Annotated in this window: 38 protein-coding genes; 19 read left to right on the top strand and 19 right to left on the bottom strand. The window is 47.2% G+C overall.

The features are described 5' to 3' along the window. Positions 1–210: 210 nt before the first annotated feature. From VFC92_13990 to purE, 6 genes are all read right to left on the bottom strand, one after another. Entirely contained in the window at positions 211–2,262 is a 2,052-nt protein-coding gene (locus VFC92_13990; protein ID HZK09291.1) for a transketolase, read from the bottom strand. Positions 2,263–2,782: 520 nt separating this feature from the next. Continuing rightward, positions 2,783–3,610 carry a purine-nucleoside phosphorylase gene (locus tag VFC92_13985; GenBank protein HZK09290.1) on the bottom strand — a complete coding sequence of 276 codons (828 nt, stop codon included), beginning with the start codon at positions 3,608–3,610 and terminating at the stop codon, positions 2,783–2,785. Beyond that, positions 3,555–4,646: a tetraacyldisaccharide 4'-kinase gene (gene lpxK, locus VFC92_13980; GenBank protein ID HZK09289.1), complete on the bottom strand. Its 1,092-nt coding sequence runs from the start codon at positions 4,644–4,646 to the stop codon at positions 3,555–3,557. Before lpxK ends, VFC92_13985 begins: the two co-directional genes overlap by 56 nt. 179 nt (positions 4,647–4,825) lie before the next feature. Continuing rightward, positions 4,826–5,242 (bottom strand): hypothetical protein, encoded by a 417-nt coding sequence (locus tag VFC92_13975; protein ID HZK09288.1) that lies wholly within the window; start codon positions 5,240–5,242, stop codon positions 4,826–4,828. 4 nt (positions 5,243–5,246) lie between these two features. After that, positions 5,247–5,891 (bottom strand): orotate phosphoribosyltransferase, encoded by a 645-nt coding sequence (gene pyrE, locus VFC92_13970; GenBank protein ID HZK09287.1) that lies wholly within the window; start codon positions 5,889–5,891, stop codon positions 5,247–5,249. A 38-nt stretch (positions 5,892–5,929) separates the two neighbouring features. After that, the gene (purE, locus tag VFC92_13965; GenBank protein HZK09286.1) at positions 5,930–6,445 is read right to left on the bottom strand and encodes a 5-(carboxyamino)imidazole ribonucleotide mutase; all 516 of its coding nucleotides are present in this window, start codon (positions 6,443–6,445) and stop codon (positions 5,930–5,932) included. Positions 6,446–6,608: 163 nt separating this feature from the next. Here purE and hpt point away from each other — a divergent pair, with 163 nt between their 5' ends. The 8 genes from hpt (at position 6,609) to gap (VFC92_13925) (ending at position 13,787) form a co-directional block, all read left to right on the top strand. After that, positions 6,609–7,151, top strand: a complete 543-nt coding sequence (gene hpt, locus VFC92_13960; protein HZK09285.1) for a hypoxanthine phosphoribosyltransferase — start codon at positions 6,609–6,611, stop codon at positions 7,149–7,151. 90 nt (positions 7,152–7,241) lie between these two features. Next, positions 7,242–8,237: a GTPase ObgE gene (obgE, locus tag VFC92_13955; protein HZK09284.1), complete on the top strand. Its 996-nt coding sequence runs from the start codon at positions 7,242–7,244 to the stop codon at positions 8,235–8,237. 194 nt (positions 8,238–8,431) lie between these two features. After that, positions 8,432–9,019: a phosphatase PAP2 family protein gene (locus tag VFC92_13950; protein HZK09283.1), complete on the top strand. Its 588-nt coding sequence runs from the start codon at positions 8,432–8,434 to the stop codon at positions 9,017–9,019. A 79-nt stretch (positions 9,020–9,098) separates the two neighbouring features. After that, on the top strand, positions 9,099–10,328 hold the full coding sequence (locus VFC92_13945; protein HZK09282.1) for a sigma 54-interacting transcriptional regulator: 1,230 nt from the start codon (positions 9,099–9,101) through the stop codon (positions 10,326–10,328). Between the two features lie 3 nt (positions 10,329–10,331). Then, positions 10,332–10,847: an LptE family protein gene (locus tag VFC92_13940; GenBank protein HZK09281.1), complete on the top strand. Its 516-nt coding sequence runs from the start codon at positions 10,332–10,334 to the stop codon at positions 10,845–10,847. A gap of 79 nt (positions 10,848–10,926) precedes the next feature. Then, positions 10,927–11,442, top strand: coding sequence for a gamma carbonic anhydrase family protein (locus tag VFC92_13935; protein ID HZK09280.1), 516 nt, complete (start codon positions 10,927–10,929; stop codon positions 11,440–11,442). A gap of 315 nt (positions 11,443–11,757) precedes the next feature. Continuing rightward, the gene (locus tag VFC92_13930) at positions 11,758–12,783 is read left to right on the top strand and encodes a glyceraldehyde 3-phosphate dehydrogenase NAD-binding domain-containing protein (protein ID HZK09279.1); all 1,026 of its coding nucleotides are present in this window, start codon (positions 11,758–11,760) and stop codon (positions 12,781–12,783) included. Further along, on the top strand, positions 12,780–13,787 hold the full coding sequence (gene gap / locus VFC92_13925; GenBank protein HZK09278.1) for a type I glyceraldehyde-3-phosphate dehydrogenase: 1,008 nt from the start codon (positions 12,780–12,782) through the stop codon (positions 13,785–13,787). The genes VFC92_13930 and gap (VFC92_13925) overlap by 4 nt, the downstream gene beginning before the upstream one ends. Before the next feature lie 214 nt (positions 13,788–14,001). On the opposite strand, the gene VFC92_13920 is transcribed toward gap (VFC92_13925), so the two are convergent. After that, positions 14,002–14,610, bottom strand: coding sequence for a hypothetical protein (locus tag VFC92_13920; protein HZK09277.1), 609 nt, complete (start codon positions 14,608–14,610; stop codon positions 14,002–14,004). Positions 14,611–14,744: 134 nt separating this feature from the next. Between VFC92_13920 and VFC92_13915 the strand changes: the two genes are divergently transcribed. Then, positions 14,745–16,142: a hypothetical protein gene (locus tag VFC92_13915; GenBank protein HZK09276.1), complete on the top strand. Its 1,398-nt coding sequence runs from the start codon at positions 14,745–14,747 to the stop codon at positions 16,140–16,142. A 94-nt stretch (positions 16,143–16,236) separates the two neighbouring features. On the opposite strand, the gene rpoN is transcribed toward VFC92_13915, so the two are convergent. Both rpoN and asnS read right to left on the bottom strand, forming a co-directional pair. Beyond that, the gene (gene rpoN / locus VFC92_13910) at positions 16,237–17,703 is read right to left on the bottom strand and encodes an RNA polymerase factor sigma-54 (protein ID HZK09275.1); all 1,467 of its coding nucleotides are present in this window, start codon (positions 17,701–17,703) and stop codon (positions 16,237–16,239) included. 91 nt (positions 17,704–17,794) lie between these two features. Then, positions 17,795–19,171, bottom strand: coding sequence for an asparagine--tRNA ligase (gene asnS / locus VFC92_13905; GenBank protein HZK09274.1), 1,377 nt, complete (start codon positions 19,169–19,171; stop codon positions 17,795–17,797). A 532-nt stretch (positions 19,172–19,703) separates the two neighbouring features. Between asnS and VFC92_13900 the strand changes: the two genes are divergently transcribed. Further along, complete coding sequence (locus tag VFC92_13900) at positions 19,704–21,842, top strand: elongation factor G (GenBank protein ID HZK09273.1); 2,139 nt, start codon at positions 19,704–19,706, stop codon at positions 21,840–21,842. A gap of 765 nt (positions 21,843–22,607) precedes the next feature. Continuing rightward, positions 22,608–27,518 (top strand): excinuclease ABC subunit UvrA, encoded by a 4,911-nt coding sequence (uvrA, locus tag VFC92_13895; protein HZK09272.1) that lies wholly within the window; start codon positions 22,608–22,610, stop codon positions 27,516–27,518. Between the two features lie 218 nt (positions 27,519–27,736). Here uvrA and VFC92_13890 read toward each other — a convergent pair whose 3' ends face one another. After that, positions 27,737–28,654 (bottom strand): mechanosensitive ion channel family protein, encoded by a 918-nt coding sequence (locus VFC92_13890; GenBank protein HZK09271.1) that lies wholly within the window; start codon positions 28,652–28,654, stop codon positions 27,737–27,739. A 285-nt stretch (positions 28,655–28,939) separates the two neighbouring features. Here VFC92_13890 and VFC92_13885 point away from each other — a divergent pair, with 285 nt between their 5' ends. Together VFC92_13885 and VFC92_13880 are read left to right on the top strand one after the other, a co-directional pair. After that, positions 28,940–30,790 (top strand): 2-oxoacid:acceptor oxidoreductase subunit alpha, encoded by a 1,851-nt coding sequence (locus tag VFC92_13885; GenBank protein ID HZK09270.1) that lies wholly within the window; start codon positions 28,940–28,942, stop codon positions 30,788–30,790. A 3-nt stretch (positions 30,791–30,793) separates the two neighbouring features. Beyond that, positions 30,794–31,807 carry a 2-oxoacid:ferredoxin oxidoreductase subunit beta gene (locus VFC92_13880; GenBank protein ID HZK09269.1) on the top strand — a complete coding sequence of 338 codons (1,014 nt, stop codon included), beginning with the start codon at positions 30,794–30,796 and terminating at the stop codon, positions 31,805–31,807. Between the two features lie 110 nt (positions 31,808–31,917). Here the strand turns inward: VFC92_13880 and VFC92_13875 are convergent, their stop codons facing one another. The 3 genes from VFC92_13875 to VFC92_13865 form a co-directional block, all read right to left on the bottom strand. Then, positions 31,918–32,571: a hypothetical protein gene (locus VFC92_13875; GenBank protein ID HZK09268.1), complete on the bottom strand. Its 654-nt coding sequence runs from the start codon at positions 32,569–32,571 to the stop codon at positions 31,918–31,920. A 147-nt stretch (positions 32,572–32,718) separates the two neighbouring features. After that, positions 32,719–33,864 carry a hypothetical protein gene (locus VFC92_13870; GenBank protein ID HZK09267.1) on the bottom strand — a complete coding sequence of 382 codons (1,146 nt, stop codon included), beginning with the start codon at positions 33,862–33,864 and terminating at the stop codon, positions 32,719–32,721. 48 nt (positions 33,865–33,912) lie between these two features. After that, complete coding sequence (locus VFC92_13865) at positions 33,913–35,319, bottom strand: YjbH domain-containing protein (GenBank protein ID HZK09266.1); 1,407 nt, start codon at positions 35,317–35,319, stop codon at positions 33,913–33,915. 9 nt (positions 35,320–35,328) lie between these two features. On the opposite strand from VFC92_13865, the gene tilS reads away from it, so the two are divergent. Together tilS and VFC92_13855 are read left to right on the top strand one after the other, a co-directional pair. Next, positions 35,329–36,663 (top strand): tRNA lysidine(34) synthetase TilS, encoded by a 1,335-nt coding sequence (gene tilS, locus VFC92_13860; protein HZK09265.1) that lies wholly within the window; start codon positions 35,329–35,331, stop codon positions 36,661–36,663. Positions 36,664–36,933: 270 nt separating this feature from the next. After that, complete coding sequence (locus tag VFC92_13855) at positions 36,934–39,075, top strand: cytochrome c biogenesis protein CcdA (protein ID HZK09264.1); 2,142 nt, start codon at positions 36,934–36,936, stop codon at positions 39,073–39,075. A gap of 135 nt (positions 39,076–39,210) precedes the next feature. On the opposite strand, the gene VFC92_13850 is transcribed toward VFC92_13855, so the two are convergent. Together VFC92_13850 and VFC92_13845 are read right to left on the bottom strand one after the other, a co-directional pair. Beyond that, entirely contained in the window at positions 39,211–39,681 is a 471-nt protein-coding gene (locus VFC92_13850) for a hypothetical protein (GenBank protein ID HZK09263.1), read from the bottom strand. A 276-nt stretch (positions 39,682–39,957) separates the two neighbouring features. Further along, on the bottom strand, positions 39,958–41,334 hold the full coding sequence (locus VFC92_13845; GenBank protein ID HZK09262.1) for a dipeptidase: 1,377 nt from the start codon (positions 41,332–41,334) through the stop codon (positions 39,958–39,960). Positions 41,335–41,453: 119 nt separating this feature from the next. Between VFC92_13845 and gap (VFC92_13840) the strand changes: the two genes are divergently transcribed. After that, the gene (gap, locus tag VFC92_13840) at positions 41,454–42,464 is read left to right on the top strand and encodes a type I glyceraldehyde-3-phosphate dehydrogenase (protein HZK09261.1); all 1,011 of its coding nucleotides are present in this window, start codon (positions 41,454–41,456) and stop codon (positions 42,462–42,464) included. A 187-nt stretch (positions 42,465–42,651) separates the two neighbouring features. Here gap (VFC92_13840) and VFC92_13835 read toward each other — a convergent pair whose 3' ends face one another. The 3 genes from VFC92_13835 to VFC92_13825 all read right to left on the bottom strand — a co-directional run bounded on the left by VFC92_13835 (position 42,652) and on the right by VFC92_13825 (position 47,173). Next, positions 42,652–43,428 carry a UDP-2,3-diacylglucosamine diphosphatase gene (locus tag VFC92_13835; protein ID HZK09260.1) on the bottom strand — a complete coding sequence of 259 codons (777 nt, stop codon included), beginning with the start codon at positions 43,426–43,428 and terminating at the stop codon, positions 42,652–42,654. A gap of 379 nt (positions 43,429–43,807) precedes the next feature. Next, positions 43,808–45,313, bottom strand: a complete 1,506-nt coding sequence (locus VFC92_13830; GenBank protein ID HZK09259.1) for a PKD domain-containing protein — start codon at positions 45,311–45,313, stop codon at positions 43,808–43,810. Positions 45,314–45,934: 621 nt separating this feature from the next. Further along, entirely contained in the window at positions 45,935–47,173 is a 1,239-nt protein-coding gene (locus VFC92_13825) for an NAD(P)/FAD-dependent oxidoreductase (protein ID HZK09258.1), read from the bottom strand. Positions 47,174–47,515: 342 nt separating this feature from the next. On the opposite strand from VFC92_13825, the gene VFC92_13820 reads away from it, so the two are divergent. From VFC92_13820 to VFC92_13810, 3 genes are all read left to right on the top strand, one after another. Then, entirely contained in the window at positions 47,516–48,670 is a 1,155-nt protein-coding gene (locus VFC92_13820; protein HZK09257.1) for an ATP-binding protein, read from the top strand. 790 nt (positions 48,671–49,460) lie between these two features. Further along, positions 49,461–50,972 (top strand): SUMF1/EgtB/PvdO family nonheme iron enzyme, encoded by a 1,512-nt coding sequence (locus tag VFC92_13815; protein ID HZK09256.1) that lies wholly within the window; start codon positions 49,461–49,463, stop codon positions 50,970–50,972. A gap of 10 nt (positions 50,973–50,982) precedes the next feature. After that, on the top strand, positions 50,983–56,502 hold the full coding sequence (locus VFC92_13810) for an HYR domain-containing protein (protein HZK09255.1): 5,520 nt from the start codon (positions 50,983–50,985) through the stop codon (positions 56,500–56,502). Positions 56,503–56,753: 251 nt separating this feature from the next. Here VFC92_13810 and VFC92_13805 read toward each other — a convergent pair. Then, the coding region (locus VFC92_13805; protein HZK09254.1) for a T9SS type A sorting domain-containing protein at positions 56,754–57,671 on the bottom strand (918 nt) is incomplete at its 5' end.

Below are 57,671 nucleotides of genomic sequence, written 5' to 3'. Positions count from 1 at the left end.
AAACACCGGCCAAAATCCCCCAAAGTAAAATTCTGCGGATTAATAATCTTGTTGGTTTTTATCGGCGTCGGGTGTCGGGGCGCAAGACTTCCACTATGCCTTGCAAGGGAAGTCTCACGGATGAGTCAAATACAAAAAGTATGAAAAACACTTACAACGCATGAATTATGATTATTTCAGCGCACACTTTGTGAAATATCATTATCCGTTTTATCTCCCCAGCAAATCTATCGCTTGCGCAAAAACATTTTCGACGGTGAAGCCAAACTTCTGGTCGAGCACTTTTGCCGGCGCTGAGTATCCAAACTGTGACATGCCGAGGATGCGTGTGTGCTTGTTTTCCGCTACCGGTAATGCAGCAGGAAGTCCGGCAGTGAGCGCCAGCAGAGGAATGCCGGGCGTGAGCAGCTCATGCCGATAGCTTTCGGGCTGATCCAAAAATAAACCCGCCGACGGAATAGAAATTACCCGCACTTTAAGATTTTTATCTGTCTCGAGCTTTTGAGCCGTTTCGGCCAGCAGTGATACTTCCGAGCCATTGCCCAGCATGATGAGATCGGGTTTTTTGTAATCGCCACGAACGATGTAAGCACCATGTGCAGCAAGTGCTGCCATTTGCTTTCTGTTGGCACCTTCGGATAGTGGAATTTCCGGAATATTTTGTCGTGAAAGGATAAGCGCGGTAGGGCTGTGCTTGTTTTCAAGAGCAAGCTTCCAGGCGATCGTGGTTTCGTCGCCATCGGCCGGACGCAGCGCCAGCAATGCGCGCTGATTGCTGTGGTTTTGCATCTGCTCGAGCAGTCGCAGTTGCGCCTCGTGTTCTACCGGCTGGTGGGTGGGGCCGTCTTCGCCTACCCTGAAAGCGTCGTGCGTAAAGATATAAATCACCTGCAGCTCCATTAGTGCTGCCAGCCGGATAGCAGGTTTCATATAATCCGAAAACACCAGAAACGTAGCGCATGCCGGAACGATTCCTCCATGCAGCGCCATGCCGTTGGCGATGGCCGCCATGGTAAGCTCCGAAACGCCGGCTTGCAGGAACGATCCTGAAAAATCGCCTGGTCGGAAAGCGGTGGTCTGTTTCAGAAAAGCATCGGTTTTGTCACTGTTCGAGAGGTCGGCAGAAGCTACCACCAGATTGGGGACACGCTTTTGCAGGTATTTCAGCACATTGCCCGAGGCAGCACGCGTGGAAATATTTTGTGGCTGATTGATTTTTTCCGTTTCCAATTCCGGGATATTTCCCGAAAGGAAGTCAGCCAGTTGCTTTGCCAGCTCCGGATGTTGTTTTTCCCACTCCTGTTTTTCTTCTTTTCTTTTTTTAGCAGCAGCTATTTTTTCTGTTTTTATCTTTTCATAATATTGTTTTACATCGTCGAAGATGGCGAAAGGATTTTCGGGATTGCCGCCCAGGTGGCGAACGGTGGCGCTGATGTTTCCTCCGGCAGCACTGATGGGCTGGCCATGCACACTGGGGCGGTTGTCGAAAGGCTTGTTGTCTTTGTCCACAATGCCTTTGCCCATCAACGTATGACCGATGATGATCACGGGTTTTTCCGTTTCGGCGGTTGCCTGCGTCAGCGCCTGTCGGATCTGGCCGGTATCGTTGCCATCAATCTCTATCACCTTCCATTTCCAGGCGCGGTACTTGGCGGCGGTATCTTCAGAAGTAGTCTCGGCAACGGGGGTGGAAAGCTGGATTTTGTTGGCGTCGTAAAACAAGATAAGATTGTTCAGCCCCAGATGGCCGGCGATGCGACCGGCACCCTGTGAAATCTCTTCCTGTATGCCGCCGTCGGAGATGTAGGCAAATGTTTTGTGCACGCTCCATTCGCCAAAACGCGCAGTCAAAAATCGCTCGGCGATGGCCGCGCCCACGGCAAAGGTATGTCCCTGCCCCAGCGGGCCGCTGGTGTTTTCGATGCCGCGGCTCAGGTCGCGCTCGGGATGTCCCGGCGTGGGACTTCCCCACTGACGAAAGTTTTTCAGACCGTCCATGCTGAAATGTCCATACATGGCCAGCGTGGCGTAAAGCATTGGCGACATGTGGCCGGGGTCGAGGAAAAACCGGTCGCGCTCGGGCCACTGCGGATCGGAGGGATCGAATCGCAAAAACTCCGAAAAAAGTATTTCGATAAAATCGGCTCCGCCCATGGCGCCGCCGGGGTGACCCGACTTTGCCTGCTCGACCATTGCCGCTGATAAAACTCTGATGTTGTCGGCAGCACGTGCCGTGGGTGATGATGACGATTGTGAATACATGTGTGTTGTTTGTTTTTGAGTTTACAAAGGTAGAAAAAGCAGCGAGAGCGGGAAAGATGTAATAAAATCTACAATCGGATTCTGCATTTATGCCTTTAATGATGGTTATTCGTTTTTGGTAGCGTCACCCAATTAGGTAATGTTAAATCTGTAGCTTCTTGTTATATGACTATTTGTAAAGTCTGTAATTTAATGATCTCGAAGTCAGTAGATGAACCCGCAGGGTTCAAATGTTTATAGCACAAGCAATGCTAGGAATGTGTTCGATCCCGACGGGGTCGCATCATTCTCGCAACAATATTTTCTATAAGCATTCAATCCCTTCAGGACTAAAGGCGCGAAACATGAATGAAGCGAAACATCAAATAAAGCAAGATGCAGAACCCGAAACGGTTAGATTATTTTTAAAAGGTGCGTGCACCAAAATATTTAATTCTAAATCTTGCTGAAAAAAATCCCGCAAATGTGTGCTGATTGTTCTGCGTCATCTGCGGGAAAACGTTTGTTGTAAAAGTCTAAATTAAGAAAACTTCCCGTTGAGCCGGTCGATCATTTCCAGCACCAGCCCGGTCATTTTAGGTTCAACTTCTGATGCTGCATCGATGACGGCGTCATGTGTGATAAATTCAATTTTTCCTTCTACGCCAAGATCAGAAATCACCGAGAGGGCAAAGCATGAAAGATTCATGTGCCTTGCTACGATGGCTTCGGACACTGTGGACATTCCTACAGCGTCGGCGCCAATGGTGCGGATGTAGCGGTATTCGGCGGGCGTTTCGTAATTGGGGCCGGTGACGGCGGCATACACGCCGGTATGAAAATTCAGTTTTTGCCGGGTGGCAATTTCCTGCGCCATGCTGATGAGCTGCTTGTCGTACACCTCGCTCATGTCGGGGAAACGTGGTCCGAGGCGTTCGTCGTTAGCGCCTATCAGTGGGTTGTAGCCGGAAAGGTTGATGTGGTCGCGGATGATCATGATGTCGCCTACGCGGTAGTTGGTGTTGGTGCCACCGCTGGCGTTGGAGAGAAACAGATGCCGGATTCCCAGAAACTTGAGCACCCTCACCGGAAAGGTGACCTGCTGCATGGAATAGCCTTCGTAAAAGTGGAATCGTCCTTTGAGGGCTACCACAGGCATCTTGTTGATGGTTCCGAAAATGAGGGTTCCCTGGTGCCCTTTGACGGTGGAAACGGGAAAGTGCGGGATTTCCTCGTAAGGTATGCGGTGCGTAACTTCTATCTGACTGATGAAATTGCCCAGCCCGGTGCCGAGGATGATGCCGACCTGCGGCTCAATGTTGGTTTTGCTGCGGAGGTATGCTACTGTTTCCTGGATTTGTTCGTACATAATTACGTATTTGTTCATTAAAACTTTTTCTGAATTCGGTATGTATTTTTATTTCGATAGGAATGTAAAAAACGGGCAGGTCGGCCAAAAGTTCAGGTATCTGAGGTATGGCAATACGCATGGCGTCTTTTTCGGTGGTAATGATGATTTTGTTTTTTACAAAAATATCTTCGAACTGTTTTCTTATTTTTTCATAATCCTTTTGTGTGTAGTGATGATGATCGCTAAACTCGATCATTTCCTGATAATTGCTTATTTTCATCACATGTTCCTTCAGCGGATAGGTATTGGCAATGCCGGCAAAAAGCAGCACAGAGCTCACTTTTTCTTCCGGGAGCTCTGCCGTCGAACCTGGCAGCGGTGTGAGGGGGCCGTAACTGATGTACGAGAAAAATAGTTGCTGATGCGGTCTGGGTTTGAGCAGTTCGTCGAGACGGCGAACGGTTATCGGGGAGAGCGTTCGTCCTGTTTTTGTAACAATGATGATGTCGGCACGGTGGGCGCCACTGCGAAATTCGCGCAAGGTTCCTACCGGCACAGGATAGTCTTCGGCGTAGAGGTTGTGAAAATCAGTGAGCAATATCGACAATCCGGATTTCACGGCGCGATGTTGAAAAGCATCGTCGAGAAGAACTACGTCGGTGGAAGGATGTTTTTGCAACATCTGCCTGATGCCACGCACACGATTGCCATCTACGGCTACCTTTATCTCGGGGAATTTGCGGCTTATCTGCAGCGGCTCGTCACCAATATCCATCGATGTTGACTGGGGTGCAGCCATTACAAATCCGCGGCTTTTGCGTTTGTAGCCCCGGCTTATCACTGCCGGCTGGTATTCGTCTTTAAGCAGTTCGATGAGATATTCTACGTGGGGAGTTTTTCCTGTACCGCCCATGCTCAGATTGCCCACCGAGATCACCGGAACGTCGAATCGCTTCGACCTCAGCAAACCCCAGTCGTAGGCTTTATTGCGCAGCATCAGCACCAGCGCATAAAGCAAAGCAAAAGGATACAGAAGAAACAGAAATATTCTCACTTTATCGTAATGTTTTAACCCGGTTTAGCAGGCTATTGTTTTAAATTCTAAATCACAAACTCCAAAAAACAAATAAGTCCCAAATTTTAAGATTTCAAAATATGTATCGCGTTTGTTCATTGTGTTTTAGCTGTTGAGATTTATTTGTTTTTTGTGCTTTTGTATTTTGGAAATTGCGTTTAACTTTCGGTTCCAGTTTCCAGGTGCGTTTTAAGGTTTTGCGTAAGCAGATTAACAAAATTAGTCAGCGGTCGTCGTGCCATCATCTCCATCATGGTATTGATGTCGGCTTCGATTTCAAAGAAAATTTTTGCCTCTTTCCGGGCATTGGGTCGATAATGCAAAACCAGGATGAACTTCACCTTCGATTCGGCTGTAGCCGGAAATTCGAACCTAAAAGGGAAGTCGACTGTGCCACGGCTCATGCTCAGGCGACCTATATTTTTGATGTTGAAAGCACACGTATTCTCGTCGGCCTGCCACTGCTCAATTTGCTCGGGCATAATGCTGGCGAAGTTGCGCATATCATGGGCAAATCTACCTGTTTGTTCGGCGGTAGCAGTGATGTCGAGGGTGTCGGCTGTAAATTTCTTCATTACTTTATGTTTTAGTGTTCCAGTTGGCAGGGTCCTGGCGCCACTGTGCAAGCACCGCCAGCTCTTCTTCGCGAACATAATTGTCGGTCAAAGCCTGTTGCAGCAGGTTGTCGTAATCCGACAAGGCAAAAATTTTGCAGGTATTGCCGCATGCCTCAGTGTTGATGGGGAAACCATAGGTAAAAATTGTTAGCAGGCCTTTTACATTGGCGCCGGCATTTATCATAGCTTTCACAGCGGCCATTGAGCTGCCACCGGTCGAAATCAGGTCTTCGATCAGAATCACCCGCTGACCCGACTCGACAACGCCTTCGATTTTATTGGTAAGGCCATGGTCTTTGTTTGCTCCACGTACGTAGGCAAATGGAACTCCCAGCTCCTGTGCTACCAGCACGCCATGAGCGATGCCGCCGGTAGCAACGCCGGCAATCACATCCACATCGCCAAATTCCTCGCTGATGAGCTGCACAAACTGCTGGCGGATATAGTTGCGGATGATTGGATGGGACAATGTGATGCGGTTGTCGCAGTAAATGGGCGATTTCCAGCCCGAAGCCCACGTGTAGGGCGTTTTTAAATTCAACTTGATGGCCTTGATGCGCAGTAGATATTCTGCTACTTTCAAGGCTGATTCTTCTCTGATCTTCATAGTGGTTTGGGATAATGGATTGAAAAACCCGCCTGGGATTATACTTTGTAATCGTATTTTATCCCGGCAAGCGTTTGGTTAGCTTTGATAATTTTCTCTTTAAGATTTTCTTTGTAGGATATTACGCGCTGGCTGATTTCGCTATTGGCTACAGCCAAAATCTGCGCAGCTAATATTCCGGCGTTGGTGGCGCCGTTGACGGCTACGGTGGCCACAGGAATTCCGGGAGGCATCTGCACGATGGCAAGCAAAGCGTCGAGGCCTTCGAGTGAGGCTTTGATGGGTACACCGATAACCGGGATGGACGTCATGGCGGCAATAACGCCAGGCAGATGCGCGGCCATACCTGCTCCGGCAATAATTACGCGGATGCCACGTCCGGAAGCCGAGCGCGCAAACTGCTCCACTTTTTCGGGCGTGCGATGTGCCGAGAGGGCGTTCATCTCAAAAGGTATTTGCAACTCATTCAGTACTTTGGCAGCGCCCTCCATCACCGCCAGGTCGGAGGTGCTTCCCATGATGATGCTTACCAGTGGTTTCCTGTTTTCGTCCATAGAAGCTTTTTGTTTCAATGTTTTAATACCGGAAGGCTGAAACGAATCGTCCGTCTTTGCCGGAGTTAGCCGACAAATTTAATACTTATTTCAAATCTGTACGTGTCATTATGGCGTATCTTTGCACGCTTTAACAACTAATTTACCATAATACCTTACCACAATGCGTGAGATCACTGTTCTCGACAAAACTTTTGAAATCTTCCTCGACGCTTCCGTCATTCACGATGCTACCACGCGCATGGCACGCCAACTCACCGCTGACTTACATGATAAAAACCCGCTGTTTCTGGTGGTACTTAACGGCGCCTTTATGTTCGCAAGCGATCTGATAAAGCAATTAAATTTTGATTGTGAAATTTCTTTTGTAAAACTTTCTTCATACTCAGGCACCAAGACCACCGCCGTGGTGCGCGAACTTATCGGCCTGGACGAGGTGTTGCACGGACGCACCGTGGTGATCGTCGAAGATATTATCGATACGGGAATTACCATGGCCAACACCAAGGAGAAGCTCAAAAAACTGGAAGCCACTGATGTGAGGCTGGCCACACTGCTTTACAAACCGAGAGCTTTTCAGATGGATTATAAAATCGACTATGTCGGCATCGAGATTCCAAATGATTTCATCGTAGGTTATGGTTTGGATTATGATGGCCTGGGGCGTAATTACCCTGATATCTACAAACTTAAGCCTGAAATTTAATTTCTTTTTGTTAAAGAATTTGTGTCAGGAACTTTAAACAATTCTAAGCTTCGCGAGTTTTACCAAAAAGGTAGCTAATTTTATACAACTATGGGCAACTCCAACTTTGTTGATTACGTAAAGATATTCTGTCGGTCGGGACATGGCGGCGGCGGTTCGGCGCATTTTCACCGAGCGCGCAACATAGCCAAAGGAGGCCCCGACGGCGGCGATGGCGGTCGTGGCGGCCACGTCATTCTGCGTGGAAACGAACAACTCTGGACTCTGCTGCACCTGAAATATACCAAGCACGTGATGGCCGAACGTGGCGGCAACGGCAGCGGCCAGCTCAAAACCGGTGCCCAGGGCAAAGACGTCGTGTTGGAAGTGCCACTGGGAACAGTTGCCCGCGATGCCGAAACCGGTGAGGTAGCTTTTGAGATTACGCAGCACGACGAAGAAAAAATTCTTCTAACAGGAGGCCGTGGCGGCAAAGGCAACGACTTCTTCAAATCTTCTACCATGCAAACGCCACGCTTTGCACAGCCCGGTGAAGAAGGGCAGGAGAGCTGGAAGGTTTTAGAACTCAAGCTCCTGGCCGACATTGGATTGGTGGGTTTTCCCAATGCCGGGAAAAGTACATTGCTGTCGGCACTCTCGGCAGCCCGGCCCGAAATAGCCGATTATCCTTTTACCACCCTGAAACCAAACCTGGGAATTGTTGCTTATCGCGATCACAAATCTTTTGTGATGGCCGACATCCCCGGTATCATCGAAGGCGCACACGAAGGCAAAGGGCTGGGACTTCGCTTTCTGCGACACATCGAACGCAATTCGATTCTGCTTTTTATGGTTCCCGCCGATACTGACGACATTCAAAACGAATACAATATTTTACTCAACGAGCTCAAACAATTCAATCCGGAATTATTGGATAAAACGCGCATTCTGGCCATCAGCAAGTCCGACCTGCTCGACGCCGAGCTGATGCGTGAAATGGAGGCCACGCTGCCGCCGGTGCAGCATCTGTTTATCTCTGCAGTCAGCGGACAGGGACTTCCCAAACTCAAAGATATGATCTGGCAGGCGCTGAATGAAGAAGATTGAGGTTAGAAAATGAATTGGCTATCAGATAACATTTTGTAGCCTGGTGGTTACTAACTTTGGCCTTTAGGGTGGGGAAAAATAAAAGGGTTTTATAGCCTGCTGACTACTAACCCCGGCCTTCAGGCCAGAGACTAAAGGGTGCAAAATTCAGTGGGCTTTAGCCCAAATAAATAGAACATTAAACATTTTCAATTTTGCTCGAAACGCTCAACCAAATTGACACCTGGCTTTTTCTTTTGCTCAACGGTCTGCACAATGGTTTTTTCGACTTTGTGATGTTCTGGATTAGCGATCGTTTTGTATGGATACCCATGTATGCCGTTTTGTTTTATCTGTTGATTCGGCAATACAAATGGCGCTCTTTGGTGATTTTGCTTTTGGTGGCGCTCGCCATTACTACCAGCGATCAGATTACCTGGCATCTCAAGAACTATCTTGCGCGTCCGCGTCCGTGCCATGCTGAGGCGCTGCAAGGGCTGGTGCATACGGTGCGCGGTTCGTGTGGCGGTCCTTACGGATTTATGTCGGGACACGCTGCCAATGTTTTTGCGTTGGCATTGCTGCTGATCCCGTTTTTCAAAAGCCGCTTTCGGTATTTCGCGCTGTTTATCATCGTCTGGGCGGCGGTGGTATCATATTCACGCATCTATCTGGGGGTGCATTATCCGGGCGATATTTTGGTGGGTGCAATTCTTGGGTCAGCTATTGGTTTCGGCTACAGCCGGATTTATTTTTTAATTTTTAAACCAACCCATCATTCTTCGGCGCCGCCAGCGGCATGATGGAAACCCCGTTCAAATCGTTACCGAATTAATATTTCTATTTTTGCAACACATTCTTTTTTTATAAAAGTTTTACCCGATGGAACTACAAAGTATTAAACAACGATTTGGAATTATTGGCAACACCAGCGGACTAAACCGCGCTCTCGACATTGCCGTGCAAGTGGCGCCCACCGACCTCACGGTGCTCATCACCGGCGAGAGCGGAACGGGCAAAGAGGTTTTTCCGCAGATCATACACCAACTTTCATCGCGTAAACATGGATCCTACATCGCAGTGAACTGCGGAGCTATCCCTGAAGGAACAATCGACTCCGAACTTTTTGGCCACGAAAAAGGATCTTTTACCGGCGCACACGAAGCACGCAAAGGATATTTTGAAGTGGCCAGTGGCGGTACCATCTTTTTGGACGAAGTGGCTGAGCTGCCCATCTCCACGCAAGTACGCCTACTGCGCGTGCTCGAAACAGGTGAGTTTCTGAAAGTGGGTTCTTCAAAAGTTATCAAAACTGATGTGCGCGTTATTGCTGCCACCAACGTCAACGTTCCGGAAGCCATCGACAAAGGAAACTTCAGGCAGGATTTGTATTACCGCCTGAGCACTGTGCCTATCTTCATCCCGCCATTGCGCGAGCGCAAAGAAGACATTCATTTGCTCTTCCGCAAATTTGCCAGCGACTTTGCCGGGAAATACCGCATGCCTCCTCTGCATCTCACTCCCGAAGCCGTAGATATGCTTGTCGACTACCGATGGGATGGCAATGTGCGGCAGCTCAAAAATATCACCGAGCAGATTTCGATCATCGAAAGCGAACGCGAAATCAACGCACAAACAATGATGAAATATCTGCCTGAAGCTTACGTGCCCAAGCTACCGGTGCTTTATGCCGACAAAGCGGAATACAAAAACATGACCGAGCGCGACATCCTTTACAAAATACTTTTCGATATGCGCCGCGACATTATGGAATTGAAACAGTCGGTGGTAGAGATCATCCACCACGGAGGCATGCACGAATTGCAGCAAAATAACCCGCAGCTCGTCCAGAAGCTTTATCACGACATCAGTACACTAAAAAACGAAATGCCTGCTGATATGGAAATTCGTGCCGACTACGCACCCTACCAGGAGGAGCCGGTAGAGGAAATGGAGGAGGTGGAAGAATCGCTGTCGATAGCGCATAAAGAAGCCGACCTGATACGCCGTGCGCTGGAAAAACATCGCGGCAAACGCAAACTGGCTGCCCACGATCTGGGCATTTCCGAACGGACGCTCTACCGAAAGATCAAAGAATATAAAATCACTTAGCTAATGCGCACCCATTTTCTTGCAAGATTGCTTTTCTTATTGATCGCGCTAAGCGCCACTTCGTGCAGCGTCAATTATAGCTTTACGGGAGCTTCTATTCCACCGGAAGTAAAGACCATCCAAATCAATTATTTTTCAAATAATGCGCCGCTCATCAATCCCACGCTGAGCCAGGAACTAACAGACCAGTTGCGCGACAAGTTTCAGTCGCAGACCAACCTGATCATCGTTACCGAAGGCGGCGATATGGTGATAAATGGTCAGATAACCGGCTACAGCACAAATCCTACCGCTATCCAAAGCGACGACCGTGCGGCCCTCAACCGCCTCACCATTGCCGTAAAGGTGACCTTTGAAAATAAATACGACAAAGCACAGAGCTTCGAAAATCAGACTTTTAGCCGATATGAAGATTATCCCAGCGCACTGCCGCTTACAGAAGTTTCGGATAGTTATGTGCCGCTCATTGTGGAATTACTTGTCGAGGATATCTTCAATAAAACGGTAGTAAACTGGTGATACATTAAATTAATGTTAACAATTTGAACTTATGCCCCGAGGGGTAGTTTTGCAGACATATTATAAAAACGATAAAACAATGGCTCTGATAAAAACTGTCAACGGATCGACTCCCAAAATGGGGAACAACTGCTTCCTGGCCGACAACGCTACCCTAGTGGGCGACGTGATAATGGGTGATAATTGCAGCGTTTGGTTTAATGCCGTGGTGCGCGGCGATGTGCATTATATCCGCATCGGCAACCAGGTGAATATTCAGGATGGCGCCATCATACACTGCACGTATAAAACAGCACCGGTGAACATCGGCAACCACGTCTCGATAGCCCACAACGCTATTGTTCATGGTTGCACCATCCACGACAACGTGCTCATTGGTATGGGAGCTATTATAATGGATCATGCCGTTATCGAAAGCAACTCGATTATCGCTGCCGGGGCGCTTGTAGCTAAAAATACGGTGGTTCCTTCAGGGACGGTATATGCGGGTATTCCTGCCAAAAAAATTAAAGATATCAGTCAGGATCTGGTGGAAGGCGAGATACAACGCATCGCCGAGAGTTATACCATGTATGCTTCGTGGTATCAGGAGTAAATTACAAAATCCAGTCTTCTAATGACAAATAAATTCCAAAAATCAAACCTCATGGCGATTTTGGCTCCTGGGTTTTTGATATTGAATTTTATTTGTGATGTTTACCCCGACTACCAGCGGATGTCTTTTTGTAATATGGATTTCGGCCTATTAAATTGTCGGAACCATGATGTTTTAAAGTTTTAATAATGGTCTGAAGTGCAGACTGTTTTTTCTTATTAAAAAATTGTTAATTGATTTTTTCTTTGCAATAAAGGAAGGGATCGCTTGTTTTTGAATTAAAATTTTTAATCCAATAAAAGAAAGGAATACCAAATGAAAAGAGTTCGATTAGGCTTAATGGGATTTGGCGAGATCAATCGCCACTTGTACCGTTTGTGCCTTGAGGGTGAACATATCGAAGTGGTAGCCATCAGCGACATCGGGCGTCCGGAGATTCTGGTGTACCTGCTGCAGTCGGAGTCGAAGCGCAAACGCGGCGACGTTGAAGTGAAGCTGGAAGGTAACTATCTGGTGTCGAAAAATGGCCGTGCGCGTTTTGTTACCGGCAAAGGACCTGCTGATGTACCCTGGGACGCTTTGGGTGTAGATGTGGTAGTGGACGCAACCGGAAAGTATCGCACACGCGAAGAAATGGCAGGACACCTCAGAGGCGGCGCCAAGCGCGTAATCCTGGCTTCACTGCCCGACGACGACATAGATCGCATCGTGATAAATGGTTTGAACGATGCGCACATGAAGAAATCTGATAAACTCATTTCGGCCGGATCTAGCACCACCAACGCTACAGCCATCATGCTCAAGATTCTTGATGAAGCTTTTGGCGTTGACTACGCCATGCTCACAACCGTGCATTCTTACACTGCCGATCAGCCCTTGCGCGATACTGCAGGAAGCGACTTCCGCAGAAGCCGCTCGGCAGCCGAAAATATTATCCCCAACGAAACGCCAACGCCATACTGGATACAAAAGATTCTTCCCGAGTTTGAGGGACGCATCGAAGGCACTGCACTCAACGTGCCCATCCCGGCAGGTTCGTTGCTCGATCTCACCCTGGTGATGCGCAACCCGGAGGTAACCATCAAAGAAATTGATGCTGCTATTGAGGCTGCTGCCAAAAAACTTCCGGGAATCTTCGAAATTATGGAAGACCCCATCGTTTCGGTGGACGTGGTTGGAAACCGCCACTCAGTAATTTACGACAAGCAGGCTACCATGCGCTCCAAGGGCAAAATGGTAAAATTGCTCATCTGGTACCACAATACCCTGGCTATGGCCTCGCGAATAAAAGACCTCATTGTTGCTTACGATAAACTTAATACCGAAGGAGGTTCCAAATGAAAATGAAAGTAGCCATTAATGGTTTTGGGCGCATAGGACGTTCAGTATTTAGAATTCTGAATGCCGATCCTGATATTGATGTTGTTGCCATCAACGACCTGTACGACGACAAAGTGCTCACTTATCTGCTCAAATACGACACGGTGATGAGTGGTTTTGGCCAGTCGGTGCATATGGAAGGCGACTATCTGGTAACACCCGAAGAACGGGTAAAGATGCTCACGATAAAAGATCCCGCCAAATATCCATGGAAAGAACTGGGGGTAGACGTGGTAGTAGAATCTACCGGTATTTTCCGCGACCGCGCATCGCTGCAGCCACATCTGGATGCTGGCGCCAGATGGATCATCCTTACTGTGCCTGCCAAAGATGAGATAGATGCCACCATTGTTGTTGGAGTGAATGATGAAGTGCTTCAGCCCGAACATCGCATCATTTCCAATGCAAGCTGCACCACCAACTGCCTGGCCCCGATGGCCAAAGTGCTTGACGACGCTTTTGGTATTGTCGAAGGACTGATGACCACCACCCACGCATACACTAATGACCAGCGTCTGGCCGACGTGCCTCACAAAGACTGGCGTCGTGGCCGTGCCGCTGCCGAAAACATTATCCCCACCACCACCGGTGCTGCACGCGCCGTAGGAATGGTAATCCCCAAGCTTGCCGGCAAACTCGATGGCATGGCTTCGCGCGTTCCTGTGCCCGATGGTTCGGTAGTAGATTTGTTTGTGGAAGTAGAGCGCGACGTCACCGTAGCTGACGTAAATGCCGCCGTGCGCCTGGCAGCTTCGAGCGAAAAGATGAAAAACATCCTTTCGTACAGCGAAGAAAATCTCGTTTCCACCGACATCGTCGGCAACTCCTATTCGTCAATCTACGACGCCGAATACACCAAAGTACTTGGCAAACGCTATATCAAAACTCTCAACTGGTACGACAACGAATGGGGCTACTCCAACCGCGTAGTCGACCTGATCTGTATGCTGAAAAAGTTCAAATAATCATACAGCGGCATTGCCGTTTATTAAAATGTGAAAACGGGAGGCAATCAGATTTGTCTCCCGTTTTTTTATGAATATTAAATAAAGCTTGCCCTGCGCTGGCTGCGGTGGATGCGGTGGCTGAGCTTGTCGAAGCCAGCTTCCCTAAAGGAACTAGTAAATAAAAATATAAAATCCCTGGAAATCTACCGGGAAGGTTCTGCGAACAGATTATTTACAAAAAGAGATAGTGCGCCAGCATTACGCCCAGCCCCAGAAGGTAACCAATATAGATCTCAGCAGGTCGGTGGGTTTCGAGCTTTAAACGCGAAAAGCCTACCAGTCCGCCGATGATGAGAGATAGGAAAATAAAAAACAACAAGTTGATGCCCAGCCCAATTTGCAAACCAATGAAGGCGCCCGTCAGCGCTCCGGCGCCTGTGGCATAGACGCTCACGTTGCTCAGCATTAATAAGATGAGCAGTAGCACCGACAACGAGGCCATCCCCAGCACAAACAAATTAAAGATCGGCGAAAGCTGTATCTGATCGAATAAGCGGTAAGCAAAATAATACATCGCAATGGTTGCAATCAGCGCGGGCACATCCGCCAGACGCGGGTGAAGGGGGGCAAGTTGGCGGAGCAGTATTTTGCCGATGTGGATGAGCAGAACAGGAACCACAAAAGTGGTGATGACCGCAAGACCCAGGATCATCCAGCGCGCCTTTTCGGGCAAGGCGGTGGCAAAATGAAACTGCAGGTTGAGGGTGATTATCAGAAAATAGCTGGTGATGATCAGTGGGTGGAATGCCCGTGAGATGATGGTGGCAATACGTTGTTCCATGTAAAAAAGCTTCTGGTTATTTCCTGGCGTCCGGCTGGTCTCAGTGAGTGGTTTTGATTTCTAAAAACATTTGTGCGAAAGTAGTACTTCTTTTATTCGGCAGCCGTGTGATTTTATTTTTATAGTTTTGTGATATGAACAAAAAATATCTTTTTATTGTAATCGTCGCCATGGGATTGATGGGTAGTCTTTATGCCACACCCAAAGCTTACGTCAAGATAAATACCAATGAGTGTTTGAAATGTTATGCTGCACAGATTTACACAGACAAACTTGTGGAGCATGTTGAGGTCACGCTGGTTTTCGCGGGCAATTACCACCGCTACCTGCGGTACCTTCGGATGCAATATCCTGTGGATAAAAACCGCTATACGATCATCCAATCAGATAGTTTGTATCAGCGGCTGGGTGGTGAAGAGTCATCACAGTTTTATCTGGAGGAAGATGGTGCTCTGGTATATTCGTGCCCGATGAAAGAGTTTGCCAGAAATTACAACAGCATCCTCGGGCTGCTCAATGGCGAGATGGATGATTATTCTGATATAAAACTACCCGACACTTTATCATTTGACAAGGTGACTTTATCGGCTGTCGATGAAAACTTTGTTGCTTTTAACCGTTCCATGCAGGAAGTTCTTCTATACAATGGCAACACCTTTTATTACTTTTCGCCTGAAAACATCAACGTGCCTGATTTTTATAAATATTTTGATGCTACCGGTGAATTTATGCAAAATTATCACGAGCACTATGAGCTGCTCGAAAGGGTAGGCAAAGCCAGAGCTGAAATATCATACATAAGTATTGATGCACAGCAGGCCAGAGTGTTGGTTCAGATTCCTTATGCTTTTATGCAGGAAAATGGGAATCTGGGTGTGATGGCCAAACTCTTTGTTGCAAGCATTCAACTACACGACTATTATTTGCAGTGGGTTTACATTGATGATAGCGCTCTACCCGAAAAATGGACTGTTGCTGCCAGCGCCCCCATAATGGCAAATTACCAGGAAAACCTTGTTATTGCTCTTTTGCACACAGATTATTCTGATGATGATTTGCGCTACCTCGCCGATTTTTCTTATCAAAACGATACCTTGGTTTTTTCCGGATTGCTCGATTATCGTATTCCAAAATTTCATCAAACATCCGGAAGGTATTACAATTATTTATCTTCCAAAGCATCACGTGGCTTGATTTTCGACCAGTTTGCAAGCGAAGTTATCGATCTTCACAACGATTCGGTTTTCTCACTCCCCATCGAAACCTCAAGGTTGGAAATCAATCTTGAAAAACTCCGTGCCGAATATGATCTCGCCATTACCGATGTAATTATCCAAAACAATGCTTGCAGGTTTCTTTATACCAAACCGGATCAGGGATGGTTTTTAGGAGCTGTGGAACGCGGAATTTACACCACAGAAAAATTAGAGGATATGGATGATGCGAATATAACTCTGGCTTTTGCCGATTACAAGCATTTGGTCTGGTACGATCCGCAGCGGAATGAAGTGCGGTATCGGTTAATTCCCTGATGTAATGTTCTTGTCTTTAGAGTTCCTGCCCCTGAGAAAGCTCAAGACGCATTTCATAGATTATATTTTTGCGTAAGTTTTCCGATTATTTTAGCTAAAGCTCCTTGCGTAGCCGTGCCACAGGGATGCTCAGTTGCTGGCGGTATTTGGCTACGGTGCGGCGGGCAATGTTGTAGCCTTTTTCTTTCAGAAGGCTGGTGGCCTCCTCATCCGTCATAGGATTCGATTTGTCTTCAGCATCTACACAGTCCTGCAATATCTTTTTTATCTCCCGCGTCGACACCTCTTCGCCCGATTCGGTTTGCATCGACTCTGAGAAGAAGCTCTTGAGCAGGAAAGTGCCGTAGGCCGTCTGTACGTATTTGCTGTTGGCCACACGTGAGATGGTAGAGATGTCGAGGTTGACGATTTCGGCAATATCTTTAAGGATCATCGGGCGCAGGCGCGTTTCGTCGCCGGTGAGGAAATACTCCTTCTGATAGTTCATGATAGCGGTCATGGTGACGGTGAGCGTGTTGTGCCGCTGGCGGATGGCATCGATAAACCAGCGCGCCGAGTCGATCTTGCGTTTCATAAAAACGATCGCATCTTTTTGCTGACTTGTCTTCTTGCTTTTGTCAGCAGCATAGCCCCTCATCATCTCGGTGTAGGTAGGGTTGAGGCGTATTTCGGGCGCATTGCGTGAGCTTAGTGTCAGTTCCAGTTCGCCGTCGTTGGTGGTGATGATAAAGTCGGGCGAGATATAATGGCTTGTCCTGCTGCCCTCGTTCATAGAGTTGCCTGGCTTGGGGTTGAGCTTCAGTATTTCGTCGAGAGCCTCTTTGAGTTCTTCCTCTTCAATTTTAGCCCTTTTCAGGATCCTGTCGTAATGCTTTTTGGTAAACTCGTCGAAGTATTCTTCGATAAGCAGGATGGGCAATTTCAGGTCGCGGTCGGGCTCTTCGTTTTTCTTGCGGAGCAGTTGTATCAGCAGACATTCCTGCAGGTCGCGGGCGCCTATCCCTGCCGGGTCGAGTTCCTGTATCATTTGCAGCACTTCGCTTATCTCGGCCTCGGTAGCTATTATGTTTTGAGTAAAAGCAAGGTCGTCGACCATGGCGGTAAGATCGCGTTGCAGATATCCCGAGTCGTCGAGGTTGCCGATAATCGTTTTGGCGATTACCATCTGCTTCTCGTCGAGGTTGCGCATGCTAAGCTGTGTGGTCAGGTTTTCGTGAAAGGTACGCCCTGAAGAGAAAGGAATCTCCTTACGTTCATCGTCGCGGCTGGTGTTGTTGGATGAGAGCTTGTAAGAAGGGATGTCGTCTTCGCCCAGATAGTCGCTCAGATCAAACTCGTCGCTGTCTTTGCTGTCCATCTCATTTTCATACTCCTCTTCCTGTTCTTCCAACTCGTCTTCAAGCTCGCTGCTTTCGTCGAGTGCCGGATTTTCTTCGATCTCTTGTTTTATGCGCTGCTCCAATGCAATAGAGGGAATCTGAAGCAGCTTCATCAGCAGTATTTGCTGTGGCGATAGCTGATGCTGTAATGTTAATTTCTGAACTAACCCCTGTTTGCCCATGATGCCTTTACGATTTCCTGTATGTTATTTATTAATAAGCTTTCGCTGATATTTTCTGCTAAAATAAGACTTCTTTTTTAAAAAACACTTACTAAAACTCTGCATGTTTGGGTGTGCGTGGAAATGGGATAACGTCGCGGATGTTTTTCATGCCGGTAACAAACAGCACCAACCGCTCAAACCCCAGTCCGAAGCCGCTGTGTGGAACAGTGCCATAGCGACGTGTGTCGATATACCACCAAAGGGTTTCTTCGGGTATGTTCAGCTCATGGATGCGTTTGGTGAGTTTCTCCAGGTTTTCTTCTCTTTGCGATCCGCCGATGATCTCACCGATTTTGGGGAAAAGCACATCCATGGCGCGAACGGTTTTCCCGTCGTCGTTTTGTTTCATATAAAAAGCCTTGATTTCTATCGGATAATCGGTGAGGATGACAGGTTTTTTAAAATGTTCCTCTACCAGATAGCGCTCATGTTCGGCTTGTAGGTCGACACCCCAGCTTACCGGATAATCAAATTTACGGTCACACTGCTCCAGGATTTCTACGGCACGGGTGTAGGTGAGGCGCTCGTAAGGAACAGAGATAATTCCGCGCAGCCTTTCTATCAGCTCATCGTCGAACATCTTGTTGAGGAAGGTCAGGTCGTCGATGCAATTATCCAGCGCATACTGCACCAGATATTTCAGGAAGTCTTCGGCCAGATCCTGGTTGTCGTTGATATCATAAAAAGCAATTTCTGGTTCTATCATCCAAAATTCTGCCAGATGGCGCGGGGTGTTTGAGTTCTCGGCGCGAAAGGTTGGCCCGAAAGTATATACCTGCGACAGTGCCATTGCGCCAAGCTCCGCCTCGAGCTGTCCCGAAACGGTGAGGTTGGCATGCTTTCCAAAGAAATCTTCTGCAAAGTTCACGGTGCCATCCTCTTTCAGTGGCGGATTTTTTGGGTCGAGCGTGGTAACGCGAAACATCTCGCCGGCACCTTCGGCATCCGATCCGGTGATGATGGGCGAATGCAGGTAATAAAAGCCGTGGTCGTTGAAATATTTATGGATGGCAAAAGAGAGCGCATGGCGAATGCGAAGGACCGCCCCAAAGGTGTTGGTGCGTGGCCGCAAATGCGCTATGTCGCGCAAAAACTCCATGGAATGCCCTTTGCGCTGCAGCGGATAAGTCTCCGGATCTGCGGTGCCATAAAGCACTATTTCGGTGGCTTGTATCTCGTTATTTTGTCCTTTGCCCATCGACTGCACCAGCTTCCCGGTTACGGAAATGCCTGATCCGTTGGTAACCTTTTTCAGCATCTCTTTATCAAATGTATTTACATCTACTACCACTTGTATGCTGTTTATGGTGGAGCCGTCGTTGAGGGCGATAAATGCAATTTTTCCGCTTCCGCGATGGGAACGCACCCATCCTTTAACATTCACCTGGCGGTCGTAGTCGGTGTCGTGCAGCAAAGCCGCAACCATCGTTCTTTTGATCGAATTTGTCATAAAAATAATTCTTATTTAGAAAGGTGCAAAAATAAACACTTTATCCTGATCCGCCATCTTCTGCCCAAATAAATGCGGGAATGTTAGGCTGACGGTGATCCGTAAGATGTTGATTCTTCATACTTCTCATCAAATTCAAAAAGCCACAATGCTGTGCATTACAAATAAAACTACGTAGAAGTTTACCATCCCTGGATCGGTTTTTAGAGGAATACACATCAGAAATCGATTCTTTCTTTGGATGCTTAAGCTCTTCGCTCTCGCGAAAAAAAGAACAATCGCCTTCATCAAAACAGCTTGCTTCTATCCTTCCATCCACCACAAGCAATGCTAAAGTTGTAATTTAAAATGATTTCTTTTGACTGAAAATCAGCAGCAGCCAAAACATTCTTTTGATTTATCATCAAACATTTTCGCGTTATTAATCAGTTTTTTATATTTTTGCTGCCCTTTAAAAATATGAAAGACACTGGCTTTTTAATATTTACACTTTTTTTGATCGGATAATATGAAAATATATCAAACTAACGAAATCCGGAACATTGCGCTCGTTGGCGGCGCCAAGTCCGGAAAAACCACACTTGCCGAAAGCATGATTTTCGAGGGAGGACTGATAAACAGAAGAGGAAGCGTTGACGACAAAAACACCGTTTCCGACTACCGCGAAATAGAACACGAACGCGAAAACTCCGTCTCTTCCACAGTATTGTACGCCGAGTTTGGCGGCAAAAAAATTAACATCATCGATACCCCTGGCTTCGACGATTTTGTGGGCGAGGTAATCTCGGCACTCAAAGTAGCCGACACGGGTGTGATGGTGATCAATGCGCAAAACGGTGTGGAGGTAGGAGCCGAAATTAGCTGGAGATATACCTCACGTAACAATACTCCCGTGATCTTCGCCATCAACCATCTGGAGCACGAGAAATCCAACTTCGACGAAACTATCCGGCAGCTACACGCACAGTTTGGCGGCAATATTACTGTTTGTCAATATCCTGTGAATCCCGGTTTAGGTTTCAATCAGGTGATCGACCTGCTAAAAATGAAACTCTTCAAGTTTCCTGAAGACGGTGGCGCTCCCCAGGAGTTCGACATCCCCGAGAGCGAAAAAGAGAAAGCCGAAGGGCTGCAAGCCGAGCTGATCGAAAAAGCTGCAGAGAGCGAAGAAGCACTCATGGAGATATTTTTTGAAAACGGTACTCTCACCGAAGAGGAGATGATTAAAGGCATCAAAAAAGGCCTCGTTAGCAGAGGAATGTTTCCGGTGTTTTGCATCAACGCCAAACACAATATGGGCGTGAGCCGCCTGATGGAGTTTATCAATAATTCGGCACCGGCACCCAACGAGATGCCCCCGGTAAAAACCACCAAAGGCACTGAGCTGAAATGTGATCCCAAAGAACCCGTTTCACTTTTTGTTTTCAAAACCGTAATCGAATCGCATCTGGGCGAGGTGTCGTTCTTTAAAGTTTGTAACGGTGAGCTCAACGAAGGCACCGACATGATCAACGCTAACAACGATACCAAAGAGCGCCTCTCGCAGCTCTTCATTATGGCTGGCCGCAAAACACGTGAAAAGATTTCTAAAATCTCTTCCGGCGACATTGGTGCTACCATCAAACTCAAAAATACTGCGACCAACGAAACGCTCAATTTTTCCAAAAACGCCAACGAAATCATCGAACCCATAGAGTTTCCCGATCCCAAGATGACCATGGCAATAAAAGCTGTCAACACCGCCGACGACGAGAAACTAAATGCTGTCCTCAACGAAATGCGTAAGGTCGACAAAACCTTTACCATTAAATACAGCAGGGAGCTGCGCCAGCTCATCGCAGGTGGCATGGGCGAGCTGCACCTGAATCTTATCAAGTGGAGCGTGGAGAACCTCGAAAAAATCCCATTCGAATACATTACACCCAGAATTGCTTACCGCGAAACTATCACCAAGAGCGCCAAAGCTACCTACCGCCACAAAAAACAATCGGGTGGTTCCGGGCAGTTTGGTGAGGTGCACATGATGATAGAACCCTACACCGAGGGCATGACTTTTACAACCGAGTTCCCGGTTCGCGGCACCGACGAGGTGAAACTGGAGTGGGGTGGCAAGCTGCTGATGATCAATAGTATCGTAGGCGGTGCCATCGACGCGCGCTTTTTGCCTGCCATTATGAAAGGTCTCATGGAAAAAATGGAAAACGGTCCCCTCACCGGCTCTTATGCCCGCGACATCGTGGTGTATATTTATGATGGCAAGATGCACCCGGTAGACTCTAATGAGATTTCATTTAAACTTGCTTCACGCAATGCTTTCCGCGAAGCCTTTAAAAACGCAGGTCCGAAAATTCTCGAGCCGATCTATGATGTGGAAGTTACCGTTCCTGCAGAAAAGATGGGCGACGTGATGACCGACCTGCAGGGACGCCGCTCGGTAATCATGGGCATGGACAGCGAAGGTAATTATCAGAAGATAAAAGCCCGTGTGCCATTGGCCGAGATGAACCGCTACTCTACCTCGTTGAGTTCTATCACTTCCGGCCGCGCCATGTACTCGCTCAAATTTGCCGAGTACGCTCAGGTGCCTGGAGACGTGCAAACCCAGCTGCTCAAAGAATACGAAGAGCAGGCTGCTGACGAAGATTAGCATTATCATTTTATCAATAAAAAAACCCGGCCACACAAAGCCGGGTTTTTTGTTTGCGCTATGAGCTGGAGTGTAGTGCTGCGTATCGCCTGTTTACACGGTAGGAGAAATACTGCCGGGAATTCCCAGGTTCCAAATATCAAATGACAAATAAATTCCAAAAAAACAATTTACAAAACCATGTTTAGCACATATTAAATACTCTCGACGATAAGGTTTATTGAGTTTTTGGAATTGGATTTTATTTGGAACTTGTTTTAATGTTTTTTGGATTTTGCCCAAATAGGCCTGCACCTTTTTTCCCATTCTTTGCCCCACAAAACTCTCCTAATCCATGTCCGACGTTATCCGCATCCGCCACGCTAGCCAAAACAACCTGAAAGTGCTATAAACATTTGAACCCTTCGGGTTCTTCATTTTGAACTTTTAGATGTTTCGCTTCTTTCATGTTTTGCGCTTTTAATCCCGAAGGGATTGCATGTTTATAGAAAACGATTGTTGCAAAAACGATGCGACCCCGACGGGGTCGAACACATTGCTTGCGTTCATCGTGCTATAAACATTTGAACCCTTTGGGTTCATCTTCTTACTTCGAGAGCATTAACCTACAATTTTTGCAATTCATTATCCACATTGTCGAAGTCAGGAAATAGGATTATCCGTTTTCCCGACCAACATGTTGGCATCGGATAACTTACGTTTCACTCCCGGTCAATTGCCATGGACTTTTTTCCCGTTCTTTGCCCCACAAAACTCTTCTAATCCATGTCCGACGTCATCCGCATCCGCCACGCTAGCCAAAACAACCTGAAAGATATTTCTTTAGAGATTCCTAAAAACCAACTTGTGGTTGTAACCGGTGTTTCAGGATCAGGCAAATCGTCGCTGGTGTATGATGTAATTTATCGCGAGGCCGAAAATCGTTACCTGGGAACATTCTCAGCCCATGCCCGGCAATTGATGGGAAAAACCAGGCGTCCGGAGGTTGAAAGCATCGAGGGACTTTCGCCAGCCATCGCTGTAAATCAAAAAACCGTGATTCGCAGTGCTCGTTCAACGGTGGGCACCATCACGGGTATTTACGATTATCTGCGGCTGCTCATGGCGCGCTTCGGTCACTCCGACGATCCAAAACTAAAAATCCAGCGTAGCCTTTTCTCTTTCAACAGTCCGCAAGGCGCCTGTATGCATTGCCAGGGGCTGGGTGTGGAAGACCGCATCGACCCGCAGTTGCTCATCGCCGACGGGAGCAAAAGCCTGCGCCAGGGCGCTTTTGTTATTACAGCGCCCAATGGCTATATTATCTATTCGCAGGTAACCATGGACGTGCTCGACGAGGTGTGCCGTGCCGAAGGATTTTCGGTAGACATTCCCTGGAACGAGCTGACCGAATCAGAGCAACAGGTGGTGTTGTATGGCAGCAATAAGGTTGAGATTCCTTTTGGAAAACATACCCTCGAATCGCGTATGCGCTGGAGCGGAATCACTGCTAAGCCACGCGACATGGGATTTTATAAAGGTGTGATCCCGGTGATGAACGAGATATTGCGGCGCGACCGCAACAAAAATATCCTGCGTTTTGTGCGCACCCATCGATGCTCCGAATGCCATGGAACCCGACTTAATACAGCCGCACGATCGGTCCGTTGGCACGGCAAAAATATTGCTCAACTGGCGGCTCTTTCGCTCAGGGCATTGTCGCAGGAGCTTTCAGTTTATAAGGCTGCTACAGAGCCGGCTTCCGCCGAGGGCTTGTTGCTTGGCGAAATCCTTAAACGTACCCATCTTCTCGAAAAGCTCGGCGTCGGATATCTTTCTACCGACCGGGAATCGACGACGCTTTCGGGTGGCGAAAGCCAGCGCCTGCGCCTGGCTGCGCAAATCACAGCAGAGATGAACGGCGTGCTGTACATTTTTGATGAGCCTTCCATCGGGCTGCATCCCACCGAAAACAAAGCGCTGATTGATATGCTTTTTGAGCTGCGCGATCAGGGCAACACGGTGATCGTGGTGGAGCACGACGACGAATATCTCCGCCATGCCGATCATGTGATCGACCTTGGTCCTGCCGCCGGAATCCATGGCGGTGAGTTGCTCATCAACCATCCGGCTGCCGCGCTGAGCACTTTAAAAGTTACCAACAGCAGCACGCTGGATTTTTTGTTAGTCAAGGAAGTTTTTTTTATTAATAAAGAAATCCCTGTTTCCGGTTCGGCCCTCCATTTGATTGGCGCCTCATTGCATAATTTAAAAAAGGTATCCGCACATTTTTATCTGCATGCACTCAATGTTATAACCGGCGTTTCAGGTGCCGGAAAGTCGTCGCTCATGCAGACGCTGGCCGAAGGAGCTGAGCATCTGATACAAAATAAATCTTTGTCGGTTCAGTATTTCGAAAAAATAACCGGATGGGAACAGGTGCAACAGGTGGTAATGATAGATCAGGCCCCCATTGGCCGCACGCCGCGGAGCAATCCTGCCACTTATACAGGAATGTTCGACTACATCCGCGACTTGTTTGCCGCACTGCCTGAAAGCAAAAAGCGTGGCTGGAAAAAAGGACAGTTTTCGTTTAATGTCGCCGGTGGTCGCTGCGAGGTTTGCCAGGGCGCCGGCTACCAGCAGGTGGGTATGCACTTTATGGGAAATGTTGAGATCGTTTGCGAAAGCTGTAATGGCCGGCGTTTTAATGAAGAGACGCTTCAGGCAACTTATCGTGGGCTCAATATTTATGATGTGCTGGAGCTTTCGGTAGAAGAGGCGCTGGATTTCTTTTCCGCTCAGCCCGCCATCCGCCGCATCGCTGAAATGCTTGTGCAGTTAGGATTGGGCTATCTGAAGCTGGGGCAACGATCGACAACACTAAGTGGGGGAGAGGCGCAGCGGATAAAATTAGCCACGGCGTTGGCGCGTCCATCGGCGGCACACACGCTCTACCTGCTCGATGAGCCTACAATTGGTCTGCACCATGCCGACGTAAAGGTTTTACTTGAGGCACTTCGCTTGCTTACCGACCAGGGAAATACGGTAGTGGTGATAGAGCATCATGCCGGCGTGGTGGCTGCGGCAGGCCACATCATCGATCTTGGCCCTGGAAGCGGCGAAGATGGCGGAACAATTATTTTCGAAGGACATCCCACAGAAATCCTACATCATCCGCAATCGCTTACCGGTAAAGCGTTGGCGGAGTTTTTTAATAATAAAAATAGAATTTTCACTTCCGTACCTCCGGCGGTTGTTCATCCCAACATCAGGTTTCGTGGAGTAACCACCCACAATCTGAAAAATATTGATGTTGAGATTTTAAAAAATAAAATTACCGTCATCACCGGCGTTTCGGGCAGCGGCAAGTCGTCGCTGGCTTTCGACACCTTGTATGCCGAAAGCAGCAACCGTTTTCTGGAATGTTTCTCGCCGTATGTGCGTGCACAGGTGGGAATGCGCACAGCGGCAGGATTCGATTCTGCCGAAGGAATCACGCCGGCCATCGCCATCCATCAGCGGTCGGCCGCTGGCAATGTTCGCTCTACTGTGGGTACTGTCACCGGTATTTATGATCTTTATCGTTTGCTTTTTTCGCGCATCGGTCGGTCCGAAATTTATTCAGCGCAGCCCTTCTCTTCGTTGTTTTCGTTTAATCACCAACAGGGAGCCTGCAAAAGTTGTGATGGCCTGGGAACCATAACCATTTGCGACAGCCAAGCGCTGATCAGCAATCCCGAAAGGCCACTCACGGAAGGCGCGATGGGCGCTACCAAATGGGGAAAGTTTTATGGTGATCCGCACGGCCAGCATGTTCATACCTTGTTGGCTGCAGGCAAACGATTAAATCTGGATTTCTCAAAGCCTTATCATTCCCTTTCGGAGAAGGAAAAGCAGGTGGCGCTTAATGGCACCGGCGATGAGGTTTACAGCGTTTCGTGGCATTACAAAAGGGGCGTCCGCGAAGGCACCCATCATTTTGAGGGAACATGGCCGGGGTTGGCGCATCTTGTCGAAGAGGAATACCACCGCAAGCATGCCGACCACCGTGGCGAGGCGATGATGGAAATTATGAAAATGGTATCCTGCCCCGATTGCCGGGGTGCACGCCTCAACGAAACGGCGCGCTCATTTCAAATTGCCGGCTGTCACATTGGTCAGTTGGCCGATTTGAGTATTAATGAGGCAATCGAATTTTTTACCAGATGGGATTCGCTATCGCTAAATGAAAAAGAAAAACTGGTTGCAAGGCAACTGGTTGATGAGCTGCTGCCAAAGCTGGGAAACGTGCAGGATTTGGGGTTGGGCTATCTGCAGGTAAGTAGGGGAGCTGTTACGCTTTCGGGCGGAGAGGCGCAGCGCGTTAGGCTGGCCGCACAAATTGGCAATGGCCTTACGGGAGTTACCTGTGTGCTCGACGAGCCTACCACCGGTTTGCATCCGCACGACACCGGGCGACTCATCGAGCTGTTGCGTCGTTTGCGCAATGCCGGAAATACTGTGGTGGTGGTAGAACACGACCGGGATATTATACTTGCCGCTGATCAGGTGCTGGAGCTAGGACCAGGAGCAGGAGAGCAGGGCGGAAATTTGCTTGCCTGTGGAACGCCCGAACAAATCAAAACCAATACAAAATCCATTACCGGCAAATATCTTTTGGATGAAAAGAAACATCTTAGCAACAGCGCCCCACCAGCAAATCTTTCCGAAGTTATCACTATGCATTCGGCTTTCGCCAATAATCTTAAAAACATTGATCTACATATTCCGACAAGGAAAATTGTAACCATCAGTGGCGTGTCGGGGAGCGGGAAATCTACGTTGCTTTTTGAGGTCATCGCAGCTTCAGCGGCTGCACGGCAAGCCAGAGGTTGCAAAAAAATAACAGGACTCGATCAGTTTGATGAGGTAGCCATGCTTACGCAAAAAGCTGCCGCCACCAGTCAGTCAAGCAATCTGCTTACCCTTTCGGGGATGTTCGACCGGGTGCGCGCGCACTTTGCGAAAACGCCGGAAGCTATTGTGCAAAAACTTCGCAAAACGCATTTCTCATTCAACACTTCCGGTGGCCGCTGTGAGAAATGTCAGGGCAAAGGGGAAATACAAATAGCGCTCGATTTCATGTCGGATGTCACGGTGGTTTGTGACGAGTGTAAAGGGAAACGCTATCAGTCACAGGTGCTGGCATGCCGGATCAATAACAAAAATATCTACGACCTTTTAGAAACGAGCGTGGCAGAGGCAATCGATTTTTTTTATTTTGATAAACAAATCACTGAAGCGCTGAAAGTAATGCAGCGTGTTGGTTTGGGATATCTTTGTTGTGGCCAGGCTACATCCACTTTATCAGGCGGCGAGCTGCAGCGGCTCTTGCTTGCTGTGGAATTGCTCCATTCCGGTAACGGCCACAATCTTTATTTGCTTGATGAGCCAACCCGAGGTTTGCATTTTAAAGATGTCGAAATGCTGATGCACCTCTTCCGGCAGCTTGCCGATCATGGACAGACATTGATTATTATCGAGCATAATCTGGATGTGATCGCCCAATCGGATTTTGTGATCGACTTGGGGCCCGGAGCCGGAGCAGCGGGCGGAAACATTGTAGCCTTGGGCACGCCGACGGAAATTATTCATTCGCATGTTTCACTTACCGCAGAAGCGCTGCGCATGAGCTGGTGGAACAAAGAGGAATGAACCGTGGAGGCGCAGAGACGCGGAGGAAAATTGAAATGCGGAGACAAAAAACCAAAAAACCAAAAAACCAAATTCCAAAATTAGCTGATCATTTCCCTGGTATAGCCACTATTTGAGCTGGTTGTTGAGCTTGTCGAAATCAGTCGGAATCAGTCGAAACCCAGCCGTTGGTTGAGCTTGTCGAAACCTGGTCATTGAATTTTTAAATTTGGAATTTACTACTTCTCAGGCTGGTCTTTGGCAGATAGAATAGGCGGCGGCGAATCCACCAACTGGAAAGTGGCCGAAGCAATTTTGATAGCTCCCTTCGTTATTTCTATCTCGTGGAGCAGGCGGGTGAAAAGCTCCGTTTTGGTGGTTCGGCGCCGGCGATAATTTACCACATAACGTATGGTGAACTCCACCCAGTTGTCGTTGGCAATCATGGAAACCATAGGCTCGGTTCGGGCATCTTCGAGCAGGTATTTTCGTTGCAGATGTTGCCACTCATCATGAACATTATCACTTAGTTTTTCGGCTGTTTCATTGGCAACTTTTAAAAAGATATTTTGCGCCAATGCATAGTCGCTGCCATATTGCACCGGTATTTTTACCTCATCCCACAAAAAAGGAAAGTCGCGGGAATAGTTGTAAAGTGGTTCTTTGAAAACAAAACTATTCCCAACCGAAACGATACGCCCGTTGTATAGATCACCATCCACCCACTGCCCAATTTCCATAATGGTTGTGCGCAACATGCCGATGTCCATCACATCGCCCTTTATGCCGCCCATTTCCACCCGGTCGCCGGTGCGATAAAGCCCGTTGATAGATACAGCCATCCATCCCGCAAAGGATGTGATGACTTCCTGCAGGGCGAAGGTAATTCCCGCGCCAATTACTCCCAACGCGATGGTAAGCCCGCTTAGCTTGTCGCTAAAAACAATAATCACGAGCGTGATGCCCAGCACAAATCCGGCGAATGAAGAGGCTTTTCTGGTACGATAACGGCTGGTGCTGTCTTTGAGGCGGCTGATGAAATTGCGCTGCACCAGTTTTACAAGAATCCAGATGAGGATAATACCAACGAAAATGACGATAAATTTTCCGATGACGGGATAGGTGAGGATTTCGGCATAACGCTTTTGTAATTCCATGGGTTGCGGTTTGTTTTTAAAATCTAAAACAGTTAATTTGATTTTTAGTTTTTGATCAACGCAAAGAGGATGGGTTAAGACATTGATTCACATTAGTTTGAACTGCCCCGCCTCTTACATTTTCTATCTACAAAATAAACCTCTCTTCCACACATTTATATGATTAGTTGTCAATGGCTTAACGACAACGAAAAGCCACCTGCAAAGGGGCCTTTTGTTGAAAGCCGCTTGGTGGTTTCATAAAAGAATGGATACCTTTGTGCCATTAATAATAAGGTCAAAATAATGACGGATAATACTAAAGATAAAATCAAGGAACTAGACGACGTTGTCATACGATTTTCGGGTGACTCCGGCGATGGGATGCAGCTTACCGGCACCCTGTTTTCTGACACTTCAGCGCTGCTGGGCAATGATTTGGTAACCTTTCCTGACTATCCTGCTGAGATTCGTGCTCCGCAAGGAACCGTTGGTGGCGTATCAGGATTTCAGGTTCATTTCGGACAAACGGAGATAAATACTCCGGGCGATTATGCTGATGTGCTGGTAGCCATGAACCCTGCCGCTCTTGCAGCCAACATCAAATGGATTAAGCGTGGCGGCACGGTCATCATCGACATCGATAGCTTTACCGAAAAGAATATAGAGCGTGCCGGAGCTGTCAAAGATCCATTGCAACAATTAGGTTTTAGAGATTATAATGTTGTTAAAGCACCCATAACCACCCTCACACGTGAAGCGCTGAAGGATCTCAACATGGATTCGAAGAGTGTGCTGCGCAGCAAAAACATGTTTGCTTTGGGGATGGTATATTGGTTGTTTCATCGTCCGATGGAATTTACCAATAAATTTATTGAAAATAAATTCAAGAAAATACCGGTAGTAATAGAAGCCAACAAAATTGTGCTCAAAGCCGGTTATTATTATGCCGAGACAGTGGAGGCGCTGCATCCGAGTTATTGTGTTGCCCCCGCAATTATCGAGAAAGGCACGTACCGCAGCATCAACGGCAACCTTGGTGCAGCATGGGGTTTGATTGCCGCAGCCGAAAAAGCCAATTTAAAACTTTTCCTGGGCTCATATCCCATTACCCCTGCCAGTGAAATTTTACAGGAGTTATCCAAACGCAAAGATCTGGGCGTAAAATCATTCCAGGCTGAGGATGAAATAGCAGGAGTTTGTACCGCTATTGGTGCCAGCTTTGCCGGTCACCTTGCTGTAACCTCTACATCCGGTCCCGGATTATCGCTTAAAGCAGAAGCAATCGGATTGGCTATTATTATGGAGTTGCCATTGGTAATTGTTAACGTACAGCGTGGCGGCCCTTCTACCGGTTTGCCTACCAAAACTGAGCAAAGTGACCTGATGCAGGCGCTTTATGGCCGACATGGCGAAAGCCCGCTGGTAGTGATTGCTGCAAGCACGCCAAGTAATTGTTTCAACTATGCTTTTGAAGCCGCCCGCATAGCCCTCGAACACATGACCCCGGTAATCTTGCTTTCCGACGGCTTCCTGGCCAATGGCTCAGAGCCGTGGCGCATCCCCGACATCAGCACCCTACCCGAAATTCATCCTCCGTTGGTAAAAGAAGGAGCAGAGGATTTTCAGCCCTATCGACGTAATGATGACTTTGTAAGAGGTTGGGCGGTACCAGGCACCAAAGGCCTGGAACATCGTCTGGGAGGTCTCGAAAAAATGGCCGTCACCGGCTCGGTTTCCTACGTTCCCGAAAACCACCAGTTGATGACCTACGAGAGAGCAAACAAGGTTAATCGCGTGCAGCGTGAAGTTCCTGATGTAAAAGTGTATGGCGACGCCAGCGGCGAACTGCTGCTCATTGGCTGGGGTGGCACCTACGGCCATTTGTATACCGCTTACCGTCAATTAAAAAAAGAAGGGTACAATCTGAGCTATGTGCATTTTAATTACATAAAACCTTTACCTGCCAACACCTACGAGGTACTCAAAAGCTTTAAGAAACTGCTGGTTTGCGAGCTTAATACCGGACAGTTTGCCAGCTATTTGCGGCTCAATTTCCAGGGTCTCTCTTTCCTGCAATACAACAAGATTCAGGGGCTGCCTTTTAAAGTAGAAGAAATAAAAGAACAAATCAAAAAACAATTGGAGGTACAATAAATCATGGTTGAAACACCTAAATTAGCACCCAAAGATTTCAAGAGCGACCAGGAAGTAAGATGGTGCGCCGGTTGCGGCGACCATGCTGTTCTTAGCGCAGTGCATCGTTCGATGGCCGAGCTGGGACTGCCCAAAGAAAAATATGTAGTTATCTCGGGTATCGGATGCTCTTCGCGATTTCCTTATTATATGAATACCTATGCTATGCACAGCATTCATGGCCGTGCAGCAGCAATAGCTTCAGGCGTTAAAGTGGCAAATCCCGAACTCAACGTTTGGGTTATCACCGGCGATGGTGACTCTCTGGCCATTGGTGGAAACCACTTCATCCATGTCTTGCGCCGTAACATTAATCTGAATATCATCCTGTTCAACAATCAGATTTATGGTCTTACCAAAGGGCAGTATTCGCCTACTTCACTCGAAGGACAAATAACCGCGACATCTCCCTACGGAACTGTTGAAACTCCCTTCAGCCCCGGTGAATTGGCAATCGGTGCAAGAGGAAGATTCTTTGCTCGCTCACTCGACAATAATGTGGCTTTAACCACTTCTATATTTACTGAGGCAGCCCGTTTTGAAGGAGCAGCGCTGATAGAGGTTTTGCAAAATTGCGTGATTTACAACGATAAAGCACACGCTTATATCACCGACAGAGAGATGAAAGAAGAGCGGCAACTGATTCTGGAGCATGGCAAACCCATGATCTACGGAAAGGAACGCAACAAAGGTATTGTTCTCGATGGGCTAAAGCTTAAAACGGTAACCATCGGCGAAAATGGCATCACTGAAGCCGACATTTTGATACACGATGCAAAGAATCCCGATCCGGTGTTACATCTGATGCTCGTTAGTTTGAGTCCCCCTGAGTTCCCCATGGTTCTGGGTGTGATACGAGCAGTGGAATCAGAATCTTACGATAAGAAATTCCATGATCAGATAGACCAGGTACAATCAAAGTCTAACAAAAAAACCTTACAGGATGTGCTTTACAGCGGAAATGTCTGGAAGGTATAACAATACATTTTCTTAATTGACACTGATTAAAAAAACAGCCCTGCAACCGATCGTTGCAGGGCTGTTTCATTTTGGGATAAAATAATTTTTCATCCTAACCCTTCTTCCAGCTAAAAAAGATACTTGAGCGAAATGCCCAGCCGTGGCCCCGAGAGAGAAATATCTCGCGTGATCTCATCTTCCGCTGAAGGATGATTAGGGTCAGGGTTGGGCACCTCCACAAGGAATGCCTGTTGGTAACTGCCCAGCTTGTAATCGGCAAAAAGGTCGAAAGCAAAGTTGCGCGAAAGTTTCATCTGTAGCCCAAGGGTAGCTGATCCGAGGATTGAGCTGCCATTTGATGGGTCAGGATTCTCCTTCTTTTTAAAATCCAATTGATAACTTATCAATAACAGCTCGCCACCAACACCTACATAGGGAGTGATAAAGGCAAACTGCAACGGAGAGGCGTAATAGCGAATATCAAAGCTGATTGGGTAGCCATTTAGCAAGAGCTGCGTCTTGCCATAAGTGGGGATGGTGGTTTCCGAACGTGCCTGCCAGAAACCTATGCCTGCCTTTGCCGTCAAGTCTTTAATGAGTTTGAACTCAGCAAATCCTTCCACAAAAAGTATAGTATTAAAATCACTGTTGCGAAAATCAGAGCCATCATCGTTTTTCCAATAATCGAGATCGGGTTGGTAGATGCCCATGGAAAGTCCGAAACTTCTAAATTTAAAATTGTTGGTGTCTTGGGCTGCAGCGTTTTTTGTAGCTGCCACCATTAAAAACACAGTTAAAATAAAAACTGAGGTTGAATAAAAAAAAGTGTTTCGCATAGAAATATTAATAGGGTGCAGCCTTTCTAATAAAAAAAGCATGAAGCATACAACGATGCTTCATGCTTTAGAGTAAACTATTTACGTGGAAGCTTAATTACCCCAGCCTTGGTGGTGGCAATAGGTTTCCTGAACTTTCCAGTTGAATACTTCAAAGGGGAAGTTGACAAAGTCGCCCTTGTATTCGCCGGTGTAGTTATAGATTTTAAAGTTTGCCAGACGGCAACGAGTGAAGAGTTGTTGCGCATATTGATAGCGGGGTCCAATGCAACGGGTATCGACAACTTTCAGATCAAAATTACTATTTTCTGCCATGCTGGTAACCAGCGCTGATGAGCCGATAGAATAAACAAAAGTTCCGCAGGCTCCTTCGCTACAGTTTTCTGATTGGCCTGAGAGTTCGTAGGGCGACCAGGTCAAAGTTTTTACCAGGCGGAAGCCGGTGAATGTGTACCATAGCGAGAAGTGTGGCATCTCAAAGGTAGCCATTGTGCGGTCTTCATTCAGCACGCCTTCTATGATTTCCCACTCCTGTGTGTCTTCGTTGAAACTGCCAAGCAACATTGGGCTGTCGCCGTTGAGCACAGCAGCAATGGTGACGGGCATCTGAAGGGTAGCTTTGGCATTTTCGGGGAAAGTAAGATCGGGCGAAAAACTAAAACCTGACTGGATGGCGCGGTCACCTTTAACCTCAAAGTCGCCAAACTTAGACGGACTTGGAATGTAGGTAACGGTTACATCTACAGGTTGGCTAACTGCTCCTTCGGGGAAAGTGAGAATAGGCGCTTGCTCAAAGTCACTCTCGATAGCCATGCTGGCTCCGGAGGCACTCACTGTTGCGCTATTGCCTAATTTGCTTAGGTAAAAGCGTTCCTTGGTAACAGCAATTACTCCTTCGGGAGTTTTCTCCACTTCAACCATAGCACTAAGCGAGAGGTATCCTGTTTTGGTAGCCGAAATAATGTATGTACCGACTTGTTTCCCTTCCAAGTTAAGGCTTCCCGAGCCATGTTGATATTCGCTAAGAATGCCGTCGGGTGTTATTACGGTTACGGTAAAGTCAGTCAATGCATTGCCCCGATCTCCGTCAAAGACGGTTACCTTCAGCTCGTTGAGCGTTTCCGGATTGGGTTCAGGCCAGTCGGAGGTTCCTACTTTTTTGCATTGCGTAAAGCTAAAAATCAGTACGCCGGCGATGAGGAAAAGGCCGAAAAATGATTTGTAAAATTTGGTTTTCATGTTTACTCCTTTTTTATTGATAGATGATTTTTTTCAAAAATAGATAAACTATTTGTTCAATTGCGTTTTTAATTCCAAAATTAACCTTTTTTTAATAAAGTCAGGATTATAATCCAACAGCATGTCGGTAAGATTATAGCCTGTATTGTAAGTTACCCCATTTTGAGGAAAGCCTTTGGCGCGGTATTCCCAGGCAAAGTCATCGGCTGGGCGGATGCGGAAAAATCTGAGTCGTGTGTATTTTCGGGGAGGCAGCGGAATCACAAACCGAAACCCTCCGTCGAAGTCATCTTTGGTGGCCAAAGCCATAAACCCAATCTCCACCTCTCCAAATTGGCGCATCAGCTCAAAACGTATTGCCGGAGTATTGAAAAGGAAATTCCCCACCTGCATGCGTGCAATCATGTCATATGGATTGTAGCGATATTCGGCAGTAAAAAGTGCTGTGAGATAGGGCAGTTCGTCGTAAAATTCCGTTTCTATTCCGGTAAACGAGTAATAACGTGTGTAGCCAACATTTGCTCCCAGACCAACACGCCCTTCGGCCAATAGCTTTTTCAGTTCGATATTGCCGCCTGCTCTGTTTTTGTTAAAAGTACCGACGGTAATATTGATATAAAAATTGTCGGCCAGGTTGGCAAATTGATTAAGAGTAATGTTGCCGGGTCGTACTGTTTCGCGTTCGCTGACAAAGAAAAAACTATTTTGCACCGGAATAATCAACTGTGCTTTGAGCGTAAGTCCTTTGGCAAGTGTGGTGTTAAACTCAGGGATAATGCTGATGTTGGATTCGACTGGATTACTAAAATTACCAAATTTGGCATTCCAGGTCAGCAGCACCGGCAGATCAACTTTGTAAAGTGAGCTGTTTGATACTGCGGCTTTGCGTGGCAACTGTGGAGCATCCAGTGAAATGTACAAAAGCTCCATCATTGCCCGATCGTCGAGGATTCCTTTCGAATAATTTTCTAAAACATCCATCGGTATCACCACCTGCAACATCGCCACTTTATCTTGAAGCAAAACGAGTTGCAACTTATCCGCGGTATCAGTAACGTTATTTTGAATGATAAGAATGGCCTCGGCTAATCCTCGTGGATCAAAGCGAAAGCGCCGGTTTTCGAGATAAACGGTTAGTGTATCCGGTTTCGTTTTCACGAATATATTTTCGAAACCTGCGTTCTTTAAACTGTTAATAACGTCTTGTTGCGGCAAAGTGGTTTGAGAAAAGGCCGAATCAGGACTTGCTAAAATGAGATAAACAAAATGACAAAGAACGATGAGGAAAGGAGTGTAGGCTTTGCTTATCAATAACTTAAGATGCTTTTGATGAAGAAACCACCATCCTTCCTTACAATTTACTAATCTGCAAACATACGTTAAAAACAAATAGTTGTCAACTAAGGGTGTGTTTTTTCGGTTAAAAAAGTTTAATAATTGTGATTTACTATACATTTGCCTTGCATGCTTGCTAATCTGCAAAAATACATTTTTGACCATCAGTTGCTAATGCCCGGGCAAAAAATATTGCTAACGGTGAGCGGCGGCATCGATTCGATGGTGTTGGCGCACCTGCTCGTGCAGTTACCGCTGACGGTGACCGTTGCGCATTGCAACTTTGGCTTGCGTGGCGCCGAGAGCGATGCAGACGAAACCTTTGTACATGATTATGCACATAAAAATAGACTGAACCTGCTTGTGAAGCACTTTGATACAGCAGGTTACGCTGCTAGTAACAGTCTTTCAATCCAAGTTGCTGCGCGCGATCTGCGCTATGCATGGTTTGAAGAGCTTATCACCAAAGAAGGTTTTGATGCTTATGCCACGGCCCATAATTTTGACGACCAGGTGGAAACGTTTTTTATAAACCTGTTGCGTGGCACCGGAATCGCCGGGCTGAAGGGTATCAAATCCCGCAACGGCAATTGCATCAGGCCGCTGCTTTTTGCCACAAGAGCGCAAATCGTCGATTATGCCAGGCAAAATAATATTGCGTATCGAGAAGATAGCTCCAATCAAAAAGATGACTATTTGCGCAATCGCTTGCGCCATCAAGTGTTGCCAGCTTTAAAGGAATCTTCTGATAAGTTTGAAAGTGGCTTTAAATCTACTTTTGAAATTCTAAAACAATCGCATAATTTTATTGAGGACGAAATAAATCGACGTCGTCAATTAATGACGCATACAGATGGGGACTACACACTGATTCGGCACAGCTATTTGCAGCCGGAGACGCATCTTGAATTTGTACTTTTCGAAATACTCAAACCTTTTGGCTTCAACCAGTCCGACATCGGCGACATTATCAAAAGTCTCGATGCCATGCCTGGCAAACATTTTTTATCAGCCAGCCACCGGCTCATCACCGATCGCGAACATCTGGTGCTGATGCCGCTAAAAAAAGAGGAGACCACTTTTGATACTTATAAAATAAACGACAACGATTATCAAATGAGCTACCCGCTGAAGCTTCGTTTTTCGATGATCGATCGCCAGAAGTTGCAGCTAAACAAATCGCCGGACATTGCTCAGCTTGATTACCAAAAACTTCGGTTTCCACTCACTTTGCGGCGCTGGCGGCAAGGCGACTATTTTTATCCGTTGGGTATGCGTGGCCGCAAAAAGCTCTCTGATTTTATCACTGATCAGAAAATGTCAGTTGTCCAAAAACTAAATCTCCAGGTGCTTCTTTCTGGCCGCGACATCGTTTGGGTGGTGGGTCATCGCATCGACGAACGTTACAAAATTAGCAGTTCAACACAAAAGGTGTTTGTTGTTGAGTTGCAAAATGAGCAGTAAAACATTGTAAAGTAAATCAAGCTGCACAGCCTTCGTAGGAGATACAATTTCAGGGCTCGACGCATCTAAGGTTATTTCCATTAATCTGGGTTGCCGTCCCTTTGAGGACTGGCATCCCTTGCATGCCAATTGTGAACTATGAGTTGCTGACTGAGAACTGCCGTATTTTCCGATCAATCATATTTCGAGGCCGTCTTTGTCGAAACTTATTAATTTTGCTTTTTTTTAATAAAAATAATTCAGCATACTGATCACTAAATCTGCTAAATAATGAACTACAGAAGCGGCAATCTGCAAAAAACAATCACCATTACTCTTTTCTTTTTTCTTTTCGCAATTGGCTTTTCAACCATAGCGCCGGCACAGGTGCTCGAGCCGGTAAAGTGGAGCTCCCGCAGCGTCGATCTCGGAAGCAACCAATACGAATTGACTTTCACAGCTACCATCGATAGCTCATGGCATTTGTATTCGCAAAATGTTCCCGACGGTGGCCCGGTGTCCACTGCATTTTACTTTGATAACCTGGATGGATTTTCGTTTGTCGATCCTGCTACCTCCACAGAAGAAATGGAAGGTTTTGAGCCAGGCACCACCATTCATCGCGTCATTTTTGATGAACCACAGCCTATCGATGAGTTCGATCCTAACTTTGATATGGTGGTAAAATATTTCAGTCATCAGGCGGTGTTCAGCAAAAAAATTCAGCTCAATAGCGACGCGCCGCTTACCATCTCCGGCTTGTACGAGTTTATGTGCTGCGACGACAGCAAATGTCTGCCGCCCGACGATTCGCCATTTAGCTTCGACTTCCACGGCGGAGCCGCCGCGTCAGTTCAGGCCAGCGAGGCACCGGCTGTGCAAATGGAAGAAGGCAACCCGATTGTGGATGGACAGCTTAAGGAAAATAGTAGTCTATGGATGCTTTTTATCTTTTCAATTCTCGCTGGTTTTATTGCCATTCTTACCCCGTGCGTTTTCCCGATGATCCCGATGACGGTGACATTTTTCATGAACAACTCCGACAACAAAGCCAAAGCACGTTTTCAGGCTCTGGCCTATGGTTTCTCTATCATATTTATCTACACCGTTCTGGGTACCCTGGTAGCGGTTACTCTGGGCGCCAACTTTGCCAACTGGCTCAGCACCCATTGGATTCCAAACGTGTTGTTCTTTTTGATCTTCCTGTTTTTTGCCGCCTCATTTTTGGGCATGTTCGAGATAACATTGCCAAGCTGGATGATCAACAAAACCGACAGCAAGGCTGACAGAGGTGGTTTTAGCGGTGCCTTTTTCATGGCCTTTACACTGGTGCTGGTATCGTTTTCGTGTACCGGACCCATCGTCGGCGCCATCCTGGTGAAGTCGGCAGGCGGCGCAGTGCTCGAGCCTATTGTGGGTATGTTTGGCTTCTCGCTTGCCTTTGCGTTGCCGTTTACTGTGTTTGCCTTTTTCCCTTCCTGGCTGGCCAACCTTCCCAAGTCGGGCGGCTGGCTCAACAGCGTGAAAGTGGTGTTGGGATTTCTGGAGTTGGCATTGGGTTTAAAATTCCTGAGCATCGCCGACCAGACTTACCATTGGGGCATTCTCGACCGCGAAGTTTACCTGGCTTTTTGGATCGTCATCTTTACACTAATGGGATTTTATTTGCTTGGAAAGATAAAGTTTGCCCACGACAGCGACGTGCATTTCATCAGTGTGCCGCGTCTGATGCTCTCCATCATCGTATTTAGTTTTGTGCTTTACATGGTGCCCGGTATGTTTGGTGCTCCTTTGAAAGCCTTGTCGGGATATATGCCGCCGCAGCAAACCCACGACTTCGACATCAACAGCATTGTGCGCGATAATCTCAAGATTGCATCTTTTAGCAACAGTGGCACCAAAGCTACCTCCGCCTCCGATATCTGCGAAACGCCCAAATATTCTGAATTTCTGCATCTACCCCACGGCCTCGAAGGCTATTTCGATTATGAGCAGGCGCTGGCTTGCGCCAAAGCAGTAAACAAACCCCTTTTTATCGACTTTACAGGCCACGGCTGTGTGAACTGCCGTGAAATGGAAGCCAACGTTTGGGCCGACCCCAAGGTGTTGCAACTGCTGCGCGACGAGTTTGTGATTGCTGCTTTGTATGTGGATGACAAAACCCGTATACCCGAGGAAGATTGGATAACCTCTTCGCACGATGGCAAGGTGAAGAAAACTGTCGGGAAAAAGTATTCAGATTTCCAGATCACCCGCTTCAACGTGAATGCGCAACCCTATTACGTGCTATTTGACACACAGGGCGAAATGCTGATAAATCCCCGTGCCTACGATCTGGATGTAGATAAGTTTATCGGTTTCCTCAAGCGTGGCATCGCCGAATTTAAAGCCCGCAACGCAAAGCCCGCCGCCTTCGATGCGGCCGCTTTGTAGGGGAAAAGTTAGGGAAATGCTGAAAACTTGACGAAAAAGTACAGGGTTAACAATACAAAACAAGCCCGCTAATGATTTGGCGGGCTTGTTTTTTTATAAAATATTTGGCGTAATAGACATTTTTAATGCGAAAACCTATGCCCCGCTGCTGCTTCGCGCAATAATCTGGTTGCGCCTGTCGAGCAGCGCATCTATCTGCGCTTCGGTAAGTCCCCCTGATTTCAAATGCTTGTCGATGGCAGCAACCTCAGCAGTGAAATCGGCTTCTGCTGTTTTCGATGGTTCTGCTGATGCTGCGGGAGGAGTGATGATGGGCTGTGAGGCGAACTTTTCATCTTCTTCGTCCAGATTGAAATCGTCGCCCAGCTCATTTTTCATCTGTTGGATAAAGTGGTGGAGCATCTGGTGAAAAGGAGCTCCCATCTGCGCAAGCATTTCATGCGGTATGTTGTTGCGCACTATCTCGTAGTTGTTGATGATAAAGTCGAGATTTTGCGTAAACGCTGGCCCCAGTTGTGCAAGATGGTCGTCGTACGACTTCTTTTTGAGCCGCTTAAAAATCCGGATCAATTGGTCGAGGTCTTTTTTAAAATCGTTGTTATCCATGATGTTTCTGATTGTTGCAGCAATAAATGTGTTTTCTCGTTGCAAATAAACTTGAAAAATAACGGGCAAAGCTGCATAAAATTACCCGTGCATTATTACACGCTCATACTCAAACATGAGAGGTCGCACCAGTAAGTAAGAAGCGACCCCTCATAGGAATTTCTAAATTACAAATTTCAAAAAACAAAGAGCGAGATAAAGCTCAAAATCTAAATCCCAAGATGCAAGCTGCTCCGAATATTTGAAATTTGTTCTTTGTGATTTGGAACTTGCCCTCTATTTCTCCGCCATCATCTCGGTAAAATATTTATAAAAATAAGGAATGGTTTCGATGCCTTTGTAGAAGTTGAAGAGCGGATAGTTTTCGTTGGGCGAGTGTATGGCGTCGGCTTCCAGGCCAAAACCCATGAGAATGGATTTGATGCCCAAAATCTTCTCAAAAGTAGAGATGATAGGGATGCTGCCGCCGCTGCGCACAGGCACAGGGCGTTTGCCGAAAGTCGCGGTGTAGGCTTTGTCGGCAGCCTGGTAGGCGATCATATCTGTGGGCGAAACGTACGCGTATCCGCCATGCAGCTCTTCCACCTCAACGCGAACGCTGTCGGGAGCAATAGCTTTAAAATGTTTTTCGAAAAGCTTAGCGATCTTATGATGATCCTGATCTGGCACCAGCCGCATCGAAATCTTGGCATGTGCCGTCGAAGCGATCACTGTCTTGGCGCCTTCGCCGGAGTAGCCGCCCCAGATGCCGTTCACGTCGAGCGACGGACGTATGCCGGTGCGTTCGTTGGTGGCATAACCTTTTTCGCCTTGCACATCGCGGATGTCGATGGCTTTTTTGTATTCTTCCAAATTAAACGGCGCTTTGGCCATCATTTCACGTTCCTTTTTTGACACTTCCAGCACGTCGTCGTAGAATCCGGGGATGGTGATGTGATTATTCTCGTCGGTGAGTTTAGCAATCATCTGTGCAAGAATGTTGATGGGGTTGGCCACCGCACCGCCATAAAGGCCGGAGTGCAGGTCGCGGTTTGGTCCGGTCACTTTCACCTGCATGTAAGCCAGCCCGCGCAGGCCGGTGGTGATGGAAGGGATGTCGGGAGCTATCATTCCGGTGTCGGAAACCAGGATGATGTCGGCCTTGAGCATCTCTTTGTGCTTTTCGCAGAAGGCGCCCAGGCTTGGCGAACCTATCTCTTCTTCACCTTCAATCATAAATTTTACGTTGCACGGCAGCGTGTTGGTTTTTACCATCAGCTCAAAAGCTTTGGCGTGCATAAACGACTGACCTTTGTCGTCGTCGGCGCCGCGTGCCCAAATCTTGCCGTCTTTTACTACAGGCTCAAAAGGTTTGGTTTTCCACAGCTCCAGCGGATCCACCGGCATCACATCGTAATGCGCATACACCAGCACGGTAGGTTTTGACGGGTCGATCATTTTTTCGCCATACACTACCGGATTGCCGGCCGAAGGCATCACTTCTGCCTTGTCGGCACCGGCCGAGAGCAGAGTCTTCTTCCAGGATTCTGCTGCCCGTTTCATGTCGTTTTTGTGCTCTGCAAGCGAGCTTACAGAAGGAATGCGGATGAGTTCGAAAAGTTCTTCAAGAAAACGGTCTTTGTTTTCGTCGATGTAAGTTTTGATATGTTCCATTATTGTAGAAATATTTGTTAGTATTTGATTGTATTCATGCCAGAGTAGCCCGCCTCCTTTTTACTACTTTTGGCGGCTATAAATCAAGAAAGTGTAAAAATAATAAATCTGACGAACTTATGACCAAAATAAGAGTAGCCATCAATGGGTTTGGAAGGATCGGCCGCATCTTTTGCCGGCAGATGCGTTTGCACGAAAACCTGGAGTTGGTGGCCATCAACGATCTCACCGACACACATACACTCTGTCATTTGCTGAAATACGACTCTTCGCAAGGGCATTATCCGGCTCCGGTAAGTTGTACCGAAAAAGAATTGATTATCGATGGAAAAAAAGTAGCCGTCTTTTCGCAGGAAAACCCTGATCTGCTGCCTTGGGGCGAAATGAATATTGATGTGGTGGTGGAATCCACCGGACGTTTTACTGCACGGCCCGACGCTGAACGCCACCTGAAAGCAGGCGCCCGCAAAGTGGTGATTTCTGCTCCCGCACAAGACGACAGCGAGAGCATTCAATATATTGTTTTGGGTGTTAATGATCACCTGATCAACCGCAACGACCGCATCATTAGCAACGCCTCCTGCACCACCAACAACGTTGCGCCACTCATCATGATCCTCGACGAGCTGTGGGGTGTGGAGAAGGGTTTTATCACTACTGTGCATTCCTACACCAAAGACCAGCACCTGCTCGACGCGCCCCACAAAGACCTGCGCCGTGGACGCGCTGCTGCTTACTCAATCGTGCCCACCACCACTGGTGCTGCCAAAGCTGCCACGCGCATCTTTCCGCATCTCACTGGCAACCTTGGCGGCGCCGGCATCCGCGTACCTGTGCCCAACGGCTCCCTCACCGACCTCACCTGCTACCTGCGTAAACCTGCCAGCATCCAGGGCATCAACAAAGCTTTTGAAAAGGCTGCCAACGGACGCCTCAAAGGAATTCTCGAATATACCACCGACCCAATCGTAAGCATCGACATCATCGGCAACACCCACTCGGCAATCTTCGACGCCGGACTGACAGCAGTGCTGGGCGAAAACGACAAACTGATAAAAGTGGTGGCCTGGTACGACAACGAAATGGGATACGCTACGCGCCTCGCAGAGCTGATAGAGAAGTTTGTGTAAGGGGACTTACGGGTTAGGCCTTTGTTTGAATCAGAAAGAAAATCACAAAAAATAATTGAACAAAATCCAATAAATCTCAAGAATGAAATCTCAAACAATGTAAAGGTTTGGTTTATTGATTTTTTTAATATTGAGATTTATTTGTCATTTGGATTTTGTCTATTGAAAATTTCCTGAAGCTGGTGGGTTATTTTTTGTCGAAATGTTTCAGCGTAAACTGCTCCCCATCGTACACGCCATAAGAGTAACGGTTGATCCAGTCGCCCAGATGGATGTAATAATGGCCGGGCGACAGTTCATGGATTTGCTCCACATGCCAATGGCCAAAAATGAAATAATCTATTGTGGGATCGTCTTTTAGCACTTCGTTGCAATGTTGCGCCAGGCGCGACTGATGAATATTTTCGAGCAGGCGTTTTTCTTTTTCGACAGCTTCTGGCTTTTGATGGCCGTAACGGCTGCGCCCACTCCAGAAAAGTCCCAGCTTTACGCCAATGTCGGGATGAATCCAGTTGAAAAGGAAACGGTTGATCTTGCGCTCGAAAACATATTTGATAAATTTATACCCCCGATCGCCTGGCCCCAGTCCGTCGCCATGTGCCAGATAAAAGCGTTTGCCGCCAAAGGTGCGAACCATCGGCTGGCGGTGCAACATTACGCCCACTTCCGATTGCAGATAATCGAACGCCCACATGTCGTGGTTGCCGCGAAAAAGATGTATCGGAATGCCTGCATCGGTTAGCTCGGCAAGCTTGCCCAGTAGTCGCACATATCCTTTGGGAACTACACGATGGTATTCAAACCAGAAATCGAACAGGTCGCCCATCAGGAAAATTTCTTGCGCATCGGCGCGGATGCTTTCGAGCCATTGCACAAACCGCTGCTCGCGCTGTTTGCTCTCGGCCGCGTCGGGGATTCCAAAATGAAAATCTGATGCAAAATATATCTTCTTTCCTGCCTGCACTGTCGTTGTCGGATTAGATAGCTATGAGCCGCAAAAGTAACAAAGAATCGTCCAAGAAGAATCGTCCACGAATTTTCGCCAATAAGGCGAATTGTCGCGAATTATTTTTTAATCTCGATGAGCGTAAAGGAGACAAAAGTCAAAACAAGCTGCAATCATTTTTCGTGTTCATTAGCTTAATTCGTGTGAATTCGTGGATTGTTTTCTTGTCGACGTGTTACGAAAGTAGGGATCATCTATTTTTGTCGCTATTTTTCATCCAAAAAAAAAGCCTGATTAATTCCCGGCTTTGTGAAGCTTGAGAATTAACCAGGCTGGACTGACTTGATTAATAATTATTCTAGATAAACTTGTGAAAGCGTGTCAAAACGAAAACGGCTTAGTTACAATAGTCATTTCCGGTGTTACCGCTAAAAGTAACGTTGTTGGTGGTGAGATTGACGGTTCCACTCTCGACGATACCGCAGCCGGCACTGTTATTAATCTGTACATTATCGAGGCTTAACGTAATGGCGTCGTTGTATCCGAGACTCAGGTTTGCCGGATTATCAAACTGACTCCCCATCTTCGACTGACCGCCATCAGTTATCACCGCATATTGGATGGTGTTTTCAAGGTTATTGGTGTTTAGGTAAATTCCGTTCCACGATCCCTGGCCATTACGACCCCGGAACGTTACTTTGTCGTCAGCGGTCCCCATAACCTGCAAAGAAGCATTGTATCGATCGACCGTCATACCGAAGTTCTGTCCAAAAGTGATTTCGCAGCCCGGCATAATGCGCAATGTTCCTTCAGCGTCTTTGCCAACGTAAAGTAACTCGTTGATAAAGAAAGGGACACCGGGATCGGTCCATACATGGGGTTCCTGTCCGGTGATGTAGCCCCGATCGTAAAGCGAATTAGAAAATACATAAATCTCATCGCGGTTTGCTCCGTCATCAGTAGCATTACCGGTGTAGCTGGTGCCACGGCCATCGAGCTGCGATACTTTGTTGGCAGCAATGTGCAGCGGATAACTCTTGTTTTGTGTAAAGATATTGTTAGCAAATCCTTTAATATTTCCTTTATCAGTCACAAACATCCCGTAACCACTGCTACGTCGGACAAGCGAGTTTTTGAGTTCTATTTTGCTATCACTATCCACTTGGATCGCGGCTTTACTTCCGTCTTGTGATCCGGCATACTCAACGATACAATATTTCATGGTGTTTCTCAGATCACCGGAACCTATCTTGAGCTGATCCCAGGCACCTTCTGTTTTAATTGCGCCGGTAAATCGGATGGAATCCTGCTCAGTTCCGACAGCCTTTAGATAACCTTCCCTCTCTCCATAATCACTGAATTGGAAGCCGGCACCCTGAGCAAACTGAACGGTGACACCTGGTTCGATTATCAATCCAGCATTAACCCGTATCATGCACGGGACATGGTAAACGACTCCTTCATATTTTTTATCCAGTGTCATCTCTTCATTAATCTGGGAGCATGGAAGTTCGATAGGGCCGGATGAAGCTGTAACGGTGATGTTATCCGATTTGCTCGTTCCACCCACCGATACGGTTAGTCTGATGTTGTATGCTCCTTCTTTGTCGGGAGTAAAACTGGCCCTCTTGGAAGTAGCATCTTCTATTCTTGCCACACTTCCATTGGGCGAAGACATCAAGTCCCAAAGATAACTTAGGGTTCCTTCTGAAGTGGTCGATCCGGAACCATCCAACGTTACTTCCTCATTTATTCCCGTTTGGATATCAGTACCAGCATCGGCAGTTACTTCAGATGGGTCAACCTGAGGTTCGTCATCGTCTTTTTCACAGGAGCTCAAGAATAGAGTACCCGCTAAAAAACCTAGGATAGCAAGGTAATACGTCACATTTTTTAAAGTCATAGTTGTAATTTTTAAGGTTAAAAAAGCGGCTGGCTTTGACATCGCCGGTCGCTTTCATCAATTAATTTATTTAGGTTCTTGACATTTTCAAACAAGGAATTGGACTACTTGTTTAAAATGATTCTAAATAATAGAAGAATAAAATGCAAAGGTTTGTTAAAAGAAAAGCCATGCTATCCACGAATTTCTGCTAATTCTTTTTCGTGTTCATTTGCATAATTCGTGGTAAGTAGTGGATAAACCTACTGTCCACGAATTTTCGCCAATGATGCGAATTTTCAAAAATTATTATTTAACCACAATGAGCACAGAGAAGGCGCAAAGTGCACAAAGAATAAATATTTTGTAACCATCCTCATCGCGACTTTCTATCGTCAGTCGACCGGCTGACATAGAAATTTCAAAAAGAAGTAGTTTTTATTTTTTAGCCCCATCCCCGACACGGGGAAGGGAGCTCTCTTTCGTGGCATGTTTCGAAAACCAAAGCAACGCGCTTCGTTTGGCAACAACCCTATCGCCTCGCAGAAGTGCTCCCCCTCTTCGATTGGAGAGGTGCCGGGGGTGAGGCAGAACATTTACTTAATTTGCTAAACTTGTGGAGGATTTATAAATTTCCCAGGCTTACAAATGGATGGAATTTCCGGCGAGCCAACCTGTCGAAAAGGCGATTTGCAAATTGTAGCCGCCGGTTTCGGCATCCAGGTCGATGATCTCGCCAGCGAAAAATAAGCCTTTCACCAGCTTCGATTCCATGGTTTTGGAAGTTATTTCCGCAGTGGGGATTCCACCAGCGGTAATGATGGCTTCTTTGAATGGACGGTGATCGCTTACCTGCAGCCGAAAATCTTTGAGCAGCATACGAATTTTCTTTCGCTCCTGTGCATTCACCTGGTGGCATTCTTTATACGGGTCTATCTGCAGTAAATCTATAAAGACGGGAACCATGGAAGCGGGCAGCCAGCTTCTGACCATATTGTCAAAATTCTTTTTGCCATGATCGTTCAAATCGCGCAACAGCCGCAGGTCGAGTTTTTGCTCGTCGAGGGCGGGCTTCAGGTCGATGCTTACTTCCACCCGCTGTTTTTGCTGAAGGGCATCCACGATTATCCGGCTTAGCGTTAAGATAATCGGACCCGTCAGGCCAAAGTGGGCAAAAAGCATTTCGCCAAACTCTTCGCCCGCCTTTTTACCGTTTATCCAAACAACAGCATTCACATTTTTAAGGGTAAGTCCCTGCATTTGTTGGGCGATGTCGCCGCTTGTTTCGATGGGCACCAGGGCGGGCCGTGGAGTTATCAGGCCATGTCCGGCCTGACGGGCCAGCATGTACCCGTCGCCATTGGAGCCGGTGGCCGGATAGGATTTTCCGCCTGTTGCCAGAATGATGTTTTTTGCTAAAAATGTTTGGCCATTCGCTACCAGGCCTTTTATGGTTGCTTCTTCGATAATCAGTTTTTCGACGCGGTGGCCTGTTCTTATTTCTACCTTTAGAGCTTTAAGCCATCGAAGCAGTGCCTGCAGCACATCCGCTGATTTGTTGCTTGCGGGGAAGTATCTTCCCCCGCGTTCCAGCGTCACTTCCACGCCCTGGTCGCTGAGCAGTGTGATGAGATCGCCGGAGAAAAAGTGGCCAAAAGCGCCTTTCAAAAATCTTCCGTTGGGGAATACGTGCTTGATAAATTCGCTAAGCGCTGCATCGTTGGTAACGTTGCACCGCCCTTTTCCACTAATCAAAAGCTTGCGACCGGGCTCCCGCATTTTTTCGAGCACCAGCACCCGGCCACCCAGTTCTGCTGCACGGCCTGCAGCCAGCAAACCCGCAGGGCCTCCGCCAATAACGATTACATCATAATTATTCATCGGGGCAAAGGTAGCTTTTACACAGGGTCGAAGTGAAAAGTTTTAGGAGGATGTTTTTTGATAATGGGATAAACCTGCTGTCCGCACCTGTCCACAAATTACCGCCAATTAGGCGAATTTTCTCGAATTATTTTTAACCACAATGAGCAAAGATATTTTTCTTTTAATTTTCCTCCGTGCCTCTCCACCTCGGCGGTGTTATTATGGTAATTTATTGTAATTCCTTCAATGGACTGAAGTAATTCAATGTAATTCCTTCAATGGACTGAAGTAATTTATAGTAATTCCTTCAATGTGGTTGAAAATTTCTATTTTTGTTTTCTATTTTAAAAGCTTTTATCAATGTCTATTTTTATAAATCGAGCCATCAAAAACCTTTTTCTCACTAAGTTGCAGGCCAATAAGGTGCTCATTATAGCCGGTGCCCGACGTGTTGGCAAAACGCTCTTCCTGAAAGATTTAATGGAAAACTATTTTGAAGAACCTTTTCTGTTTTTAAATGGGGAGGAAATAACAACCATTGATGTATTATCAACACGCACGGCCGAGAACTACAAGCGTTTACTTGGCAACACAAAATTATTCATTCTTGACGAAGCACAGAAGATTCCAGATATCGGGCTGATATTAAAACTGATGATCGACACAATAGATGGGCTTAAAATAATTGCTACAGGCTCGTCAGTGTTTGATTTGACTAACAATTTGGGGGAGCCACTCACAGGCAGGAAATATACTTTCCTTATGTTTCCCTTTGCGCAAATGGAATTTTCGAATTATGAAAACCTTGTAGAAACAAAAGCCAGACTTGAAGAAAGAATGATTTATGGTTGCTATCCCGAGCTTCTATCCTTAAAAAGTAATTCGGAGAAATCTGATTATTTGAATGAGATCGTCAGCTCGTATTTGCTCAGGGATATTTTGGCATTTGACGGTATAAAAAATTCTGACAAGATGTTAAATCTTTTAAGGCTAATTGCTTTTCAAACAGGGAAGGAAGTTTCGTTGGAGGAACTTGGCCGCCAATTAGGTTTGAGCAGAAATACCGTAGAGCGCTATCTCGATTTGCTAACAAAAGTTTTTGTGATATACAAAATCCCCGGTTTTAGCAGGAATCTGAGAACCGAGATTGTAAAGACAAGCCGTTGGTATTTTTTTGATAACGGGATATTAAACACAATGCTGAATAATTTTAATCCCCTTTCATCACGTAAGGATACGGGGGAGCTATGGGAAAATTATGTTTTATCTGAACGAATCAAATTTCAACATTACACTGGCTTGCGCACAAATAATTATTTCTGGAGAACTTATCAGCAGCAGGAGATCGACTGGATTGAGGAGCGCCAGGGAAACTTGTTTGCATACGAAATAAAATGGAATCCTCGTAAGATGCCTAAGGCGCCATTAGCCTGGACAAGAGCCTATCCCGAAAGCAGTTATCGTGTAATCACACCGGATAATTACCTCGACTGGATTGCCCCTATTGAAGAATAGTCGAAATTCATTAATCATTCATCAATGCAAAATTTGTATGAATTCAAGGACAAACCTGCTGTCCACGAATTTTCGCCAATTAGGCGAATTGTCACGAATTATTTAGGTGCTTTTTATTAGCTCTCATAAAAATGGACACTTCCTGAGACCCCAATGCCAACACACTGGCCGCTGCTGCGGCTTGTGCGGCGGGTCTCCCTTTCCGCCAACCGGCGGAGAAGGGAGCTCTCTTTCGTGGCATAATGTGAAAACCAAAGCAACGTGCTTCGTTTGAAAACAACCCTACCGCCTCGCAGAAGCGCTCCCCTCTCCAATTGGAGAGGGGCCAGGGGTGAGGCTTAATTCGTGGATTGAATTCGCCAATGCCCCATCCCCGACCCTTCCCCGACCTGGAGAAGGGAGCTCTCTTTCGTGGCATAATGCAAAAACCAAAGCAACGTGCTTCGTTTGGCAAACAACCCTACCGCCACGCAGAAGCGCTCCCCTCTCCAATTGGAGAGGGGCCAGGGGTGAGGCTTAATTTGTGGACAACTCTTATTTGTAACCCTTACAAATTACGCGCATACCCTTGTTCTTCCAACTTTTTATAAATACTTTTGGCCTGTTCATTTATTGGCTGAGCTGGCTTCGACTACGCTCAGCCACCGTGTCAAAGCCTGGTGGCTGAGCGTAGTCGAAGCCTTATTAATTTTTTTTGACATGTTACTTACCCTGTTTCCCACTGCAATTTCCCGCAATACATCCATTGCGCATCATAAATCATTTGTTAATTTTTAAAAAACCTACGTCTATGAAAAAGTGTATTACTTTCCTGCTGTTGTTTGCCGGGCTTGGCCTGGGAGCCAACAATTTGCAAATTAAAAACGTGGCTTTGACGGGTAACGATCCCATCGCCAAAACCGTGATGATCCGTTTCGACATTAGCTGGGATCACTCCTGGCGCGACGCCATCAACTGGGATGCCGCCTGGGTTTTTGCCAAGTATTATGACGGCACAAAACCCTACCGCCACTGCAAGCTGAGTTTGGGCGGCGAAACTCCCGGCACCGGAACAGCCCATGCGCTGATTGTACCCAACGACAGCCTTGAACTGGATGGCACCTACTACGGCGTGGGTGCATTTATCTACCGCAGCGAGCTGAGCGATGGCACCTTTGCTGCCGACAGCGTAATGCTGCAATGGAACTATGGCCTGAACGGCTTTGATGCCCTGCCTGAAGACATTGAGCTGCATGTGTATGGCACCGAGATGGTGTACATTCCCGAAGGCCCCTTTGCCTTTGGGGACGGGAATGGGGAATCTATGAACTCTCAATCCTGGCACCTGAAAGGCTCTCCCGATAATGTTTACATTGATGATTATTTGTCTCCTCTGATGGTAGCTGGAAGCTATTATGCTGACGAACAGGCAAGATTGATTGGGTTACGTGTACATGGCAGGGAAGGTCTGGATTGGGATGGCGACGGGATTATTGATAACCCCAACTTCCCAACTGGTTATCGGGCATTTTATATGATGAAGTATGAAACCACCCAGGGGCAATACACCGATTTTCTCAATTCACTCACTGAAAATCAAATCAGTTCTTCATTTTTATTTCCCACTGATCCCAATGCCAAATATTACCGTTTTACCATTACTTATGAAGATGGAAAGTATGCATGTGCCAGACCAGACAGGGCTTGTAATTATCTAGTTGGTTATGGACCAGTATCCCTGGCAGATTGGATGGGCTTACGCCCCATGACTGAATTGGAATACGAAAAAGCAGCGCGCGGTCCGCTTAATCCTGTTGTGAATGAATATGCATGGGGGAATACTTCTGAAACAGGACAACAGCTCCTAGCTATTGCAGGAAGTGAAAATGGCACAGAAATGCCACAACCGGAAAACGCCAATTGGCGATACCTTGAGAATCACATAAATGGTGGTGACGGGGGCAATGGTCCGGTGCGCGCCGGTATTTTTGCCAACGAAACCAGCAGCAGGCTCAGTGCCGGGGCAGGCTATTACGGTGTGATGGAACTTTCAGGTAACCTTGCTGAGATTGCCATTGAATTGACAAATTTTGATGATTATTATTTGGGTGGATTCCGCAGTTACATTGATGCCCACGGTGATGGGGAATTGAATTCAAACGGCAGGGCCAATTCCATTTTGCGTTTAAACCCCGATGGCACAAAATTTATGATTGATAACATAGACTTTTCCTCAAGGGGTTACAATGTTTCTTATTCTCGATTTGAATACGGTGCCTGGGTTGGGGCTCGTTATGTAAGAAATACCCCTGTGCTTCCATAATAGATCTGCCATGAAAAAAATACTACTATTAATAAACATGATGCTGGCCTTGTGTGTGCAGGGGCAGCAAAGCATCACGCTTTTGCAGCCGGCAGCCGGCGTAAGCTGGGATGGAGCAACTACCCACACCATCAAATGGGTGTCGCAAAACATCAATCTGATCAGGATCGAATTTAGCGCCAACGGCGGCACTTCCTGGCAATTGATCGAAGCCGCTTATCCTGCCACAGCCAACAGCTATGGTTGGACGGTACCGGCTCAGCCCACAGACTCTGCTCGTATCCGCCTGTCGGATACCGATAATCCTGCCATCAACACAGTGTCAGGATTGTTTACCATCCCAGAACCCTACATCAATCTGGTTCAACCCGCTAATCTTACCCAGGGTAATGCATACTCCATCCGCTGGCAAAGCTCCTGTATCTTTCATTTGGATGTTTTATTTTCAAACGATGGAGGAACAACCTGGGATACGATTTTTGAAAATGTGGATGCTCCTTCAGGCATCAAAAATTGGCCACTGCCCGAAGCCTCTCAAAACTGTCTGCTCAAATTGGTGGATGCTGCAAGCCCGGAAATGTTTACTGTATCAGAACCTTTTGTCATTGCGGAAACTACGCTAATGAATGTTGCCAAATACCACGGTGGCAGCTTCGATGGCTATGCACGTAGCAGCAATCTTGCGCCGCAGCTTGAAGTTGTTTCGCCGGCAGGTGGAGAAGTTTGGGATGGCAGCACGGAACAATTATTAAGCTGGAATGCTAACAACACCTTCCGGATAATGATGCTCTTCAGCGCTGATGGTGGAAATACATGGCCGGATACCCTGCAAACACTTTATCCGGCAGAGGCATCAAAATACGGGATTACAATTCCCAATACACCCACCACTGCTGCGCGTTTTAAGCTGGTGAGCCTGGATGTGCCGGGGCTGGAAGCCGAAAGCGGAGATTTTACCATCCCGGAACCTTTTATCGAAATCCAAAATGAGTTTCAACAAATCTATTCCGGAACACCCTATCCCATTATGTGGAAAAGCTCAGGCGTAAGCCATGTAAATATTTTCTACTCAGCGGATGCATCGGCCACCTGGGACACCATTGCTATGAATGTGGAAGCCACACGGGACATCAAAAACTGGAAAGTTCCCGAACCTACCGAAGAAGGCATCGTTAGGATTACGGACAGTACCGGAACTATTTTCGATGAAACCGGCACTTTCACTATTGTACCGTTACCGGTGGCCAATCCGGCCAAGTTTCGTGGCGGCAGCTTTGACGGCTATGCCCGGGGAAGTAATATCCAACCAAGCCTGGATTTTGTTAATCCTCTGGGTGGCGAAATTTGGGATGGAAGCACTGTGCAAACCATCAAATGGGAATCCACGAATACCTTTCGCCTGATGATTTTGTTCAGCACAGATGATGGCCTAAGCTGGCCGGATACGCTTATGCAACTGTATCCGGCGGAAGCCGCAAAACTGGCCTTTTCCGTTCCCAACACGCCAACAGAAGCAGCCAGATTTAAGCTCATAAGCTTGGATGTGGAAGGGCTGGAAGCAGTAAGCGAAGCATTTACCATTCCGCCACTATTTGTTACCATAACCAACACTTTTGCAAACCTCTATGCCGGAACGCCCTATACCATTTTTTGGGAGAGTTCGGGCATCAGCCTTGTAAATATCAGCTACTCGTCCGATGGCGGAACGAATTGGGAACCGATTGCCGTGAACGTTCCTGCCGTCCGTGGCATCAAAAACTGGAAGGTACCGGCAGCAACCACCAATGGGATAATAGCAGTAACTGATACAGCGCTTCAACATTCCGATCAAACGGAAGTTTTCGCCATTCTCGATCTTCCGCAGCACAACCCCGTAAAATATCAGGGAGGCAGCTACGATGGTTGGGCGATGTCCGTTTTCCAAGTCGCCGAGTTTGGCTGCCCGCCGGATACAGCGATTTGTTTAAATGCGCCGGCTTTTGAGCCGCTGGCCACTCCACCGGGCGGAACCTTCACAGGAACCGGAATGGTGGCAGGGGCTTTCGATCCCACTACCGCTGGCGTGGGAACTTATGAGATAACCTACACCTATACCTATTTTAATGGAAGTTCTACCGCCTGCACGTTTTTTATTACCGTGCATCCCATGCCGGTGGTTAATTGCCCTGCACCAATAGAAGTGTGTATTGATGCTGCTCCCTTTGTACTTTCGGGCGCTACGCCGGCCAATGGAATTTACACCGGTGCCGGTGTGGATGCGGGAATATTCGATCCCGCGCTGGCAGGAGCCGGCGAACACCTTATTATTTACAGCTATACCTCGCCTGACGGCTGCACCGGAACCTGTTCATTAATCATTACGGTGCATGCGCTGCCGCAGATGAGTTGTCCGAACAATATTGCAGTTTGCATCGATCAAACGCCTTTTGCCCTCCATTCGGCATTGCCCGCAAATGGAATTTACGAAGGCACAGGCGTGAGCAATGGAACCTTTTATCCAGCAACAGCAGGAGCGGGAAGCCATGAAATTATCTACGCGTTTACGGATGAAAACTTCTGTACCAACACATGCAGCTTTTTCATTACTGTAAATCCTTTGCCCGAAATGTCTTGTCCCGAAGATTTTGAAATCTGTGTGGATGCGGGCATCACCGCCTTGCCGGTTGCCCAGCCCACAGGAGGAACTTATTCCGGCCCGGGTGTCGACGGAGCGCAGTTCAACCCTGTCGTGGCGGGTATTGGAACGCACACCATCGCCTATGTTTTTACGGATGAAAATGGCTGCACCAACACGTGTAGCTTTGCCGTTACCGTAAACGCACTGCCGGATGTAAGCTGCCCCGCTGACGTGGCGTTATGTATCGATCACGATCCCGTAACTTTGTCAGGTGCTAATCCTGCCGGTGGAAACTATCAGGGTTTGGGCGTAAGCAACGGGATTTTCACGCCGGCACTTGCTGGTGTTGGAACCCATGAAATCGAATATTTCTTCACCGATGCAAATGGTTGTTCTAATGTTTGCACTTTTACCATCGTGGTAAATCCTTTGCCGGTGGTGATTTGTCCGGAGGATATGATGGTGTGTGTCGATAGCGAAACCATTGCCTTAAGCGATGCCCTTCCTGACGGAGGAATCTACAGTGGCGCGGGAGTTAGTGCTAATAGTTTCGATCCGCAACTTGCCGGCGTAGGCGATCATGAAATCGTTTATTCCTACACCGACGCAAATGGCTGTTCGGCTTCGTGCAACTTCACCATTCACGTTAAACCTTTGCCAGTGGTAAGTTGTCCGGGAAATTACGCAGTTTGTCAGAATGATGCGCCGTTTGCTATCACCGGAGCAAGTCCGGCAGGAGGTGTTTACACAGGCACCGGCGTGGTTAATGGGATTTTCGATCCCGCTACCACCGGCACTGGCATCAAAAACATCACCTACACTTTTGTGGATGGGTTTGGATGTGAAAACAGTTGCAGCTTCAAAATTACCGTGCTGCCTGCTCCCGAAGTAACGTGCCCGGCCAATATGGAAGTTTGCCTTGATGCCGCTCCTTTTGAAATCATTGGACTTTCGCCCGCCGGCGGAACGCTTTCGGGCAATGGAATTGATGGGACAACATTCACTCCGGCGCAGGCTGGTGTGGGAATCCATGAAATATTCTACAGCTACACTTCACCCATTAATTTCTGCACCAGCACATGCAGTTTTGAAATTACAGTGCATGAACTTCCTGCAGTTTCCTGTGGTGCGGATATCGAAATGTGTTTGGATAACGGACCCCTTGCGCTCGACTTTGCGGAGCCTGCCGGAGGAATTTATTCGGGTAATGGCGTATCGGGAAATGTTTTTGATCCTGCGGTTGCGGGAGCGGGCGAGTATCTGATCACTTACCAGTTTACCAGCATCTATGGCTGCAGCTCGGAATGCACATTTCTAATTACTGTTCAGCTTATGCCGGAGATGGTTTGCCCGGAAACGATGGGTATTTGTATTTATGAAGCGCCGCTTACGCTGGATTTTGCTTCGCCGGAAGGGGGAATATATTCCGGTGAGGGTGTTGCATCCGGCAAGTTTTATCCGGAGCTTGCAGGCCCGGGAACGCATCTCATCCAATACAACTATTCTGACGAATTTGGTTGCTCCGGAAATTGCTCCTTTGTTATCGAGGTTTATCCTACTCCTGTAATCACCTGCAATATTCCTGGTGAGGTTTGCAAATATGATGGCCCGATCATCTTGGATGCCTGCACTCCCTCCGGCGGCACTTATTCCGGACTCGGTGTGGCCGGAAACACCTTCTTCCCGGAAATTGCGAATATTGGTAATCATGAAATTACCTACCACTACACCGATCCGGAAACCGGCTGTGAAAATGAATCTATTATCAACATTCGGGTTAAGCCCTCGCAGTTGGTAGAAATACCGCAGGGCTGGATGGGAATTTCGAGCTTCCTTACCCAACAGAACTCCGACATTCAGGAGATTTTTTCAGACATGCAAAATCAACTGATAATCCTTTACAATCTCGATGGCGATGTCTATTTCCCGGGCGGGAACATCTATCCCTTTAACCCGTGGAATGCGTATTCGGGCTACTGCCTGAAATCTGCAGGAATGGTTGATATGCATTTCTGTGGCGAATTTTTAGAGGAACTCACGGTGCAATTGTCAAAAGGATGGAACCTGGTGCCGATGCTTAGCAAAACTCCGGTTTCGAGCGATTTTGTTTTTGGTTTTAATAACGATATTAAAATTGTGAAGCAGGTGGCCGGATCGAAATTGCTATGGAAAGAAATGGGCATCAATACGCTTGGATTCGTCAATCCCGGGAAAGCCTATTTCGTCTATTGCTACGCTCCGACTTCGATCAGCTATCCATACTACGCCGATAAGGCTGCGCCGGAAACAAAACCGGAAGAACCCATCCTTTCACCTTTTGCGACGGTTACGCCAACGCCAATATCTCATGTGATTGCATTTGATGCAAATGCTGTCGCGCAGCTCAAGCCAGGGGATATTCTTGCCGGCTTCGGCCAAAACGGACTTTGCACCGGATTGGCTCAGATCAGCGATGAACAGACCACACTGGTTTTGTATGGTGACGATGCAACGACGGAACAAAATGATGGGCTTACCGATGGTGAAGAAATTCGCTACCGCCTATATCGGCCCGAGGATGACCAAACCTTTGATCTGCTACTTTCGTGGGATGCAGACTACCAGGAAGGAAATGCTTTCGTGGCGCATGGAGTTTCTGTTGCCACCAGCATCCATCTGAGTAGTGTGGGAATTTCAGTGGTCGATCCCGGCAGCATCAGTATCTATCCCAATCCCACTACCGGCGATGTACAGATTTCCGGCATTGAGGATAATTACACCGTTGAAGTTTATAACGCCGTCAGCGAAAACCTTCTACAGATGAATCTCTCCGGGGAAGGCCGAATAAATCTCTCATCCTACCCGAAAGGGATTTATATTATTAAAATCACCACGCGCGATCTCAGCTTCACCAAAAAGGTGGTGTTGCAGTAACAAATCAAAAAGCCCGGTGTAATTGCCGGGCTTTCTTTTTTTGTATTGTACCGATTACGTTTCCGTGGATAACTCTTTTTTACCGCTGAGGCGGAGAGGCGCAGAGATTTAATTTCCTAACGTTTTCCCTCTGCGTCTCTCCGCCTCAGCGGTTTATTCGTTTCTTTTTAACCACAATGAGCACAAAGGCAGCTATTAAAAGCAGACCAATAGTCCCAGTTTCCTAAAACCAGTATCTGTTCACCAGGCCATTAATAATGTAAAATCCTTTTGGTAATCACCTGGTCTTCGAATTGCAGTTTGAGAATATATGTGCCCTGGTTTAATCCACTTAGATTTATTGTATTCGTTCCTGAAGACAATTTAGCTTCGTATTGCAGCCTTCCCTGCATATCAAACACGCGCACCAGGGCATCGATAGGCAGATCAATATGTAGATCGTCTTTCATCGGGTTTGGATATACCCTCACGTGATCACTCAAGTCGCGTCTGCTTCCGATTCCGGTTACAAGCCTGAAATGGGCTTCAAACAATGTATCCGAAAGCAATTCAAACTTGAAAGGATTTTCAGTTGCAATTGTTTTTCCATCGGCTTCCCAATGTGAGAAAACATAATTGCTTCCTGATGACCGTGCGTAAAGCTTAATGGTGTTTCCATAATAGCGCTCTCCTTGTATACTAACAGAACCGGCCCCATGTGGCACTACCTCAACCGTAACACTTTGTGCATTAGCTGTAAAATAGGCCATGATGGTATGTGCTGCATTTACTGACTGGAAGGTAAATGTAAATTGTGATTCACCCTGAGCCGCTACAATGGCTGCATCATCCACTAAAAGTGAAGCGATTTGATGTCCATGATAAGCTTTCACATCAAATTGTTGCGTTTCGCCGGCAGGAACAAACACCTGCCCCGAAGGAGTGATGGTTCCGTTGCCTTCGGCTCCAGCCGTAATGACAAAGCTCTGCGTCTGTGGCTCATTGATGGAAACCTCGTCTATGGTAATGCCCATACCTGAGTTACATTCGCCTTCGAAAGCAACATAGTAACTGTCCGACAGATTAGGAAGCACGATAGAAACTTCAGTCCACTCAGTCACGTCCGTAGAAAAGGTTTCGAGCGTGGTCCATTCATCTTCCAATGCAGCTTTGTATTTAATCGTTAACAC

The sequence above is a fragment of the Bacteroidales bacterium genome (assembly GCA_035647615.1).
In the GTDB taxonomy this organism is placed as follows: domain Bacteria; phylum Bacteroidota; class Bacteroidia; order Bacteroidales; family 4484-276; genus SABY01.
Note: the sequence above shows the minus strand (reverse complement) of the source record. Positions and strands in the feature narration are given on the sequence as shown.

Coding starts and splice junctions, on each gene's coding strand:
- VFC92_13990 (HZK09291.1), bottom strand. CDS start 2,262: ATGTATTCACAATCGTCATCATCACCCACGGCACGTGCTGCCGACAAC.
- VFC92_13985 (HZK09290.1), bottom strand. CDS start 3,610: ATGTACGAACAAATCCAGGAAACAGTAGCATACCTCCGCAGCAAAACC.
- VFC92_13975 (HZK09288.1), bottom strand. CDS start 5,242: ATGAAGAAATTTACAGCCGACACCCTCGACATCACTGCTACCGCCGAA.
- pyrE (HZK09287.1), bottom strand. CDS start 5,891: ATGAAGATCAGAGAAGAATCAGCCTTGAAAGTAGCAGAATATCTACTG.
- purE (HZK09286.1), bottom strand. CDS start 6,445: ATGGACGAAAACAGGAAACCACTGGTAAGCATCATCATGGGAAGCACC.
- hpt (HZK09285.1), top strand. CDS start 6,609: ATGCGTGAGATCACTGTTCTCGACAAAACTTTTGAAATCTTCCTCGAC.
- obgE (HZK09284.1), top strand. CDS start 7,242: ATGGGCAACTCCAACTTTGTTGATTACGTAAAGATATTCTGTCGGTCG.
- VFC92_13945 (HZK09282.1), top strand. CDS start 9,099: ATGGAACTACAAAGTATTAAACAACGATTTGGAATTATTGGCAACACC.
- VFC92_13940 (HZK09281.1), top strand. CDS start 10,332: ATGCGCACCCATTTTCTTGCAAGATTGCTTTTCTTATTGATCGCGCTA.
- VFC92_13935 (HZK09280.1), top strand. CDS start 10,927: ATGGCTCTGATAAAAACTGTCAACGGATCGACTCCCAAAATGGGGAAC.
- VFC92_13930 (HZK09279.1), top strand. CDS start 11,758: ATGAAAAGAGTTCGATTAGGCTTAATGGGATTTGGCGAGATCAATCGC.
- gap (HZK09278.1), top strand. CDS start 12,780: ATGAAAATGAAAGTAGCCATTAATGGTTTTGGGCGCATAGGACGTTCA.
- VFC92_13920 (HZK09277.1), bottom strand. CDS start 14,610: ATGGAACAACGTATTGCCACCATCATCTCACGGGCATTCCACCCACTG.
- VFC92_13915 (HZK09276.1), top strand. CDS start 14,745: ATGAACAAAAAATATCTTTTTATTGTAATCGTCGCCATGGGATTGATG.
- rpoN (HZK09275.1), bottom strand. CDS start 17,703: ATGGGCAAACAGGGGTTAGTTCAGAAATTAACATTACAGCATCAGCTA.
- asnS (HZK09274.1), bottom strand. CDS start 19,171: ATGGTTGCGGCTTTGCTGCACGACACCGACTACGACCGCCAGGTGAAT.
- VFC92_13900 (HZK09273.1), top strand. CDS start 19,704: ATGAAAATATATCAAACTAACGAAATCCGGAACATTGCGCTCGTTGGC.
- uvrA (HZK09272.1), top strand. CDS start 22,608: ATGTCCGACGTCATCCGCATCCGCCACGCTAGCCAAAACAACCTGAAA.
- VFC92_13890 (HZK09271.1), bottom strand. CDS start 28,654: ATGGAATTACAAAAGCGTTATGCCGAAATCCTCACCTATCCCGTCATC.
- VFC92_13885 (HZK09270.1), top strand. CDS start 28,940: ATGACGGATAATACTAAAGATAAAATCAAGGAACTAGACGACGTTGTC.
- VFC92_13880 (HZK09269.1), top strand. CDS start 30,794: ATGGTTGAAACACCTAAATTAGCACCCAAAGATTTCAAGAGCGACCAG.
- VFC92_13875 (HZK09268.1), bottom strand. CDS start 32,571: ATGGTGGCAGCTACAAAAAACGCTGCAGCCCAAGACACCAACAATTTT.
- VFC92_13870 (HZK09267.1), bottom strand. CDS start 33,864: ATGAAAACCAAATTTTACAAATCATTTTTCGGCCTTTTCCTCATCGCC.
- VFC92_13865 (HZK09266.1), bottom strand. CDS start 35,319: ATGTATAGTAAATCACAATTATTAAACTTTTTTAACCGAAAAAACACA.
- tilS (HZK09265.1), top strand. CDS start 35,329: ATGCTTGCTAATCTGCAAAAATACATTTTTGACCATCAGTTGCTAATG.
- VFC92_13855 (HZK09264.1), top strand. CDS start 36,934: ATGAACTACAGAAGCGGCAATCTGCAAAAAACAATCACCATTACTCTT.
- VFC92_13850 (HZK09263.1), bottom strand. CDS start 39,681: ATGGATAACAACGATTTTAAAAAAGACCTCGACCAATTGATCCGGATT.
- VFC92_13845 (HZK09262.1), bottom strand. CDS start 41,334: ATGGAACATATCAAAACTTACATCGACGAAAACAAAGACCGTTTTCTT.
- gap (HZK09261.1), top strand. CDS start 41,454: ATGACCAAAATAAGAGTAGCCATCAATGGGTTTGGAAGGATCGGCCGC.
- VFC92_13830 (HZK09259.1), bottom strand. CDS start 45,313: ATGACTTTAAAAAATGTGACGTATTACCTTGCTATCCTAGGTTTTTTA.
- VFC92_13825 (HZK09258.1), bottom strand. CDS start 47,173: ATGAATAATTATGATGTAATCGTTATTGGCGGAGGCCCTGCGGGTTTG.
- VFC92_13820 (HZK09257.1), top strand. CDS start 47,516: ATGTCTATTTTTATAAATCGAGCCATCAAAAACCTTTTTCTCACTAAG.
- VFC92_13815 (HZK09256.1), top strand. CDS start 49,461: ATGAAAAAGTGTATTACTTTCCTGCTGTTGTTTGCCGGGCTTGGCCTG.
- VFC92_13810 (HZK09255.1), top strand. CDS start 50,983: ATGAAAAAAATACTACTATTAATAAACATGATGCTGGCCTTGTGTGTG.